Raw genomic sequence first — 56,943 nt, 5'->3', positions numbered from 1 at the left:
CGCGTGACCGAACTGGTCCCGCTGACCGGCGACGGCTACGAGACCTGGGTTGCCGGCCGCGACCCAAACACCGACCAGCCGCGGGGGCAGCTGCGCGACGACGACCGGGCGGTGCGGTTCGTCGAGGTGGTCGTCAACGGCCCAAAGACCTGGTCGCTGGCCGCCGCACTGCATCCGGACATCGCCGCCGCGTACGAGGCGGCGCAGGACCGCGCGGCCGAGCAGATCATCGGCTGGCTCTCGCAGCACGCCACCACCAGGCTCGGCCCGCGCGGCGGGCAGGTGCAGGTGCCGCTGCAGGTGCTGGAGGCGGCCACCGTGCGGCACTACACCTCCCGCGCCAACGATCCGCACTGGCATCTGCACCTGCAGCTGCTGGCCCGGGTGTTCGCCGCCGAGAAATGGCGGGGCCTGCACACCGTCGGTGTCCGGGATTCGCTGAATGCGATCAACGGGATCGGGCACGCGGCGATGGCGTGTGACCCGGAATTGAACGCCGCGTTCGCCGCGCACGGCTACACGAAGGACGCTACTGGAGAAATACAGGAGCTCGCCGACTACGTCGGCCCATTCAGCGCGCGAAACGCACAGATCGCCCGGAATGTGGACCGCTACGAAGCCGAATGGACCACCACGCACCCCGGCGAACGGCCAGGCCCGGCGCTGCGCCGCGCCTGGGACGCCCGCGCCTGGGCCGACGGCCGCCCGGACAAGGTGGTGGCGCAGCCCGGGGTGACCCTCGAGGAGCGGTGGCGGGGGCAGCTGTCGGGGCTCGGCTACCGCGGCCCGGCCGGTCCCGTGGACCTGACGCCCATCCCGGTCGGCGCACTCGATCGAGAGGAGCTGGTGCAGCGCGCGTTGGCCCGGCTGGCGGCGGGCCGGTCGGCGTGGAACGCCGCGGACGTCCGCGGCGAGGTGGAGCGGCTGATCGCCGCGGCGGGCGTCGTCGTGCAGGCGGCGGCGCGGATCGAGCTGGCCGAAGATGTCGCCGCCCGCGCGATGGACCGCTGCCTGCCGCTGCTGGACCGCGACGGCGTCCCCGAGCACATCCGGGCCTGGACCTCGGCGCCGGTGCTCGCCGTTGAGGCCGAGCTGGCCGCCCGCCTCGCCGCCCGGGTCACCGAGCGCCCGGCCGGCGTCCCGGACACCGACCCGACACCGCCCGTCGACGTCGCAGTCGGTGCCGCGCGGCTGGATCCCGGGCAGGCCGCGGCGGTCGCCGCACTGGCCGGCCCGCGGTCCCTGGTGGTGATCGAGGGCGCGGCCGGCGCCGGCAAGACGACCACGCTGGCCGCCACCAGGAACCTGCTCGACCAGCAGGGCCGTCGGCTGGTGGTCGTCACCCCGACGCTGAAGGCGGCCAAGGTCGCCGCCGCGGAGGTCGGCGCGGTCGCCGGATCGGCGGCCCGGCTGGCCTTCGAGTACGGCTGGCGCTGGAACGCCGACGGCGGGTGGACCCGCCTCGCCGTCGGCCACACCGACCCGGTCACCGGTCGCGCCTACGCCGGGCCGGCCGAGGGGGCGCGGCTGCGGGCCGGCGACCTGCTCGTCGTGGACGAGGCCGGGATGCTGGATCAGGACACCGCCCGGGCCCTCCTGACGGTCGCCGACGAGTGGCGGGTGCACCTCGCCCTACTCGGGGACCGGCACCAGCTTGCGGCGGTCGGGCGCGGTGGCGTCCTCGACCTCGCCGCGGCCCAGGTCGACCCGGCCGAGCACCTGACCCTGGTCGGGGTGCACCGCTTCACCCGCACCGACGCCACCGGTGCCACGACACCGGATACCGACTACGCCGAGCTGACCCTGGCGATGCGCGCCGGCGCCAATCCCGGGGCGGTGTTCGACGCGCTCCTGGCCCGCGGGCAGATCCGGATGCACCCCGACACGCAGGCGCTGCGCGAGACGCTCGCCGCCGGCGCGGCCGACTGCTACACCGCGGGCGAGCGTGTGGCCGTGGTGGCCGCCACCCGCGAGCAGGCCGCCGCCCTCAACGCCGCCATCCGCGACCGGCTCGTCACCGACGGCCGGGTCGACGACCGGCGCGTGGTCGCCACCGGGGCCGGAGAGCGGATCGGGGTCGGCGACCGGATCGCCACCCGCCGCAACGACCGCCACCTGCAGGTCGCCAACCGCGACGTGTGGACGGTCACCGCCGTCGACCGGGACGGCGGGTTGCTCGTCACCCCCGACGGCACACCGCACGTCACCCCCGCCGGGACAGGGGCGCGGGTGCTGCCCGCCGACTACGTCACCGCGCACGTGGAGCTGGCCTACGCAACCACCGCGCACGGCACTCAAGGCGACACCGTGACCGCCGCCCATTTGGTGGTCGGCGAGGACACCGGCGCGGCCGCGGCCTACGTCGGGATGACCCGGGGCAGGGAGGCCAATACCGCCCACCTCGTCGCGGGCGACCCCGCCGAGGCGCGGGAGCAGTGGCTCGCGGTCTTCGCCCGCGACCGCGCCGATCTTGGCCCGGCGCATGCCGCCCGGCTGGCCGCCGCCGAGGCCACCCGCTACGCCACGCCCCGACCGCTGGAACAGGCGCTCGCCGACCTGCACTCCGCGTGGACGGCCGAGCAGCGCTGCCTGGACCGGCTCGCCCACGACCTGCCGCGCCGGGACGCGCTGCGCGAGATCGTCGCGCTCGAGTCCGCCCACGCCGACCGGGCCGCCGCGCTCACCGAGGCATATCGGCAGACGGGAATCGAGGCCCGCCACGCCACGGCGCGGGCCGACGCCGGCGGCGCGGTCGTCACCGCCGGGACCGACCGGATCCGCGACACGCTGCTCGGCAACTGGGATACCGGGCGGGACGCCGCCCGCCAGGCCGCGCAGGTCGTGCTCGACGGTCCCGGCCGTCTCCGGCTTCGGCAGGGGGCGGTGAACCGGGCCGGCGAGCAGCTGGTCGACTGGGCGGACGCCTGGCGGCCCTCCCTGCCTGGGATGCCCACCGACCTGCAGCAGATCGCGCGCCTGGCTGACCGGGCCGACGACCTACCGAAGCTGTGGACTGCTTTCGACCAGTACGCCCGCCATCACGCCGAACACGCCCACCCGGAACACGCTGAGTCGCGCGCGACCGCAGCCACCGCCCAGGAGACCCACCGGCACGCCGGAGCGGCGGTGGCCGACGCCCGCCGTCAGCACGAGGACCGGCTCGCCTGCTTCGGACCCCTCGCCTGGACCCTCGACCCGGCGGAGCGCATGTCCGACACCGACCGGGACATCGCCGCCACCCGCACCGAACTGGCCGCCATCCGCGCGCGCATCGCGCGGCTGACGGCCGAGCCGGCCCTCCTCACCCAGCCGGCCGACCGCCTCATCCACGAGCGGGACACCTGGCGCGCACACCAGAACGCCGACCCGACCTCACACCGATCGGCCGCCCCGCTGCCGACTGCCCCCGAACCGGGTGTTCGCCTCCCGCGCCCCGAGGACCTCGCGGCACTCACCCGGCGCACCGCCGCTGGTCCAGGCATCGGGCGATGAGATCTACCCGTGGCGCCCGGCCAGCGACGCGGAGGCGTGTTGTGCCCGGCAGGCGGATCCGACGTTGGGCGGCACGCTCGCGCCCGGGGATGACAGCGTTCCAGTCAGTGGCCAGGCCCACACTGCGGTGCCAAGAGCCCCAGGGCTCGACGAGATGGAGGCGATGAACGGTGGCGTCAATCGCGAAGAGACCCGACGGGACCTACCGGCCGCGATACCGGGACGAGAACGGGAAGGAGCACGCCCGCCACTTCAAGCGAAAGGTCGACGCCCAGCGGTGGCTCGATGAGCAGACCGCGGCGATAGTCACCGGCGACTATGTCGACCCGGCGGCGGGGAAGATCACTTTCAAGGTCTGGTACAAGGCGTGGTCCGGCCGACAGGTATGGGGGCGCGGCACGACGCTCGCCGCTCAGCAGGCGGCCGACTCGGTGACGTTCGCTGATGTGCCGATGCGCCAGATCCGTCCCTCCCATGTGCAGCAGTGGGTCAAGGTCATGTCCCAGCCGGCGAGTAGCCGTGCGTCCGGGCTCGCCCCCAGCACGATCCGGACCCGCTACAACTATGTCCACATGGCGATGCGGGCCGCCGTCGTCGACCGGATCATCAAGTCGGACCCGTCGGCCGGCGTGCCGCTGCCACGGGCGCGCAAGGCGTCGGCGGCCATGACGATCCCCGCCATCGAGGAAGTCGGGAGCGCACTCAGCGTCGCACCGGCGTGGTTCCGGCCGTTCATCGCCGTCTGCGCCTTCGCCGGGCTCCGGTTGGGCGAGGCGGCCGGGCTGCGGCTGGAGGACGTCGACTTCCTGCGTCGGACCATCGCCGTCCGGCGGCAGCTGCAGGGCGAGAACCGATCGACAACCGAGCTCGTGGCGCCCAAGTTCGGCTCCGAGCGGGTGGTCTACGTCCCGGCGGAGCTGGTCGATCTGCTGGCTCGGCACGTGCAGCGAGCGGGAACCCAGCAGGGTGACTGGATGATCGCCAATGTCGGGCAGCCGTTGAACCGGAACTCGGCGGGCCACCAGTGGCGGGAGGTCCGCAAGGCGGCCGGGCTGGGCGGGTACACGCTGCACGACCTGCGGCACTTCTACGCGAGCGGGCTCATCGCGTCGGGATGCGATGTGGTGACCGTGCAGCGCGCGCTCGGGCACTCCTCGGCGACGATCACGCTCGGCGTCTACTCCCACCTCTGGCCCACGGCCGAGGACCGCACGCGCGCCGCAGCGGGCGACCTCATGGCCGCCGCGCTGGGCGCTTCTGCGGACTCCTTGCGGACCAAGGGACTCTGACGAGCCGCTGACCAGCAGAGACGCGAAGAATCAGCGGTAGATGTCGATCTGCAGGCCGATGCCGGGCTTCCCCTGGCGGAAGAAGAAGTCCGCGACGATCGACCCGACGACCGCCATCCCGGCGGAGATCCGCAGCCCGGCGAAGGTGGCCGGCAGCGCCGCCGGCACCTGCAGCTTGCGCAGCCGGACGAGCCGCCCGGCGCCGTGCAGGCTGAACAGGTCGTGCATCTCCTCGCTGGCCGAGTGCAGCCCGAACAGCGTGTTGGTGATGATCGGGAACAGGCAGATGAGGACGACGACGACCAGCCGGCTGCCGAACCCGTAGCCCAGCGCGAACGCGATGAGCGGCACCAGGGCGAGGATCGGGATGCTCTGCAGCGCGACCGCGTAGGGGTAGACGGCCGCCTCGACCCACCGTGACTGGCTCATCAGCATGGCGAGCAGCAGGCCGAGCACCGCGGCCAGCGCGAGCCCGGTGAGCGCCACCTGCGCGGTGGTGGCCAGCGGGCCCAGCAGCTCGACGAACGAGTCGCCGTCCAGGAACGCCTGCCGCACCACCTCGTGCGGAGGCGGCAGGATGAACTGCCGGCGGGGCTCCAGCACGACCAGGCTGACCAGGTACCAGAGGCCGATGACCACCAACCCGAGCAGCGCCGGCACGAGCACGCGGGCCAGGCCACCGGACGGTCCCCCGGAGCCGCCCTCGGCGCGCGGCCGGCGACCGGGCGCCGGTCGACCGCCCGGGGCGGCGGGCCCCCCGCCGGCTGCAGGCGGGACGGCGCCCGCCGTGCGGTCGGCGACCTCCTGCGACGTCCCGGTCACGACCACCTCCGAGCACGGACCGACATTGACCACACCAATATCAGCCCGGCGTGTTTCCGCCGCGTTGCCGCCAGGTTGGTCTTCGGTTCCGTCCCGCCCCGCTCAGCCGGGGTGGTCCTCGGCGCCACCCTGGACGACCAGCACGGTGGCCGGCGTCCGGCCGGTCAGCCGGAACCGGTGCGGCACCTCGCCGGCGTAGTACAGCGAGTCCGCGGCCGACAGCTGGTGCCGCCCCTGGTCGCCCAGGTCGACCTCGATCCGGCCGGCGACGACGTAGAGGAACTCCGCGGCGGGGTGCTGGAAGAAGTCCGGGAAGTCCCGGTGGGTCACCCGGAACTCCAGCGGCAGCAGCGCCGGGCTGCCCTGGGCCAGCGCCCGGGTGCTGCCGCCGTCGTGCTGCACCGTCGTCCCCGCGCCGGCCCGGACGACGCTGAACCGCGCGTCGCCCGAGGGCCCGGCGCCGGCCATCAGCGCCGGGGTGGTGGTGCCCAGCGACCGGGCGATCCGGTGCAGCGAGCCCATGCTCGGCCGGGCCAGCCCGCGCTCGACCTGGCTCAGGAACGGCTGGGAGAGCTCGGCCCGCTCGGCGAGCTGCACCATGGTGAGGCCCTGGGCCCGGCGTCGCTCGCGGATCCGCCCGCCGAGCGCCACGCCGAGCTCGTCGTCCACCGGGTCTGGCTCGGGTGACGGCACGTCGGGCATGCCGGCGATCCTGCCCGCTGGCCGCGGGCCGGTGCGCGTCGAGGTGGGGCCCACCCGGTCAGGCGACGGTCGCGGCGCGTTCCCGCTCCAGCAGGTAGTCCCCGGCGGTCACCGGCTCGTACCAGGCACCCCCGCCGACCGGCGGTGCGAACGGCTCCACCACGGCGGTCACGTCGGTCTCGAAGAACATGATCAGCGAGATGAGCTCCTCGTCCGGGGCGTCGGCCGACGGCGGCAGCACCCGGTGCCGGGTCGAGCGCCAGCGGTCGCCGGTCCAGCGCGCGAGCAGGTCGGCGATGTTGACGGTGAACGCGTCCGGCACGAACGGGGCGTCGGTCCACTCGCCGTCCAGCCCCTGCACCTGGAGGCCGCCGTAGCCGGGCTGCCGGTCGAGGATGGTGAGGACACCCCAGTCGGTGTGCGGCCCCACCCGGTACTGACCCTCCAGCGGCGTGCCGGTGTCGGCCAGCGAGGGGTAGCGGTTGATGTTGAAGGTGAAGGGCGCGTCCCGGGACCGCTCGGTGAACCAGCTCTCCTCGAGCCCGAGGGCGAGGGCGCACATCTGCATCAGGTCGAGGTACAGCTGCCAGGTGACGGCGGTGTACTCGGCGCACAGCTGCTCCAGCTCGGGGACCTGCGGCAGCCAGACGTTGGCCGGGAACCACTCCTCGTCCAGCGCGGCGTCCCCGGTGCGGTGGTCGCGGCCGGAGGTGAGCGTCTCCTTGAGGTCGGCGCGGGCGGCGTCGGGCTCCTCGCCGTAGAAGGCGTTGGCCTCCATGCCCTTGGCGATCCACCCCCGCCCGCCGGGCGCGCAGCGGTAGGGCTCCTTCTCCGCCGGCGCCAGGGCGAAGAAGCGGCGGGCCGCAGCGCGCAGCCGGTCGCGCAGGTCGGCGGGGATGCCGTGGCCGGAGACGAGGAAGAAGCCCGAGTCCTGCATCGCCCGGTCCAGCCGCGACGCCAGGGCGGCCCGCTCGGACGGGTCGCCGGTCCGCCACCGTCCCACGTCGATGAGCGGGATGTCCGGTGTCGCGGTCATGCGGGCGGTCCTCTCTCCGGCGGTCTGGCCCACCTGTTGTAACGGCCGGCTGTGCCAGCGGTGGGTCGGTGGTGTTGCGAGCCCGTGCCAGACTCCCGGCGTGGCCGGGGTCGACTTCGCGGGGTGGACAGCGCTGGCCGGGGACTCCCCCACCTCCCGCACCGAGTGGGCCGCCGTCGTCGGCGCCTGGAGCGAGCCGCACCGCCGCTACCACGACCTCGCGCACCTGGCCGCGGTCCTCGGCATCGTCGACCAGCTCGCCGCGGCGGCTCCCGACCCGGCCGCCGTCCGGCTGGCCGCCTGGTACCACGACGTCGCCTACGACCCGCTGCGCAGCGACAACGAGGAGGTCAGCGCGGCACGCGCGCGGATCGGCCTGCTCGGGCTGGTGGAGGAGGCGAGGGTCGCCGAGGTCGAGCGCCTGGTGCTGCTCACCGCCGGCCACGACCCGCAGCCGGACGACGCCAACGGCGCCGTGCTCTGCGACGCCGACCTCGCCGTGCTGGCCAGCCCGGCGCCGGCGTACGCGGCCTACGCCTCGGCGGTCCGCGAGGAGTACGGGCACCTCTCCGACGACGCGTTCACCGCCGGCCGGATCGCCGTCCTGGAGCACCTGCTCGCGCTGCCCGCGCTGTTCCGCACCCCCGCGGCGGCCGACCGGTGGACCGCCCCGGCGCGCGCCAACCTGGCCGCCGAGCTCAGCCTGCTGCGCGCGCGTTCTTCCTGAGCCGCAGCCCGGCCGCGAGCAGCCGCTGCAGCAGCTCGCGGCTGCCGACCGCCTCCGCCCCGGCGGCCACCGCCACCGCGTAGAGCTCCTCGGGGACGTCGTAGTGGTCGCCCTGGAACGCCCGGCGCGGCATGCCCAGGTGCTCGGCCACGAACGCGTGCAGCTCGTCGTAGTCGGTGTCGCTGACCAGGTGCGACCAGCGCCGCCCCCGCCACGGCCAGACAGGGGTGTCGATCAGCAGTGCCACCGTGCCAGTCTGCCCGCATGAGCTCCGAGGTGCGCGCCTCCCCGGTCCTGCCGGTCACCGACCTGGACCGGGCGCTGGCCCACTATGCGGCCCTGGGGTTCACCACCAGCCGGCACGACGACACCTACGGCTTCGCCGCCTGGTCCGGCCTGGAGCTGCACCTCACCCTCGACCCGGACGCCGCCGGCGCGGAGGTCTACCTGCACGTGCCGGACGCCGACGTGGTCGCCTCCTCGTGGGCGGGCCCCGGGACGACGACGCCCACCCCCAAGGCCTGGGGCGTGCGCGAGGGCAGCCACGTCGACCCGGACGGCAACCTGCTGCGGTTCGGGTCCCCGCTAGCGTCTGAGGGGTGACCGAGGAGATCCGCTGGGGAGTCGTGGGGCCGGGCCGCATCGCGGAGAAGGTGGTCGAGGACTTCGCCGTCGTCGACGGGGCCCGGGTGGTCGCGGTCGCCTCGCGCTCGCTCGACCGCGCGCAGGGCTTCGCCGCCCGGCACGGCATCGAGCGGGCGCACGGCAGCTACGCCGACGTCCTGGCCGACCCCGGGGTCGACGTCCTCTACGTCGCGACCCCGCACCCCCAGCACCACGCGATCGCGCTGGGCGCGCTGCGCGCGGGCAAGGCGCTGCTGGTCGAGAAGGCGTTCACCGCCACGGTCGCCGGTGCCCGCGAGGTGGTCGAGGCCTCCCGGGAGACCGGCGTCTTCGCGATGGAGGCGATGTGGACGCGGTTCCAGCCGGCCGTCGTCCGGATGCGCGAGCTGATCGCCGACGGCGCCATCGGCGAGGTGCGCTCGGTGCAGGCCGACCTCGGCGTGCAGCGGGAGTTCGACCCCACCGACCGGCTGTTCGCCCTGGAGCTCGGCGGCGGCGCGCTGCTGGACCTGGGCGTCTACGTCGTCTCCTGGGCGCAGATGCTGCTGGGGGCGCCGGACACCGTCACCGCGGCCGGGTCCCGTTTCCCGACCGGCGTCGACGCGGAGGCCTCCCTGCTGCTCGGCTGGGCCGACGGCCGCTCCGCGACGCTGACGACCTCGCTGCGCAACGCGCTGCCCGGGCAGGCCCGGGTGTTCGGGACGGCGGGCTGGATCGACGTGCTCCCCCGCTTCCACCACCCGCAGACGATCGTGCTGCACCGGGCCGACGCCGACCCGGAGGAGATCACCGTCCCCCAGCTCGGGGCGGGCTACGCGCACGAGCTGATCGAGGTCACCGAGTGCCTGCGCGCCGGGCGGACCGAGAGCGCGGTGATGCCGCTGGCCGACACCCTCGCCGTCCAGCAGGTGCTGGAGGAGGCCGCCGGTCAGCTGGGCGTCACCTTCGCCGAGGACACCGCCGTCCTCTGACCCGCCTTCGGCGGTGGCTTCGGCGGCCAGGCGGCGCCGCTGGCCTGGGCCATCGTCGGCACCCGGGTGTGCTCCTGCCCCGCGGCGCGGACGGCCTCGGCGAAGGTGACCGCGTCGACGGTCGCCGCGCCACCCGGGTCGTTGTTGAAGTAGACGAGGACGTCGTCGCCGGCGTAGGTGTCGGCGAGGCGCTCGGCCCACCGCTGCAGCGCCTCCGGGCGGTAGCCCCAGCCCTCGGCCCCGGTGTGCAGCCGCAGGTAGCCCCAGTCCGCGGTGCGCCACAGCGGCGCCACCGGCTGCTCGGCGCGGTCGGCCCAGCACAGCGCGGCCTGGTAGCGCTCGAGCAGCGCACGGACCTCGTCGGTCCACCAGCTGTCGTGCCGCGGCTCCACCGCGACCCGGGTGCCGCTCGGGAACCGCCCGAGACACGCGCTGAGCAGGTCGACGTCGGCCTTGAGGGTGGGCGGGAGCTGCAGCAGGACGACGTCGAGCCGGTCGCCGAGCCCGGCCGCGCGCTCCATCAGCCGGTCGACCGGCTCCTCCGGCTCGCGCAGCCGCTTGATGTGGGTGAGGTAGCGCGACGCCTTCACCGCCCACCGGTAGTCCGGGGGCGTGCGCTCGCGCCAGGCCTGGAAGGTGGTCAGCTCGGGCAGCCGGTAGAAGGCGTTGTTGCTCTCGACGGTGGCGAAGTGCGCGGCGTGGTGCTCCAGCCACAGCCGCTGCGGCAGCGCCGGCGGGTAGAAGCGGCCGCGCCAGTCGCGGTACTGCCACCCCGACGTCCCGATCACCACGGTCACGCCGACCGCCTACCCTGCTCGGCCATGACCGACTCCCCGGCCCGGTTCCTCGACCTGTGCCTCGACGCCCGCGACCAGCAGGCGCTCGCCGACTGGTGGTGCGCCGCGATGGGCTACCAGCGGCACGGGGAGGACCGCGGCCCGGACGAGCCGGTGCTCATCGTCGACCCCAGCGGGGCGGGGCCGAACATCTGGGTCAACCGGGTGCCCGAGCCCAGGACGGTGAAGAACCGCATGCACCACGACGTCACCGGGGACACCGAGGCGCTGCTCACTCTGGGCGCGACGCTGCTGCGCCGGAAGGACGACGAGGTCCACTGGGACGTGCTCGCCGACCCCGAGGGCAACGAGTTCTGCGTCTTCGCCCCCGACTGACCCCCCGCGCTTTCGCGCGCGAAAGTGCACGCTCGGGCCGCGATTCCCTGCCCGGGCCCCGGAACGCCGACAGGGGCGGCCCCGCGGATGCGGGACCGCCCCTGTCGGGCAGTGCTGGTGGTGCAGTGTCAGCTGACGCTGACGGCTGGACTCAGAAGTCCATGCCGCCCATGCCGCCGTCGCCGCCGGGCATGGCCGGGGCGTTCTTCTCCGGCTTGTCGGCGATGACGGCCTCGGTGGTGAGGAAGAGCGCCGCGATGGAGGCGGCGTTCTGCAGCGCCGAGCGGGTGACCTTGGCCGGGTCGATGATGCCGGCCGCGACCAGGTCCACGTACTCGCCGGTGGCGGCGTTGAGGCCCCAGCCGGTCTCGGAGTTGCGGACCTTCTCCGCCACGACGCCACCCTCGAGGCCGGCGTTGACGGCGATCTGCTTCAGCGGGGCCTCGAGCGCGACGCGCACGATGTTGGCACCGGTCGCCTCGTCACCCTCGAGCTCGAGCTTCTCGAACGCGACGGTGGTGGCCTGCGCCAGGGCGACGCCACCACCGGCGACGATGCCTTCCTCGACGGCGGCCTTGGCGTTGCGCACCGCGTCCTCGATGCGGTGCTTGCGCTCCTTGAGCTCGACCTCGGTCGCGGCGCCGGCCTTGATCACCGCAACGCCACCGGCCAGCTTGGCCAGCCGCTCCTGCAGCTTCTCGCGGTCGTAGTCGCTGTCCGACTTGTCGATCTCGGCGCGGATCTGGTTGACCCGGCCCTGGATCTGGTCGGCGTCGCCCGAGCCCTCGATGATCGTGGTCTCGTCCTTGGTGGTGACGAACTTGCGCGCCCGGCCGAGCAGCGACAGGTCGGCGTTCTCCAGCTTGAGACCGACCTCCTCGCTGATGACCTGACCACCGGTGAGGATGGCGATGTCGCCGAGCATGGCCTTGCGGCGGTCACCGAAGCCGGGGGCCTTGACGGCGACCGACTTGAAGGTGCCGCGGATCTTGTTGACCACCAGGGTCGCGAGGGCCTCGCCCTCGACGTCCTCGGCGATGATGGCCAGCGGCTTGCCGGACTGCATGACCTTCTCCAGCAGCGGGAGCAGGTCCTTGACCGACGAGATCTTCGAGTTGACGACCAGGATGTACGGGTCGTCGAGCACGGTCTCCATGCGGTCGGTGTCGGTCACGAAGTACGCCGACAGGTGACCCTTGTCGAAGCGCATGCCCTCGGTGAGCTCGAGCTCGAGGCCGAAGGTGTTGCTCTCCTCGACGGTGATGACACCTTCCTTGCCGACCTTGTCCATCGCCTCGGCGATGAGCTCGCCGATGGCCGGGTCCGCGGCGGAGATCGAGGCGGTGGCCGCGATCTGCTCCTTGGTCTCGACGTCCTTGGCGGTCGACAGCAGGTACTCGGAGACCGAGGCGACGGCCTTCTCGATGCCCTTCTTCAGGGCCATCGGGTTGGCGCCGGCGGCGACGTTGCGCAGCCCCTCGCGGACGAGGGCCTGGGCGAGCACGGTGGCGGTGGTGGTGCCGTCACCCGCGACGTCGTCGGTCTTCTTGGCGACCTCCTTGACGAGCTCGGCCCCGATCTTCTCCCAGGGGTCCTCGAGCTCGATCTCCTTGGCGATGCTCACACCGTCGTTGGTGATGGTGGGAGCGCCCCACTTCTTCTCGAGCACGACGTTCCGGCCACGGGGGCCGAGGGTCACCTTGACGGCGTCGGCGAGGGTGTTCATGCCCCGCTCGAGGCCACGGCGCGCCTCTTCGTTGAACGCGATCATCTTGGCCATGTGGTGATGTCCTCCATGCGTGGATCGCTGGCACGGTCAGGTCCGGCGCCCGCGACGGACGACACCGGTTGCGTGCGCCTCCTGCGGCGCACGACCAGTGCCTCACCGTTCCGACCTGGTTGGCACTCAGGTACCCCGAGTGCCAACGAGAAGTCTGGCACTCGGCCTGTGCGAGTGCAAGAACGGGGGGTCGGGACGGCTTGTTCCCGGGCCTGCGGACCCCCGGGAACGCGACGAGGCCCGGCCCCCCGAAGGGGACCGGGCCTCGTGGTGCGAACCGCTCAGACGGCCTGGACCGCGTCGGCCTGCGGACCCTTCTCGCCCTGGACGACCTCGAAGCTGACCCGCTGGCCCTCTTCGAGGCTCTTGTACCCGTCCATCTGGATGGCCGAGTAGTGGACGAAGACATCCTGCCCGCCGTCGACGGCGATGAAGCCGAAGCCCTTCTCGGCGTTGAACCACTTCACGGTGCCCTGTGCCACGTGTGCTCCCACGTTCGTGCGTGCGGACGGCACCTCTTGATCGAGGGGCCGGGGTCTCGCTCTCCCGCCCGTCGACACGAACGTGGAACTCGAACCGCGCGGAACGGTACAGGACGCAAGAGCCCAGGTCACCGGTCCTGTCCGCCGGGTCTCACCCGGTGTGGTAGGGCCTTCCTCAGCCGATGAGACCGGCCTCGCGCAGCGACCGCAGCGAGGGCTGGACCCGGTGCGAGGGGCCGACGACGTCGAGCAGCGGGTCGAGGGTCTTGAGGCCCTCACCGGTGTTCAGCACGACGGTCTCCAGCGTCGGGTCGAGCAGCCCGCCCTCGACCAGCTTGCGCAGCACCGCGGTGGTGACCCCGCCTGCCGTCTCGGCGAAGACGCCGGTCGTGCGGGCCAGGTCGCGGATGCCGGCGACGATCTCGTCGTCCCCGACCCGGGCGACCGACCCGCCGGTGCGCCGGACGGCGTCCAGCGCGTAGGGGCCGTCGGCGGGGTTGCCGATGTTGAGCGACTTGGCGATCCCGGTCGGCTTGACCGGCTTCACGACGTCCCAGCCGTTGTCGAACGCGGTGGCGATCGGGTCGCAGCCGGCGGACTGGGCGCCGAAGACCTTCCAGCCGGTGTCCTCGACGATGCCTGCGGCGACCAGCTCGCGCCACGCCTTGTCGACCTTGGTGAGCAGCGAGCCCGACGCCATCGGGATGACCACCTGAGCCGGGATCCGCCAGCCGAGCTGCTCGGCGATCTCGTAGCCCATCGTCTTGGAGCCCTCGGCGTAGTAGGGCCGGACGTTCTGGTTGACGAAGGCGGTGTCCTCGAACTCGTCGGTCTCGGCGAGCTCGCTGGTCAGCCGGTTGACGTCGTCGTAGGAGCCGTCGACGGCGATCAACGCCTGCCCGTACACCGCGGACTGGACGATCTTGCCCGGCTCCAGGTCGCTGGGGACGAAGACGAAGGAGGGCAGCCCCATCCGGGCGGCGTGCGCCGCGACGGAGTTGGCCAGGTTGCCGGTCGAGGCGCAGGCGATCTTGGCGTAGCCGAAGCCCTTGGCCGCGGTCGCGGCCAGGCTGACCACCCGGTCCTTGAAGGAGTGGGTGGGGTTGGCCGAGTCGTCCTTGACCCAGAGCCCGCCGGTGATGCCGAGCTCGGCGGCCAGCCGGTCGGCCCGCACCAGCGGCGTCATGCCCGGGTCGAGGGTGACCCGGTCGGCCGGGTCGTGGCCGACGGGCAGCAGCGCGGCGTAGCGCCAGATGTTCTGCGGCCCGGCCTCGATCTGCTGGCGGGTCACCGCACGCATGACCTCGGGGTCGTAGTCGACCTCCAGCGGGCCGAAGCACTCGGCGCAGGCGTGCTCGGCGATGAGGCCGAAGGTGGCGCCGCAGTTGCGGCAGACCAGCCCGCGGGCGGGGTTCGGTGGGACCGGCCCGCCTTCGGTGACGTCTGCCTGGGCGGAACCGGGAGCGGTCATGGTCATACGACGACTACCTCCTCATCTTCCCCGCGCCGGGCCGTCGAGCCGCGCGGGACGGATGTGGCACCTTCCGTGCGCAGGACTGCGCACGGCGGTTGCCGGGGCTTCATCGGGCCGTGTCCCTCTGCCCCTCTGGATGAGTGGAACGCCGCGAGCCTACCCGGGGCGGTGGGGCGGACCCCGAACCGGCCAGGATGGACGGGTGGCTGCCCGCATCGTCTACACCGACCTGGACGGCACGATGGTCGGCCCCCGGGGCTCGTTCTGGCACACCGCCGGCCGTGCCCTCACCCCGACCCCGGCCGAGGCCCTCCTGGAGCTGCACCGGGCCGGCGTCGCCCTCGTGCTGGTCAGCGGCCGGACGCACGCGCAGCTGGTGGAGGCCGCGCGGATCTTCGCCGCCGACGGTGCCATCTCCGAGCTGGGGTCGCTGGTCAGCTGGTCCGGTGGCCGGGAGACCCACCTGCTCACCGGCGACCTGCCCGAGCGGTACGCCGGCCGGACGCCGATGCAGGTGATGGCCGAGCTCGGCGTGGTCGAGGCGCTGACCGCCGCGCACCCCGGCCGGCTGGAGTGGCACGAGCCCTGGCACACCGCGCACTCGGCCGACGCGCTGCTGCGCGGCCGGGTCGACGCCGCCGCCGTCGACCGGTGGCTGGCCGAGCGCGGCTGGGGCTGGCTGACGATGAACGACAACGGCGCCGTCCCGGCGACCCCGCGGATGACCCTGGACGACGACGCGCTGCCCCCGCACGTCTACCACCTCATGCCGCGCGGGATCTCCAAGGGAGCGGCGATCACCTGGGACCTCGCCCGCCGCGGGCTGACCGCGGACGACGCCGTCGCGGTGGGCGACAGCGTCAGCGACCTGGAGATGGCCCCGGCGGTCCGCCGGCTGTGGGTCACCGCCAACGGCGCGGCCGTCACCGGCATGGGCGAGCTGCTGGCCGCCGTCCCGAACGCCTCGGTGACCGACCACCCCATGGGCGAGGGCTGGGCCCAGGCGGTGCTCGCCTCGCTCTAGTGGAGTGCCACGGGCGCGTTCTCCGCGCCGTGGCACTCCGCTAGGAGGTGACGTCCTTGCGGGCGAAGTGGCGGAAGGCGAGCGCGGTGAACAGCGCCGACCAGGCCAGCCCCTGGACGACGCCGCGGAACAGGTCACCGGAGTCGACCGGGGTCTGCAGCAGGTCGGTCCAGGCCAGGCTGAACGCGGTGGGGAACCAGTCGCGGATGTCGCCCAGCTGCTCGACGGCCTCGAGCACCGCGAACACCACCGTGGTGAACACCGCGCCGCCGACCGCGGCCAGCGGGGCGTCGGTGACCGTGGACAGCCAGAACGCCAGCGTGCCGACGACGAGCAGGTGGACGGCGAGGAAGCCGACCATCCCGGCCAGCCGGACCAGCGCCGTCCGCTGCTCCAGCCCGATGCCCACCGGCGTCTGGACGTCGCCGAAGCCGTAGGCGATCCCGCCGGCGACGACCGCGACGACGACCAGCAGGACCATCGCGCCGACCGACATCACCAGCGCGGCCAGCCACTTCTGCCGGAGCAGCCGGGCGCGCGGCACCGGGGTGGCCAGCGCGTACCGCAGCGACCCCCACGACGCCTCGCTGGCGACGGTGTCGCCGAAGAACAGCGCGAAGACCACCACCAGGAAGAAGCCGGAGGTCGCGAACAGCACGAACAGCGTCAGGTTGAGCCCGCTCGCCGTCGCGACGTCGACCAGGTTGACCCGGCTGTTGGCCTCGGCCTCCTCCGCGCCGCCCAGCGCCAGGGCGCCGATCAGGACCAGCGGCAGGACGGCCATCAGCACCAGGACGCCGATGGTCCGGCGCCGCTTGAACTGCCGGCGGAGCTCGACCCCCAGCCGCAGGGTGCGCTCGGGCCGGTACCCGGCGGCGGCTCCGGTGGACGACGTCACGACTCCCCCACCAGCGACAGGAACGCGTCCTCGAGACGACGGCGCGGGGTGAGCTGGTCGACCGCCACGCCGACGGTGACCAGCGCGGTCAGCGCCTGCGCCCGGCCGACCGGCCCGAGGTCGACGACCAGCCCCTCGTCGGTGCGCTCGACCGGACCGGCGCCGGGGAGACCGGCGAGGACCTCGACCGCGCGGTCGGCGTCGCGCTCGTCGGCCAGGCCGATGAGCACCGCTCCCCCGGTGCCGACGATCTCCTCGACGGTGCCCTGGGCGATCTTGCGGCCCTTGGCCATGACGACGACGTGGCTGCAGGTCTGCTCGATCTCGGCCAGCAGGTGGCTGGAGACGATCACCGTGCGGCCGGTGTCGGCGTAGGAGCGGAGCACGTCGCGCATCGCGTGGATCTGCGGCGGGTCCAGCCCGTTGGTCGGCTCGTCGAGGACCAGCAGGTCGGGCAGGCCGAGCATCGCCTGGGCGATCGCCACCCGCTGGCGCATGCCCTGGCTGTAGCTGCGCACCCGCTTGTCGATGGCGGTGCCGAGCCCGGCGACCTCGATCGCCTCCTCCATGTGCGCGTCCGCGCGCGGGCGACCGGTCGCGGCCCAGTACAGGTCGAGGTTGTCCCGGCCGGACAGGTGCGGCAGCAGGCCGGTGCCCTCGACGAACGACCCCAGCCGGGAGAGCACCGGGGCACCGGGCCGTGCCGCGTGCCCGAAGACCTCGATCCGGCCCTCCGTCGGGCGGATGAGCCCCATCAGCATCCGCAGCGAGGTGGTCTTCCCGGCGCCGTTCGGCCCGAGGAGGCCGAGGACCTGGCCGCGGCGCACCTCGAAGGAGAGGTCCCGGACGGCGACGAACCCGTCCTTGTAGGCCTTGGTGACGCCGGTGAAGCGCAGCGGCACGTCCTCCCCGTCGGGCGAGGTCACCGCCAGCCGGCGGCCCCGCCGGCGGGCGAGCAGCCGGGCGGCCAGCCAGCCGAGCAGCGCGAGGGCGGCGAGCACCGCGAGCAGCACCCACCAGCGGGCCGAGCCGGCGGTGGCCTGGGTCTGGCCGGGGACCTCGGGGACGGCCAGCGAGGTGCCCGCGGCCAGGCCGACGCTGTCGACGGCCGCGTCCGCGGGCAGCGCGTACGCCTGGTCGGTCGAGGAGACCAGCAGCCGCATGGTGTGCCCGACCTCGAAGCGGTGCACGATCGCCGGCAGCGTCACCGCGACCTCGGTCGGCGCGCTCGGGTCGGCGGACAGCCCGGTCAGCGCCAGCGGGGCGACCAGGCCGCTGGGCAGCGTCAGCGACCCGTCCGGGCCGACGTCGTAGAGCTTGGCGAACAGCGTCGCCGTCCCGGCCGGGGCGGCGACCTGCAGGGTGACCGTCGGTGCGCCGACGACGTCGACGGCGTCGGTGAGCTCGGCGCTGTCGAAGGCGGCGTACTGGCCGGGGATCTCCAGCGTGGTGCCGCCCAGCGCGGCGGTCACCCCGCCGAGGCCGGGCAGCGTCGACAGCGCGGCGGGGCTCCCGCCCGGCGGCGTCACCACCGGCTGGGTCCGCCCCTGCAGCGCCACCTCGGTGCGGCGCACCGGGTCGTCGGCGGCCAGCCCGGGGTAGGCGGCGGCGTCGACGGTCTGCTGCCCGCCCTGCACGGTGCCCACCCCGCTGCCCAGGCCGGTCGGCGCCGGGTAGCTGAACCCGGCGCCCGGGTCGGGTCCGGTGCCCCGCAGGTGGTGGTCGAACCAGCCGGCGACCTGCTCCCGCAGGTCGGCGGTGACGGCGTCGGAGGCGGAGCTGTCGTGGCCGCCGGCGTACCAGACGACCTTGACCTCGGTGCCGTTCGCGGCGATGCCGCGGGCGTTGGCGTCGGCCTCGCCCAAGCCGAAGAGCGAGTCCTGGGTGCCCTGGACGAGCAGGGTCGGCGCGGTGATCCGGTCCAGCACCGTGGCGGGGCTGCTGCGGTCCAGGACGGCGGCGACCTCCGGGGTGAGCCGGCCGGTCGAGGCCGCGGACTGGTAGGCCGCGCAGACGTCGGCGCGGAACCGGCCACAGGTCAGCGCCTGGGTCACCGCGGCGGGGTCGACGGTCGAGAGGTCGGGTGCGGTGCCACCGCCACCATCGCCGCTGGCACCACCGCCGCCGAGCAGACCGCCGAGCAGGCCGTCGCCGGTGGGCACCGACCCGACGCCGAAGAAGAGCCCGGACCACAGTCGCTTGAACACCCCGGCCGCGCCGGTCCGCGGCGTGGCCGCCGGCGAGCTGGCGTCGTCGACGACACCGGCCTGGTCGGGGAAGAGCGCGGTGGTCAGCGAGTTCCAGGTGATCTGCGGTGCGATGGCGTCGACCCGCTGGTCGTAGCCGGCCGCGAGCAGCGCCAGCGCGCCGCCGTAGGAGCCGCCGGCGATGCCCACCCGGGGGTCCCCGGGCCCGTCGAGCAGCACGTCGTCGCGCTCGGCGAGGAGGTCGAGCAGCGTGCTGACGTCGGCCACCTCGTACCGCGGGTCGTCCAGCCCGATCTGGCCGGTGCTGGCGCCGAAGCCGCGGGCGGACCAGGCCAGGACGACGTAGCCGCGGCCGGCCAGGTCGCGGGCATCGGCGGCGACGGAGGCCTTGCTGCCCCCGAAGCCGTGCGCGAGCAGGACCGCGGGGGCCGGGTCGTCGGCGCTGGCCGACGCGGGCAGGTAGAGCGAGGTGTCCAGTTCGACGGCGTCCGCGCCGGAGCCGGAGGGGACGCGCGCGTCCTCGGTGCTGACGTCGGCCGCGGCGCGCGCGGACGGGGTGCCGCCGGCGACCGTGCCGGCCAGGCTGAGCAGGACGGCGAGGAGGACGACGAGCCCGGCGCGGCCGCCGGGGCGGGGACCGACCGTCGCCGGCCCTGCTGCGGTGCGCACGACGGCGGCAACGCACGGGGAGGCCCCGTGGTTCCGCCCGCGCCGGATCAGGGCTGCCAGTTCCCGGTGGCGACCACGACGAGCCCCGGGGCGGGCTCGTCCGGCACGTCGAAGTAGCGGGCCACCGGACCGGTGACGTCGGGGAACTGCTCGGCCAGCTGGGTGGCGGCCTGCTGCTGCACCGTGTCGCCCTCGGTGTAGTAGACGGTCGTGGTGGCGACGTCCTGGACCGGCGACTCGCCCGTGCCGATGACCTCCCAGCCCGCGGCGCTGAACGCGTCGCCGACGTCGCCGGCCAGGCCGTTGATCCGCGTGCTGTTGAGCACGGTGATCGGCGCGAACACCGGGCCGACCGGGGTCGGGGCGACCTCGGCCGTGGGGGCGGCGGTCTCGGTGGACGGCAGCACCGGCGCCGAGCTCGCGGGCGCGTCGCTGGTCACCGGGGTCTGCGCGGCGGTCTCCGTCGTCCCGGGCGAGGTGAACGACCAGAAGCCCAGCACGCCGACGGCGACCACGACCGTGGCGACCAGGCCCTGCACGAGCCGGGTCGACGACCGCCGGGGGGCGGCCTCAGGCTCGCTGCCGCGACCGGGACCGCTCTGCGCGGGGATCCCGGGGCCGGTGGGCGGTCCGCTCCGCTTGCCGGACTTCTTCCGCGCGGCCTCGGCGGCCTGCCGCTCCAGCCGGGCGGCGGCCCGGCCGCCCACCGGTACGTCGGCGCGTCGGCGCACCGGCTCGGCGGCGTCCGGCTCGGGCAGGACCGGGGGCGTGGCAGCGCCGCGGCCGGGCGGCGGCACGGCCGGGGCCGGCGGCCGGGCGGGTGCCTGCGCCGCGCGGGCCGGTCGCCCGGCGGGCGGGACGGTCGAGGGGGTCTGCACAGCACGGGCGGCCACCGGTGCGGCCGGGGACTGTCCCCACGGCGACTCGGCGGGAGCCTGCCCGGAGACGCGCTGGGTGACGTCGTACGGCGGGGGCGTGGGCGGGCCGGGCTCCGCCGCCCAGCTCGGCATGCCGGTGGTGCGCGGGGCGACGTCCCGGGCGGGAGCGCCTGCGGCGCGGGCGCCGGGCGACGTCGGGACGGCGTCGCCCCGACGGGACGGCTGCGGGGTCGGGCGGCCGGCGGCGACCGCCGGGGAGGCGGCCGCGGTCATCGGTCCCGAGGGCTGCGGACCGGCCGCAGCCGGGCGGGCCTGCGGTGCCGGCTGCAGCAGGGCCCGGCGGCGTTCGCCCGTCTCGGGCGGGCGGCCCGGTGCGGCGGTCGGGTCGAAGTCGGTGCGGCGGCGGCCGGCGCCGGGCGGCGGGCCCCGGGCGGGGCGGGCCGGCGGACGGCGGATCATCGGGTCCTCGCCGGAGGGGAGCAGCCCCTCCCGTCGGCGGTCCGCGCGGGGGGACGGCGACAGCGTCGAACCGTCGGCGCCCGGCTCGTCGGCGGCGGGGGTCAGCACCCCGCGCAGGTCGGCGTCGGCGTCGGTGCGGGGCTCGCGCACCGGCTGCCCGAGCCGCACCGGGACGTCGCCGTCGCCCGCGGGCCACCGACGACCACCGGCCGCCGCTGGCGGCTTCCCGTCACTGCCTGGTGCCACATGCCTCCCCACAGTGAGAGAGGCTAGTCGCGCAGGGGGTCGCTGCCCAGGACCCGCCCGGAACGCTGCCGTTGCCGCGCGCCCCGCATCCGGCGCAGCCGGCGCACCAGCAGCGGGTCGGCCGCGAGGGCCTCGGGACGGTCGACCAGGGCGTTGAGCACCTGGTAGTAGCGGGTGGCGGACATCCCGAAGCGCTCTCGGATGGCCTCCTCCTTGGCCCCCGCGAAGCGCCACCACTGGCGCTCGAAGGCCAGGATCTCGCGTTCCCGGGCGGGCAGACCGCTCGCCCCGCTGTTCCCGGGTGTCCCACCCGTCCCGGCGGCCCCGCCCTCGGGGGTCGCTGCGGGTGCCGCAGCCTCGGCGTCGCGCAGCTCGCTGCCGGTCTCGCTGCTCATCTGGGGTCGTCCTCCGCCGGCGTCCGATCGAATCACACGACGGTAGTCCGCAGCACCGACGATCGGCGCGCCGCCGGCCTCAGATGCCGACCGGCACCGGCGTGGCGGCGTCCCGGCGGGTGCTGCGCGCCTGCCGCAGGGTGTCGGCGGTGAACACGACCAGCGCCAGCCAGACGATGGCGAACCCGACCAGCCGGGCCGGCGGCATCGGCTCGCCCAGGACGAAGACGCCGATCGCCAGCTGCATCAGCGGGTTCACGTACTGCAGCAGCCCGACGGTCGACAGCGGCACCCGGCGCGCCGCAGCGGCGAACAGCAGCAGCGGCACGGCCGTGGCCACGCCGGAGAGGGCCAGCAGCACCGCGTTGCCGGCGCCCTCGTGCCCGAAGGCGGCGGTGCCCCGCGCCTCGAGCACCGCGATCACCACCAGCGCCGGCAGGAACACCAGCGCCGTCTCGACGAACAGCCCGGGTGCGGCCTCGACCCGGACCAGCTTCTTCATCAGCCCGTAGAGCCCGAAGGAGCCGGCCAGGGCGAGGGCGATCCACGGCGGGTGGCCGTAGTCGACGGTGAGCACGACGACCGCGAGCGCGGCCAGCGCGACCGCGACCCACTGCAGCCGGCGCAGCCGCTCGCGGAACACCACCACCCCGAGCAGGACGCTGACCAGCGGGTTGATGAAGTAGCCCAGCGAGCTCTCGACGACGTGCCCGGAGTTCACCGCGAAGACGAAGACCAGCCAGTTGATCACGATGAGCACCGCGGCCCCGCTGAGCACCAGCAGCGTCCGGCCGTCGGTGAAGGCGGCGCGGACCTGCGACCACCCGCGGAGCACGGTCAGCAGCAGCCCGACGAACAGCAGCGACCAGGCCACCCGGTGGGCCACGATCTCCAGCCCACCGGCCGGCTCCAGCAGCGGGAAGTACAGCGGGAACAGGCCCCAGAGCAGGTAGGCGGCGAGACCGGCCACCACCCCGGTACGGCGTTCGTCCACCGGGGGACCGTACGCCCCGCGCCGCAGGTGCTGAGCAGGGCTCACGACCCTCGGGAAGGTCCCGGCGCCCCGCTCGTCCTGCTGCCCGGTCCGGCACCCCGCACCATGGACGCCGACAGCGCCCGGCGGACGACGTGGGGCGACGGTGAGAGGTGGGGGATGGACGCGGCCGAACTGCTGCTGCTGGCACTCGGCGCGGTGGGGGTGGCGGCGGTGTCCCGGCGGATGGGCTGGCAGACCCCGCTGGTCCTGGTCCTGGTCGGCTTCGCCGTCAGCCTGGTGCCCGGGGTGCCCGAGCTGGAGATCGACGGCGAGCTGCTGCTGGCCACCGTCCTGCCGCCGCTGCTCTACTCCGCGGCGCTGGGGGTCTCCTACGTCGGCTTCCGCGCCCTGTTCCACCCGATCGTGCAGTTGGGCGTCGGCCTGGTGTTCGTGACCGCGATCGTGGTGGCGCTGGTCGCCCGGGTCGTCGTCCCCGGGCTGCCGATGCCGGTGGCCCTGGTGCTCGGCGCGATCGTCGCCCCGCCGGACGCCGTCTCCGCCGCCTCGATCGGCCGCAAGCTGGGGCTCCCCCGGCCGGTGATGACCGTGCTGTCCGGCGAGAGCCTGATCAACGACGCCGCGGCGCTGACCTTCTACAAGGTGGCCCTCGCCGGGGTGTTCGGCGCCAGCGGGAGCCTGCTCGGCGTCGACTGGACCTCCGCAGCGGGCACCTTCGCGCTCGCCGTGGTCGCCGGCGTGGCCACCGGGCTCGCCCTGGGCTGGCTGGTGCACATGCTCCGGATGCGGCTGGACGACCCGGTCGTGGAGTCCGTGCTCGGGCTGATCGTGCCGTTCGCCGCCTACCTGCTGGCCGAGGAGCTGCACGGTTCGGGCGTGCTCGCCGTCGTCGCGGCCGGGCTGTACCTCGGGCACCGCGGGCCGCAGGCCGGCTACGCCACCCGGCTGCAGGAACGACCGCTGTGGTCCTCGCTGGACCTGCTGCTCGAGGCGGTCGTCTTCGCGCTGATCGGGCTGCAGCTGCGCTACGTCCTCAGCGCGGTGCAGGAGTCCGACCGGTCCAACGCCTCCCTGCTGGCCGCCGCGGTGGCGGTGCTGGCCACCGTCGTCCTGGTCCGGTTCGCCTACGTCTTCGGGCTGGAGCTGGTCCGCCGGGCACCGCGGCCGTCGCGGTCCGGGCTCACCCGGCCGGAACGACCACCGTGGAGCTACCAGGTGGTCATCTCCTGGACCGGCATGCGCGGCGTGGTCACCCTGGCCGCGGCCGCGGCGCTGCCGGTCGAGGTCGAGGGGGCGCCCTTCACCGAGCGCGGCGCCGTGCAGTTCCTGGCCTACGCCGTGACCATCGGCACCCTGTTGCTGCAGGGCCTCACGCTGCCCCGGCTGATCCGGCGGCTCGGCGTGCAGGACCAGGACCAGCCGCAGCGGGACGCCGAGGAGGAGCTGCACCTGCAGGAGAAGTCGACCGAGGCCGCGCTGGCCCGGCTCGACGAGCTGGTCGCCACGCTGACGCCGAAGATCGGCGAGGACAAGGCCAAGGAGTGGGACGAGCGCATCCGCCGGCCGCTGCTCGCCCGCACCGAGACCATGCACCAGGCGATCCGGGCCGACGAGGAGGAGCAGGCCGAGCGCGGGCGCCGCCGGGCGCAGACCTTCCGGCGGGTGCGCCAGCAGGTCATCGAGGTGCAGCGCCAGGTGCTCATGGAGGAGCGCGACAAGGGCCACGTCGACGAGGAGGTCGTGCGCGCCGTGCTGCAGGAGCTGGACCACGAGGAGGCCGCCGGCGCCAGCTCGTGGGTCACCCGGTTCTGAGCACCACGGGCCCGCACGCGACCCCCGGTGCGCCTACCGTGGCTGTGTGGACGCTGGACGCCCGAACCCGGCCCAGTGGCTCTGGTACGCCTACGGCGGCGGGCTGCCGCGGTCGCTGTCGCCCTGGGTGCTGGAGGACACCACCCGGCGCACCTGGGTGCTGCGGCACCTGGCGCGGGCCCTGGTCCAGCTGGCCCCGGTCGTCGCGCTCTGCCTGCTGCTGCCCCCCGTCGACCTCGGCATCCGGGCGACCGCCGCCGGCGGCGGCCTGGTCATCGGCCTGCTGTTCTCCCTGGCGTACATGACCGAGACCACCGAGCACCGCGCGGTGAAGGCCGGCTGGCCGCCGGGCACCACCGCCGCGCGCCGCGAGGAGCGGGCCGAGCGGGAGCGGCTGGAGCGCAACGCCCGCTACCGCTCCGGCGGCTCCGGCAGCTTCGACTGAGTTGATCGCGACCCTTCGGGCCGCACCGCGGCCAGGAGCCGTGCCCCGGGTGCGCTGAGCTGTTGCCGCCGCTCCTGCGCGACAGCCTCCGGCCGTCACTCGTCACGGCGACCGGCTGACGCCGGGGGTCCGTAGGGCTCCTCGGGCAGGGCCGGAGGTCCGTGGGCCCCTCGGGCAGGATGGCCGGATGCACTGCTTCTCCCGCCGGGACCTGCTGATCGCCGGGGGCGTGGGGGCGGGGGTGGTCGCGCTCTCTGCCTGCGGGGGCGGGGGCGACGTGCCCGAGCTCACCGGGGTGGGCCCGGGCGACGTCGTCGTGCCGCTGTCGGAGGTGCCCGCCGGCGGCGCCTACGAGGTGTCGATCGACGGACGGCGGGTGGTGGTCAGCCGGCCCAGCGAGGACACCGTGGTCGCCTTCTCGGCGCGGTGCACCCACCAGGGCTGCACCGTCCGGGCCGCCGACGAGGGGCTGGTGTGCCCCTGCCACGGTTCGGTGTTCGACCCCGCCGACGGCGCCGCGGTGCACGGCCCGGCCACCGAGCCGCTGGCCCCGGTCGGCGTCACCGTCCGCGGCACCGACGTCGTCCTCACCTGAGGAAGGACCCCCTCGCCCCCCCACTCGCAGGCTCGCGGCGGGCCCCTGTGAGGGGGCCTCAGTCCTCGACGCGGAAGCCGATCTTGAGCGTCACCTGGTAGTAGGCCACGTCGCCGTCGACGACCTGACCGCGGATCTCCGAGGTCTGGAACCACTCGATGTTGCGCACGGTCTGGGACGCCTTCCGCACCGCCGTGCGGATCGCGTCGTCGACGCTGGTGGGCGAGCTGCCGACGATCTCGCTCAGCCGGTACACGTGGTCGCTCATGGAGGTCCTCCTCGGGGTCGGCTGCCCGGTCGGCAGCGATCGCCTGCGACCCTGGCACACCGCTCCGGGAGCCGCGCGTCGCGAGCGGCTCAGCCGGGACCGGCGCGGACCACCCGGCGGACCTCGGCGAGGTCCAGGTCGTAGGGGCCCAGCCGGGTGAGCACCCAGGTGGCCCCGGCCGCCACCCACGGCTGCGCGTCCTCCCCCACCGGGAGGTCGACGACGACGTCGAAGCCCGCCAGCCCGTCGGCCCGCGCCGCGGCGACCGTCTCGCGGACCTGGGCCAGCCCGGCCGGCCCGGGCACCGAGATGACGAACGCGCCCTCGTGCCGGGCGGCCCGGCGCAGCGGCGCGGCGTTGGGCCAGCGCCCGCCGATCCAGAACGGGATGCCGCCGGGGCGGGTCGCCGGCGGGGAGAACCGGACCCCGCGGGCGGTGAAGTGCTCCCCGTCGTGGTCGACCTCGGCGCCGGACAGCAGCCCGCGGAGCAGCGCGAGCCCCTCGTCCAGCCGGGCGGCGCGCACCTTCGGGTCGAGCTCCTCGCCGAACCGGGACAGCTCCCCCACCCCGCCGTCGTCGCCGAGGCCGAACCCGAGCACCAGCCGCCCGCCGGACAGCTGGTCCAGCGCGGCGGCCTGCCGCGCCAGCACCTGCGGCCGCCGCCGGGTCAGCGGCGTCACCATCGGGCCGAACTCGATCCGGGAGGTGCGGACGGCGATCGCGGCGCAGCAGGTCCACGGGTCGGAGATCGCCGTGACGGGGGCGGCGTAGAGCAGGTGGTCCCAGAGGAAGACGCCGTCCCAGCCGGCCTCCTCCGCCTCGGCGGCCAGCTCGGCGACCAGCCGGGGGTCGGCCAGCACGTCGAACGGCGCCAGGAAGAGCCCGCGCCGGCTCACCGGGCCGCCGCCCGCACCAGGTCGATCGCCTCGGCGACCGGGAGGGACGACTCCAGCGCGGTGTGCCGCGGCGCCTCCTCACCGGCCAGGACGGCGCCGACGTGCCGCAGCGCGGCGGTGAACGAGTGCTGGTCACGGGTCGGCCGCTCGACCACGGGGTCGGCCCCCGGACGGCGCAGCTCCACGCTGCTCCCGGGCCGCGGGTGGTACGGGTCCTCGAGGTGGATCGTGCCCTCGGTGCCGCTGAGCACCGTCGTGGTGTCCGCGCTCCGCCGGAAGCCGCAGGACAGCAGCAGCCGCCGGTCGTCGGGGTAGTCGACCAGGGCGGCGAGCTCGGTCTCGACCTCGGCGCCGCGCACCGCGGACGCGGCGGCGGTGAGCGCCGGGCCGCCGAACAGCTCCGCGGCCAGCCGCAGCGGGTAGCACCCGACGTCGGCCAGCGCGCCGCCGGCCGTCGCCGCGGACAGCCGGATGTCCTCGGTGCGGCGGAGCAGGAAGTGGAAGGCGCCGGAGATCTCGCGCAGCTCCCCGATCGCACCCCCGGCCAGCAGCTCGACCAGCCGCCGGTGCTGGGCGGTGAACGGGAAGACGAACGCCTCCCACAGCGGCAGCGCGGCCCGCTCGGCCACCGCCAGCAACCGCCGGGCCTGGTCGGCGTCGACGCACAGCGGCTTCTCGCAGAGCACCGCCTTGCCGGCCTCCAGCGCCGCCACCGCCCACTCGGCGTGCAGCGGGTTGGGCAGCGGCACGTAGACCGCCTGCACGGCAGGGTCGGCGAGCACCGCCTCGTAGCTCGTGACACCGCGGGCGACGCCGTGCGCTGCGGCGAACTCGGCCGCGCGGGCGCCGTCCCGGCTGCCCACGACCACCGCCTCGCCACCGGCCTCGGCCAGCGCGGGGAGGAAGCGGGACCGGGCGATGCCGGCGGTCCCGAGCACCCCCCAGCGGGTCCCTGGGGCGGGCATCAGCGGGCTGCCGGGGTCTGCACGGGTGCATCCTGCCCTGCCCGGCGGCGACCCCGGGGGCAGGCCGGGGACGAGCCCCATGTCCGGATCGAACGGACGACCTTTCGCTTACAAGGCGAGTGCTCTACCACTGAGCTAATGGGGCGGGCCTGAGCCGGCCCCGAGGTTACCGGGAGCCCTCGCGGCCGGGCTGCCGCGGCGGCCGGCCCGGGTGAGGATCAGGGCATGACGAACCCGGTGGTGGCGGTCCTCGGCACGGGCACGATGGGCGCGGGGATGGTCCGGTCGCTGCGTCGCGCCGGGCTCCCGGTGCGCGCGTGGAACCGGGACGCGGCCAAGGTGCAGGCGCTCACCGGCACCGGCGCCGAGGCCTGCGGCTCCCCCGCCGAGGCCGTCGCCGGCGCCGACGTCGTCCTCACCATGCTCTTCGACGCCGACGCGGCCATCGACGTCGTCCGGCAGGCGGCGCCGCCGGCCGGCACGCCGTGGCTGCAGTGCAGCACCGTCGGGGTGGAGGGCGCCGAGCGCACCGCCGCGGTCGCGGCCGAGCTGGGCCTGGCGCTGGTCGACTGCCCGGTGCTGGGCACCAAGGAGCCCGCGGAGAAGGGCGCGCTGGTGATGCTCGCCTCGGGTCCCGAGCAGCTCCGCGAGCCCCTCGCCCCGGTCCTGGACGCGCTGGGGTCGAAGACGCTGTGGCTCGGCGAGGCCGGGGCGGGCAGCCGGCTGAAGATGGCGTGCAACGCGTGGCTGTTCATGGTCACCGCCGGGGCGGCCCAGTCGATCGCGCTGGCCCGCGGCCTGGGCGTCGACCCCGAGCACTTCCTGGCCGCCATCGAGGGCGGTCCGCTGGACACCCCCTACGCGCACGTCAAGGGCGGGCTGATGATCGACGGGCGCTTCCCGGTCAGCTTCGGGCTCCCCGGTGCGACCAAGGACGCGCGGCTCATCCAGGAGGCGCTGCGGTCCGCCGGCGTCTCCGACCGGCTCGACACCGCGGTACTGCAGACGATGGAGGCCGCGGCCGCCGCGCTCGACGACCCGGCCGCGGCCGACGTCAGCGCGGTGATCGCCGGCCTGACCGAGCCGCGCTGAGCGGGGCGGTCAGGCCGCGTCGTAGCCGGCGGTGGGGTCGCCGGAGACGTACCGCGCCGGGTCGCTGTCGACGGTCGCACCCTCGGCCAGCCAGCGGCTGAAGCCCACGGGGTCCCGCCGCTCGAGCTCGTCGAGCGCCTCCTCCCGCCGCTGGACCAGCGCCTGGCGGACGGCGGCGTCCCGGGTCTGGGCCAGCGCCGCCGAGGTGCGCAGCCACTCCCGGCCCAGCGCCTCCACGGACAGGAACCCGACCGGGCCACCCCCGGCTCCGGCTCCCGGGAGCGGCAGCACGGTGGCCCCGGGGTCGCGCCGGGCCCGGCGGGCCGACCGCACCGCCCAGCGCACCAGCACGCCGCCCACGGCGACGCCGGCCAGCAGGGCGGTCAGCGAGCCGCCGGCCAGCACCACGCAGCCGCTCAGCACGAGCAGCACCGCCACCGTGCCCACCGCCGCGCGCCACGCGGTGTCGACCACCGCCTGGCGGGGCCGCGGCGTGTCCCCGTCGCGGACGATGCCCGCGGCCAGGCAGGCGGTGACGACCGCGGCCAGCACGACGGCGACCAGGCCCGACCCGCCCAGGGAGACCCCGCCGACGGCGGCGAGCGCGGCGAGCACCAGCACGAGCAGGGCGAGGGCGGAACGGGTGAGGAGTGCACGAACCGGCACCGACGGCCTCCGGGACGGGGAGAGGGAGTGCGAGGGACGACGAGCGCCGGCCGCCCCTCCCCTTCCCCCGGCCCCGCATGATCACGCGCGCACACGCCAGGAAACCGTCCGGCCGCGCAGAGTCGCGGTACGGCGGGCTCCGCCGCGTCCAGACAACTCACAGCGGACCACCAGTCCCGGACCAGTCCCCGGGCGCACAGTGGGTGCATCGCGACGGGGAGGGCCTGCCGCGACGTGGGAAGGACCACCAGTGACTGAGAACGACCGCCCCGCCGACGAGACCGGGCACGGCACGGACCGGAACGCGGACGCCGGCACCGGCGCCGGGTGGGCCGCACCGCAGCAGCCCGCCCCACAGCAGCCGGGCGGCGCGACGGCCCAGCCGCTCGGGCAGCCCGCACCGCAGCAGCCGCTGGGCGCCCAGCCGACCCAGCAGTTCCCGCCGACCCCGGCGCAGCCGGGCCAGCAGCCGACGCCGCCGTTCGGCCAGCACCCCACCCAGCAGTACGGCCAGCCCGCTGCCGCGCAGCACCAGCCGTGGCCGCCGGCCGGCTACGGGACGCCCGGGTACCACCAGGCGCACGGTCAGCCCGGCGCGGGCGCGGTCCCGCCGGCCTTCCAGCCCCCGGTGCAGCCCGGTGTCCCCGCCCAGCCGACCCGGCGGCCCGGCCGCTGGCGCCTCGGCGTCGCCGCCGGCCTGGTCGGCGCGGCGCTGATCGGTGGTGGAGCCGGTGCGGGCGTGATGGCGCTGACCGACGACGGCGGCGTGGCGACCGCGAGCGGCGCCTCCGCGCAGAGCGTCGTCATCAAGGACGCCGACAACGCCACGAGCACCACCGCCGCGGCCGCGAAGGCGGCACCCAGCGTCGTCACCATCTACGTGAGCGGGGGCTCCGGCTCGGGCTCCGGGTCCGGCGTCGTGCTCTCCGCGGACGGCTACGTGCTGACCAACAACCACGTGGTCACGCTGGACAGCTCGACCGACCAGGCCACGGTCCAGGTGCGCACCTCCGACGGCACGCTCTACGACGCCACCGTGGTGGGCACCGACCCGACCTCCGACCTGGCCGTCGTCAAGCTCAGCGACGCCAGCGGGCTGACCCCGGCCACGTTCGCCGACTCCGACGACGTGCAGGTCGGTGACCTGGCCGTCGCGATCGGTGCGCCCCTCGGGCTGTCGAACACGGTGACCGACGGCATCATCAGCGCGACCAACCGCGCCGTCGCCACCGGTTCGAACACCGACCAGGCGGTCATCGACGCGCTGCAGACCGACGCGGCGATCAACCCCGGCAACTCCGGCGGTGCGCTGGTCGACGCGAAGGGCCAGGTGATCGGCATCAACAGCGCCATCGCCACCGTCGCCAGCTCCGACCTGCCCGGTCAGGAGGCGAGCCAGAGCGGGAACATCGGCGTCGGCTTCGCGATCCCGGCCAACACCGCCAAGCGGATCGCCGAGGAGATCATCGACACCGGGTCGGCCACCCACGCCCTGCTCGGCGTGAACGCCACCACCGCCGCGGACAACGCCGAGGCGGCGGTCGGCACCGGCGCCCAGCTGGTCTCGGTGCAGGACGGCTCCCCTGCCGCCGACGCCGGGCTCGAGGCCGGCGACGTGATCACCGCGGTCGGCGACCGGACGGTCACCAGCTCCACCGAGCTGACCGCCGCCGTCCGCAGCGCGCAGCCCGGCGACACGGTCACCCTGACCATCCGCCGCGGCTCGGACACCTCGAAGGTCGACGTCACCCTGGACGCCGCCTCGAAGTAGCCGCCCCCGACCGACGACCCCGGTGCCGCCCCCGCGGCCCCGGGGTCGTCGTGCGTGGTGACCACCTAGGCTCGGTCGGGTGCCGAGCCCGCAGCTGCCCAGCCACCAGCTGACCGTCCCGCTCACCGGCGCGCTCGACGACCCGCAGCGCGCCCGCGACCTGACGAAGATGAAGCGGCTGGCCACCGGCCTGTTCCTGCTGGCCGCGGCGGTCTTCCTGGTGTGCGTGCTGGTCGGGGACGACGCCGGCGCCTGGGTCGGCTACGTGCGGGCGACCGCCGAGGCGTCGATGGTCGGCGCGCTGGCCGACTGGTTCGCCGTCACCGCGCTCTTCCGGCACCCGATGGGGCTGCCGATCCCGCACACCGCGATCATCCCGCGCAAGAAGGACCAGATCGGCACCAGCCTGGGCACCTTCGTGCAGGAGAACTTCCTGACCCGGCGCGTGGTCGAGGAGCGGCTGGACGCCGTCGACGTCCCCGGCAAGCTGGGTGCGTTCCTGGCCGCCCCCGGCCGGGCCGAGCGGCTGGCCGGCGACGCCGGTGCGGCCCTCGGCGCGCTGAGCGACCTCATCGCCGACGACGAGGTGCAGCAGACGGTCTCCGCCTTCGTCGACCGCAAGCTGCGTGAGACGCCCGCCGCGCCGGGGCTGGCCCGGGTGCTCGAGCTCGCCGTCGACGGCGACCGGCACCAGGAGGTCCTCTCCGCCGGGCTGTCCGGGCTGGCCGAGTTCCTCGCCGACAACCGGCTGGTCTTCCGCACCCGGCTGGGCGACGCGTCGCCGTCCTGGGTGCCCGACTGGGTCGACGACAAGGTGTTCGACCGGGTCTTCGAGCTGCTGCGCAGCTTCCTGGCCGAGGTCGGCGCCGACCCGGAGCACCCCGTCCGCCAGGTGTACGACCGCCGGCTGCGGGCCTACGTGCACAAGCTGCGCACCGACCCCGAGGCGGCCGCGCGGGTGGAGCAGTTCAAGGCCGAGGTGCTCGAGCACCCCGCCGTCCGCACCTGGTCCGGCTCGCTGTGGACGACGGCGAAGGCCTCCGTGCTCACCGCCGCCGCCGACCCGGACTCCCAGCTGCGGGCCCGGATGGTGTCGGTGATCCGCTCCGGCGCCCGGCTGCTCACCGAGGACCCCACCGTCCGCGAGCTCGTCCAGCGCGAGGCGCGCCGCGGCGCGGGCTGGGCCGTCGAGCGCTTCGCCGGGGACGCCGCCGAGCTGGTCGGCACCACGGTGGCGCGCTGGGACACCGAGGAGACCAGCCGGCGGATCGAGCTGCAGGTCGGCCGCGACCTGCAGTGGATCCGGGTGAACGGCACCGTCGTCGGCGGCCTGGCCGGCCTGGTCATCTACACGATCGCCCAGCTGCTCTCCTGAGCGTCCTCCGGCCCCGCCCCACCCGCGGGTGCCGGTGCCGGCAACACGACGGCCCTAGGGTCCGGACATGAGCGCACCCGTGCACACCGACGTCCCCGGCATGCTGCCCGGGCTGTTCCCCTACTCGCTCGCCGTGCGGCTCGGCGACACCGTGCGGACCGCCGGCATCGTGGGGATCGACTACACGACCGGACGGCCGGCCTCCCTGACCGACTTCCGTGCCCAGGTCCGGTCGACGATGGACAACCTGGTCGCCGTGCTCGAGGCCGCGGGCAGCAGCCCCAGCGAGGTGGTCGAGACCGCCTGCTACCTGACCGAGATGGCCCGCTGGGACGAGTTCAACGGGATCTACAGCGAGTACTTCAGCGCGCCGATGCCGATCCGGACGACGATCTCCTGCGGCCTCGTGCCGCCGTTCCTGGTGGAGGTCTCCGCCGTGGCCTGGTCCCCGCGGGCCTGACCGGCCGGGCGCCGCCTGCCGTCACCGGCGGGCGGACGCCGCCGCGAACAGGGCGATGCCGGCGGCGACGCTGACGTTCAGCGACTCCGTCGACTTCGTGATCGGGATGGACAGCACCACGTCGCAGCGCTCGCGGACCAGCCGTGACAGCCCGGCGCCCTCGGCCCCGACCACGAGCGCGATCGGGTCGGCGAAGCCGTCGTAGTCGTGCACGGTCATGTCGCCGTCGGCCGCCAACCCCACGGTCTGCAGGCCGGCGTCCTGGTAGGAGCCGAGCGAGCGGGCCAGGTTGGTGGCCCGGGCGACCTGCAGCCGGGCGGCGGCGCCGGCGCTGGTGCGCCAGGCCGAGCCGGTCATGCCGACCGCGCGGCGCTCGGGCACGACGACGCCGTGCGCGTCGAACGCCGCGGCCGAGCGGATGATCGCGCCCAGGTTCCGCGGGTCGGTGACCCCGTCCAGCGCCACCAGCAGCGGCGGGCGACCGGAGTTGCGGGCGATGTCGAGCAGGTCGTCGGGGTGCGCGTACTCGTACGGCGGCACCATCAGCCCGATGCCCTGGTGCAGCGCCCCGGCCGACATCCGGTCGAACTCGGCCTTGCCGACCTCGAGCAGCGGCAGCCCGCGGTCGGCGGCCAGCTGCACGGACTCGGTGATCCGCTCGTCGGTGCCGCCGCGGGTCGTGTCGCCGGTGACGACGTAGAGCGCCGTCGCCGGGATCGCCGCGCGCAGCGCCTCGAGCACCGGGTTGCGGCCGAGCAGCAGCTCGGGTTGCTCCTCGTTGCGGCGCTGGACCCGGGCCCGGTTGTCCCGGCGGGCGGCGTCGGCCTGCGCCTTCTTGTAGGCGGGGTGGTGCGGCCGGGCCGAGGCCGGCGGGGTCGCGCCCCGGCCGGCCAGCGACCGGCGGTTCTTGCCGCCGGTCCCGGCGGTGGCGGTCTTCTTGCCGGCGCCGGCCGAGCGGCCGCGTCGTTGGCTGTTGCCGGCCATCAGCTGGTCAGCTCCCATCGTGTGCCCTGGGGGGTGTCCTCGACCTGCACGCCCAGGGCGCCGAGCTGGTTCCGGATCGCGTCAGCTGACGCGTAGTCCTTGCGGGCCCGGGCGGCCGCGCGCTGCTCCAGCGCGAGCTGCACCAGGCCGTCGGTGGCCGCGGCGAGGCGCTGGTCCCCGCCCGCGGTGGCCCACTGCGGGTCGAGCGGGTCCAGGCCGAGCACGCCGAGCATGGCGCGCACCGACCCCAGGGCGGCGGCGACCGCGGCGTCGTCGCCGTCGGCCAGCGCGGTGTTCCCGGCGGTGACCGCCTCGTGCACGGCGGCGACGGCGGCCGGGGTGGCCAGGTCGTCGTCCATCGCCGCGCTGAACGCCTCGGCGAGCACCGGCTTGCCGCCGTCCGGACCGACCCGCTCGGCGGCCCGGCGCACGAAGCTCTCCAGCCGCCGGTAGGCCACCCCGGCCTCCTCGAGCGCCGCCTCGGTGTACTCGATCATGGAGCGGTAGTGGGGCGCGACGAGGTAGTAGCGCAGCTCGACCGGGCGGACCCGCTGGACGACCTCGTCGACCAGCAGTGTGTTGCCCAGCGACTTGCTCATCTTCTCGCCGCCCATGGTCACCCAGGCGTTGTGCAGCCAGTAGCGGGCGAACCCGTGACCGGCGGCCTGGGACTGGGCGCGCTCGTTCTCGTGGTGCGGGAAGCGCAGGTCCAGCCCGCCGCCGTGGACGTCGAACTCCGGGCCCAGGTACTTCTCCGCCATCGCCGAGCACTCCAGGTGCCAGCCCGGCCGGCCGCGACCCCACGGCGTCGGCCAGGACGCGGTCTCCGGCTCGCCGGGCTTGTGCGCCTTCCACAGCGCGAAGTCGCGCGGGTCGCGCTTGCGCTCGTCGGTCTCGGTGTCCGCGGCCGCCTGCAGCTCGCCGAGCCGCTGACCGGACAGCTCGCCGTAGCCGGGGAAGGACCGGACGTCGAAGTAGACGTCGCCGTCGACGGCGTAGGCGTGGCCGCGGTCGATGAGCAGACCGATCAGCTCGACCATCTCCGGCACGTGACCGGTCGCCCGCGGCTCGTAGGTCGGCGGCAGCGTCCCGAGCACCTCGTAGGCGCGGGTGGCGGCCCGCTCGTTCTCGTAGGCCCAGGCCCACCACGGCTCCCCGGCGGCGGCGGACTTGGCGAGGATCTTGTCGTCGACGTCGGTGACGTTGCGGATGTAAGTCACCTCGGAGCCGGAGTGCAGCAGCCAGCGGCGGAGCACGTCGAAGGCGAGGGCGAAGCGGACGTGCCCGATGTGCGGCGGCCCCTGCACGGTCAGGCCGCAGACGTACATGGAGACCCGTCCTGCACGCAGGGGCGTGAAGTCGCGCACGGCACGCACGGCCGTGTCGTACAGGCGGAGGGTCACCCGGTCGATTCTACGGGCGGCGCGGCAGTGCTCCGGACCACGAGCGCGGTGGCCACCGCTGCCCGGCCCTCACCGCGCCCGGTGAGGCCCAGGCCGTCGGTCGTGGTCGCGGTGACGCTGACCGGTGCGCCGAGCGCTGCCGACAGCACGGCCTCGGCCTCCGCCCGCCGCGGCGACGCCTTCGGGGTGGTGCCGATCAGCTGCACGGCGGCGTTGCCCACCTCCCAGCCGGCGGCGGCGAGCACCTCCCGGACGTGGGCGAGCACGTCGGCCCCGCGGGCACCGGCCCAGCGCGGGTCGTCGGTGCCGAGCAGGCCGCCGATGTCGCCGAGCCCGGCGGCCGACAGCACCGCGTCGGTGAGGGCGTGCGCGACGACGTCGCCGTCGGAGTGACCCGCGCAGCCGTCGACGCCCGGCCACTCCAGCCCGGCCAGCCAGCAGGCCCGGCCGGCCTCGATCGGGTGCACGTCGGTGCCGATGCCGACCCGGGGCAGGGCCGTCACAGTTGCAGCTCCGCGAGCCGGAGGTCGTGTGCCACGGTGATCTTGGCGGCGCGCTCGTCGCCGGCGACGGTGTGCACCGGGATGCCGGCAGCGCGGACCACCGAGGCGTCGTCGGTGAACTCCGCTGCGGTGCCGTGCGCGGCGGCGTAGGCGGCGACCAGGGTCGCCCGGTCGAAGCCCTGCGGGGTCTGCACCCGGCGGAGGTGGGCCCGGGCGACGTCGGCGCTGACCACCCCGTCGTCGTCCACGACCACGGTGGTGTCGACGACCGGCAGCACCGGGACGACGGCGGCCGCGCCGGCCGCCAGCGCCGCCAGCACCCGGGCGACGACGTCCGGCGGGGTCAGCGGTCGGGCGGCGTCGTGCACCAGCACGGCGTCGGCGTGCTCACGGGCGGCGGCCAGCGCGGCCCGGACCGAGGCGGTGCGGGTGTCACCACCGAGCACGACGTGCACATCGCCCGGGAGGACCGCGGTGAAGGCGGCCCGCTGCGGCCCCGGCACGGCCACGACGACCTCGGCGACCCCGCCGGCGCGCAGCGACTCGACGGCCCAGCAGACCAGCGGGCGGCCACCGAGCGGGACCAGCGCCTTCGGCAGTTCTGCCCCCAGACGCAGACCACTCCCGGCCGCTGCGACGATGCCGACAGCGTGCACGGGAGTGGTCTGGGTGTCTCGGGGGTGGAGCAGGGGGATCAGGAGGCGAGGACCTCGTCGAGCAGCAGCTCGGCCTTGTCCTCGTTGGTCCCCTCGGCCAGCGCGAGCTCGCTGACCAGGATCTGACGGGCCTTCGACAGCATGCGCTTCTCGCCCGCGGACAGGCCGCGGTCCTTGTCGCGCCGCCAGAGGTCACGCACGACCTCGGCGACCTTGTTCACGTCACCGGAGGCCAGCTTCTCGAGGTTGGCCTTGTAGCGCCGCGACCAGTTGGTCGGCTCCTCGGTGTGCGGCGCGCGCAGCACCTCGAAGACCTTGTTCAGGCCGTCCTGGCCGACGACGTCGCGGACGCCGACGATCTCGGCGTTGTCCGCCGGCACGCGCACGGTCAGGTCGCCCTGGGCGACCTTGAGCACGAGGTAACGCTTTTCGACGCCCTTGATGGTCCGCTGCTCGATCGCCTCGATGAGCGCAGCGCCGTGGTGCGGGTAGACAACGGTCTCGCCAACAGTGAAGCCCATGTGGATGTGACCCCTTTCGCTGTCCCCAGGTTACCACGGCAGAATGCCGTCCGGCTCGGCGAAGTCCGACAAAAGTGCAGGTCAGCGGCTCGACCGAGGTCAGCTCGCTCTTGACAGGAGGCGGTGGGTGTGCAGGTGACCGGCGCCGCGGGACGCACCGGCCCGGTGCGGCGCGGGGTCGCCCTGGCCCGCGCGACGCACCTCGAGCCGGCCCTCGCGGTGAGCGCCGTCGCCGTCCTGCTGGCGGTCGCCGCCGGGGTCACCCCGGGCCGCACCGTCCTGGTCGGCGCGGCCGTCCTCGCAGGTCAGGCCTCCATCGGCTGGTGCAACGACTGGCTGGACGCCGACCGCGACCGCGCGGTCGGCAGGCAGGACAAACCGGTCGTGCAGGGCGTCGTCACACCGGCGACGCTGCGCACGGCGGCGCTGACCGCGGTCGCCGTCGCCGTCGTCCTGTCCCTGCTGCTGGGCGTCGTCCCCGGTCTCCTGCTGCTGGTGCTCGTCGCCAGCGGCTGGGCCTACGACGCCGGTCTCAAGCGCACGGCGCTCTCCCCGCTCCCCTACCTGACCGGCTTCGGTGCCCTGCCCGCCGGCGTGGTCGCCGCGGCGCCGGGCACGCCGGCTGCGCCGTGGTGGCTGGTCGCCGCCGGCGCGGCGCTCGGCGGGGCCGCGCACGTGGCCAACGTCGCCCCCGACGTCGCCGACGACCTCGCCACCGGCGTCCGCGGCCTGCCGCACCGGGTGGGTCCGGTGCCCTCGGCGGTCGCCGGGGCGGTGCTGCTCGGCGCGGCGTCGCTGCTGCTGGTGCTCGGCCCGGCGGGGCCGCCCAGCGCGCTCGAAAGGGCGGCCGGCGTGCTCGCCGTGCCGGCCGTCGTCGTCGCCGCGCTGGCCGGCAGCCCGCGGGCACGCCGGCTCGCCTTCCCCGCCGTGCTGCTGCTGACCGTGCTCGACGTCGTCCTGCTGGTCGCCGGCGGTGCCGCCCTGGGCTAGGGCGCCTCGGTGCCGCGCACCCGCTCCTGCCCCACGACCGCCTCCAGGTCCTTCAGCCGGCCCAGCCCGGCCAGCGGCTGGCGCATCCGCCGGTTGTCGGCCAGCCGCTCCCGGTTGCGGTCCAGGAAGGACCAGTAGCCGGCGGTGAACGGGCAGGCGTCCTCGCCCAGGCGCTTCTTCGGGTCGTACCGGCAGCCGCCGCAGTAGTCGCTCATCCGGTCGATGTAGGCACCGCCCGCCGCGTAGGGCTTGGTGGCCAGCACCCCGCCGTCGGCGTGCTGGCTCATCCCGACGACGTTGGCCACCATCACCCAGTCGTAGCCGTCGAGGAACACCCGGTGGAACCAGTCGGTGATCGCCAGCGGCTCGATCCCGCGCTGCAGCGCGTAGTTGCCCAGCACCATCAGCCGCGGGATGTGGTGCACCCAGCCGCGCTCGCGGACGTCGGAGAGCACCGAGGACAGGCAGTTCGCGTCGACCTCCTCGGCCGCCAGCTCGCCCATCCAGCCCGGCACGTCCTCGTGCGCCTCGAGCGCGTTGCCGTGCCGGTACTCCCGGCCCAGCTGCCAGTACAGGTGCCAGATCCAGTCGCGCCAGCCCATCACCTGGCGGACGAAGCCCTCCACGGAGTTCAGCGGCAGCGGGTCGCCGGCCGCGACCGACTCCCGCCAGGCCAGCTCGGCGCGGTGGACGACGTCGGCCGGGTCGACCAGCCCCAGGTTGAGCGACGCCGACAGCATCGAGTGGGCCAGCCACGGGTCGCCGGCCAGCATCGCGTCCTCGTGCGGCCCGAACGCCCGCAGCCGGTGGGTGAGGAAGTCGGCCAGCCGCTCCTCGGTCTCGGCAGCGGTGACCGGGAACAGCCGGGGGCCGTCGTCGCCGACGAAGGCCACGTCCCCGTCGGCCACCCAGCGGTCCAGGTCGGCGCGGACCTGCGCGTCGATCTCGTCCTCGACCGGCAGCCACGGCGGCGGCGCGGGGACCCGTCCGTCGGCCGGCGGCGGTTCCCGGTTGTCGTGGTCGAGGTTCCAGGTGCCGCCGGCCGGCTCCGCGCCGTCCATGAGGACGTCGTGCACCCGGCGTGCGGTGCGGTAGAAGTCGTCCATCAGCAGCCGTTCGCGCGTGCGGCCGCCCGCCCAGCGCCGGAAGTCGGCCTGCCGGGTGACGAACCCGCGCGCCTCGAGCACGGTCAGCCCCGGACGGCGCAGCACGAAGTCGCGGGCCGGCCAGGTGGTCGGTGCGCACACCGACAGCGGCTCGGCCACCTGGTCCAGCGCCTCGGCGTAGGTGTCGGTCTGCAGGAAGACCGCCTGGTCGCCGAGCTGGGCCGCGCGGTGCCGGAGGGCGGACAGCAGCAGGTGCGCCTTCTGCCGGTGGAACCGGCGGCGGCGGAAGACCGCCCGCGACTCGACGAGCAGCACGGGCTGGTCCGGGGCGTCCAGGAAGTGCGGCCCCAGCTGGTCGGCGAACAACCAGCGGCGGGTCCCCGGTGCCCGGCCCGGGAAGTCCCCGAGCGCGGGGTCCCCGTCGCCCGGCATCTCCCCGCCGCCACCGCTGCCCGACCGTGCCGCCATCTGCCGCACCTCCCAGCGGACATCCTGTGGGGACGGTTAGGCTCACCGCGACTCGTGTCACCGGAGCACACGGTGACCGGCACGTCCTCTGGAGGTCGACCCCCTGTGAACCGCGGACTGCGCGCTGCCGCGACGGCTGCCCTGTTGCTCACCCCCGTGGCGCTGGGCGCCTGCAGCGCCGGCCAGGTCGCCCAGACCGCCGAGCAGAACCGGGACAAGACCGGGGCGATGACCAACGTCGGGGACCTCTCCCTGCGCGCGGTCGAGATGCCCTACCCGACCGGCGGGGTGTACGCGCAGGGCAGCAGCGCCCGGCTGCTGGCCGCGGTGGCCAGCTCCGCCGAGACCGACGACACGCTGGTCCGCATCGAGGGTGACCAGTTCGACAGCGTCGAGGTCGTCGACCCCGAGGCCGCCGGTGAGCCCGCCACCAACAGCGGCTCGCTCGACCTCGCCGTCCCGGCCGACGGGATCCTGTACCTGGGCAGCGGCACCGGGCCCGCGGTGACCCTGGTCGGGCTCGCCGACGACATCGGCGTGGGCCAGTCGATCAACGTGACCTTCACCTTCGAGCAGGCCGGCTCGGTCACCGTCCCGGTGCCGGTCGCCACGCCTGCCCGCGACCTCCCCCGCGGCGAGCCGTTCGACTTCCACGGCCCCGAGGGCGTGGAGGAGCAGGCCGGCGGCTGAGCCGGTCGGGCCGGACCGTCCTGGTCCGTCCCCCGGACTGTCGTACCCCGCTGCCACGCTGACGGCGTGCCAGCATCCGGTGTGAAGTCCTCCCGTCCCGCCCACCGCTGCACCGAGTGCGGCTACACCTCGGCGAAGTGGGTCGGCCGCTGCCCGGAGTGCCAGGCCTGGGGCAGCATCCAGGAGGTCGGCGCGGTCGGCTCCTCACCGCTGCGGTCGGTCTCGGCCGGTCCGGTCAGCGCCAAGGCCCGGCCGATCGGCCAGGTCGAGCTGGCCGGCGCGCGAGCCGTGCCCACCGGCATCACCGAGTTCGACCGGGTGCTCGGCGGCGGCCTGGTGCCGGGGGCGCTGCTGCTGGTCGCCGGTGAGCCCGGCGTGGGCAAGTCCACCCTGCTGCTGGAGGTCGCCCACCGGGTCGCCGCCGCGAACGGGCCGACGCTGGTGGTCTCCGGTGAGGAGTCCGCGGCCCAGGTGCGGTTGCGCGCCGAGCGGATCGGCGCGCTGCACGACGACCTCTACCTCGCCGCGGAGACCGAACTGTCCGCCGTCCTCGCCCACGTGGAGGACGTCGCCCCCACCCTCCTCGTGCTCGACAGCGTGCAGACCGTCCGCTCCCCCGCCGTCGACGGCACCGACGGCGGCGCCACCCAGGTCCGCGCGGTCGCGACCGCGCTGAGCGCGGTGGCCCGGAGCCGGAACATGACCGTCATCCTGGTCGGCCACGTCACCAAGGACGGCGCGATCGCCGGCCCGCGCGCCCTGGAGCACCTGGTCGACGTGGTCATCTCCTTCGACGGCGAGCGGCACTCGACGCTGCGCCTGGTGCGGGCCACCAAGAACCGCTTCGGCCCGGCCGACGAGATCGGCTGCTTCGAGATCGGCGACGGCGGCGTGGTCGGCGTCCCCGACCCGTCCCACCTGTTCGTCTCCCGCCGCTCGGCGCCGGTGCCCGGCAGCTGCGTCACCGTGACGATGGAGGGCAGCCGACCCCTGCTGGCGGAGGTGCAGGCGCTGGTCGCCTCCTCCGGTGGCGGCGGCTCGCCGCGCCGCGCGGTCAGCGGGCTGGACTCGCAGCGGGTGGCGATGGTCAACGCCGTCGTCGAGCGCCGCGGCGGGGTGCGGCTGGCCGACGCCGACGTCTTCGCCGCCTCCGTCGGCGGGGTGCGGATCCTCGAGCCCGCCGCCGACCTCGCGCTCGCCCTGGCCATCGCCTCGGCGTCGAAGGACCGGCCGGTGCCCGCGGGGCTGATCGCGCTGGGCGAGGTCGGACTGTCCGGGGAGATCCGCCGGGTCGGCGGCACCGCCCGGCGGCTCGCCGAGGCCGCCCGGCAGGGCTACACCGCCGCCCTCGTGCCCGAGGACTCCGGCCCGGCACCCAAGGGGATGCGGCTGGTCGAGGTGGCCGACCTCGGGGGCGCGATCGCGCGCCTGTGGTGACTCTCCGGCACCGCCGGACGGCCCGGTCACACCCTCGGAGGACCCGAGGTGGTCGTCGCCTCGTGCCCGCACCGTAGAATCGGCCCCCGTACCGCCCGACCGTCAGGAGCGCACGTGCCACCCGCTGTGGACCCTGAGGCCTCGTTGCGGGAACTGCTCGGTCGGATCGCCCCCGGCACCGCTCTCCGGGACGGTCTGGAGCGGATCCTGGCCGGCCGTACGGGAGCGCTCATCGTCCTCGGCTACGACCGGGTCGTCGAGTCGCTGTGCACCGGCGGCTTCGCCCTCGACGTGGCGCTGTCGGCCACCCGACTCCGCGAGCTCGCCAAGATGGACGGCGCGGTGATCGTCTCCTACGACGGCACCCGGATCGTCCGCGCCGGGGTGCACCTGATGCCCGACCCGACCATCCCCACGGAGGAGTCCGGCACCCGGCACCGCACCGCCGAGCGGGTGGCGCTGCAGACCGACTTCCCGGTGATCTCGGTCAGCCAGTCGATGCACATCATCTCGGTCTACGTGGCCGGCCGCCGGTACACCCTGGAGCACCCGACCACGATCCTGGCGCGGGCCAACCAGGCCCTGGCCGCCCTCGAGCGCTACAAGCTGCGGCTGGACGAGGTCGCCTCCACGCTGTCGGCGCTGGAGATCGAGGACCTGGTCACCGTCCGGGACGCGATGAGCGTCAGCCAGCGGCTGGAGATGGTCCGCCGGATCGCCGACGAGATCGAGGGCTTCGTCGTCGAGCTGGGCACCGACGGCCGGCTGCTCGCCCTGCAGCTGGACGAGATGCTCGCCGGCGTCGAGGAGGACCGCGGGCTCCTGGTCCGCGACTACCTGCCCAGCGGGCGGCGGAACCGCTCCGGTGAGGAGGTGCTCGCCGACCTGCGGGCGCTGTCGGCCACCGAGCTGCTCGACCTGTCCGCGGTGGCCCGCTGCTACGGCCTGCCCACCTCCCCCGACGCGCTGGACTCCCCGGTGAGCCCCCGCGGCTACCGGCTGCTGGCCCGGGTGCCCCGGCTGCCGGCCGGCATCATCGACCGCCTGGTGGCGCACTTCGGCGGGCTGCAGAAGCTGCTGGCCGCCACCATCGAGGACCTGCTGGCCGTGGAGGGCGTCGGCGAGGCCCGCGCCCGCGGCATCCGCGAGGGGCTGTCCCGGCTCGCCGAGACCTCCATCCTCGACCGATACAGCTAGACGAAGGACCCCGCCGCCCCCACGCTTCGCAGGCTCAGCGCGGGCCCCTGCGCCGGGGCCGTCAGGTGAGGGTGAAGGCGGCGTCGCCGCTGGCCTTGGTGTCCAGCCGGCCGCGGAGCACGTAGCTGCCCGGCCCGGGCGTCGTCCGGTCGGCGGTGCAGCCGGGGGCGCTGCTCAGCCCGCTCCACAGCACCGGGAACACCACGGCCTCACCCGGCTGCAGCGTCCGGGTGTCCGAGCTCGCCTCCGGGAAGCAGTCGTTGCTGCCCCACAGCCGGTCGCCTGCCCCGTCGAGCAGCACGATCTCCTGCAGGCCCTTGTCCAGCGCCCGCACGCAGGCGACCGGTGACGTGTTGGTGACCACGAGGTCGAACGTCGGCTTGCCGCCCACCGGGCTGCTCGGGACCTCCGGGCGGACGTCGACCGAGATCATGTCGTCGGTGCAGGGTCCGCCGGCGACCGGCCCGGCCGGCGCGGCGCTGGGGGCCGGAGCCGGGGCCGACGTGGTCGGCGCCGCGGTGGGGACCTCGACGGCGGCCAACGAGGGCAGCACCTGCTCCAGCGCGGGGGTGGGCGCGTCGGCGGTCGCCCCGGCCGCGGCCAGCGAGTCCGACGCCGGGTCCGCGCCGGTCGAGCCGCCGGTGGCCGCGGCGACGCCGAGCCAGCTGCCGCCGCCGAGCACGCCCAGGGTGCCGACGAGCACCAGGAGGCGCCGCCGCCAGTAGACGGCGGTGGGCAGCGGGCCGACCGGGTGGAGCACGTGCCGACGCTAGCCGCCGCTCCACCCGGCGACCGCACGCCACGCCACGCCACGACGCAGCGCGTCTGCCCAGGTCACACGGTTGTCACCGGATCCCATGGACCCGATCACCCACCGTGGTGGACGGGTGTCGTGCGGGCCTCGCGGACGAGCGGGGGCACACTGGGCGGTCGTGAGCAGCGCGCCCTCCGCCGTCCCCCTGCCCGGTCCGAGCGACGAGCCGGTGGGCGAGGTGGTCGTGGACTGGTACGCCGGTGCGGCGCGGGACCTCCCGTGGCGCGAGTCGGGCACCGACCCGTGGGCCGTCCTGGTCAGCGAGGTGATGCTGCAGCAGACCCCGGTGGCGCGCGTGGAGCCCGTCTGGCGGGAGTGGCTGGCCCGGTGGCCCACCCCCGCGGCGATGGCGGCCGCGAGCCCGGCCGAGGTGATCCGCGCCTGGGGCAAGCTCGGCTACCCCCGCCGCGCGCTGCGGCTGCGGGAGGCGGCCGTCGCGATCACCGCACGGCACGCCGGCGTCGTCCCCGCCGAGGTCGACGAGCTGGAGGCGCTGCCCGGGATCGGGACGTACACCGCCCGGGCGGTGTCCTGCTTCGGCCACGGACGACGCCAGGCGGTGGTGGACACCAACGTGCGCCGGGTCGTCGCGCGGCTGGTGCACGGGCGGGCCGAGGCGGCACCTGCCCGCGCCGCCGACCTGCTGGACATCACCGCGCTGGCCCCCGTGGACGACGAGCGGGCCGTGCGGTTCTCGGTGGCCGTGATGGAGCTGGGGGCGCTGGTCTGCGTGGCCGGGACGCCCCGCTGCGCCGCGTGCCCGGTGCGCGACCGCTGCGCCTGGCGGCTCGCGGGGTACCCGGCGCACGACGGCCCACCGAAGCGGGTGCAGCGGTTCGCCGGCACCGACCGGCAGGTGCGCGGCCGACTGCTCGACGTGCTGCGCGCGGCCCACGAGCCGGTCGACCCGGACGCCCTGGTCCCGGCGTGGGAGGACGCCGTCCAGCGCTCCCGCTGCCTGGACTCGCTGCTGGTCGACGGTCTCGTCGTCCAGACCGAGGACGGCCGGTTCGCCCTTCCCAGCTGACCGCCTGCCCGGCGGGTCAGCGGCGGGGCCGCCGCGGCGGGGTGCGGTCCCGGAGGGTGAGCAGGGCCCCGCCCAGGATCGCCACGACGGCCACCACGTAGACCACGACCCGCGCCCACCCCGGCCAGGTCTGGCCACCGGAGACGGCCAGCGTCGCGCCGATCATCGCGGCGGCGATCAGCAGCCCGCCGTAGACCGGCGTCCGCATCGGGTGGTCACCCCGCGCCATCCCGCCGTCTCCCTCCAACTCCACCGCTCGAGATCTGCGTTGTCCGAGACCCGCGCTTCATGGCACGAGAGCACGGTGCTTGATCGCGCGAAAGCGCGGTGCTTGATCGCGCGAAAGCGCGGTGCTTGATCGCGCGAAAGCGCGGTGCTTGATCGCGCGAGAGCGCGGTGCCGGGCCGGAGCACGGCAGAGGGCCGCCACCCGCGGTGCGGGTGACGGCCCTCTGCCGTGCTGGCTCCGGTTACTCGGCGGCCTGGGCCGCCGGACCGTCGTCGTCCGCGTCGGGGGCCGTGAGGGCCACCGGCGGGGTGTCGGGCAGGTCGACCGGCTTGGCCTCACCCCGGAAGGTGAAGGTCGACTGGGTTGGGTCCGCGTTCTCCTCGACGTCCACCACGATGATCTGCCCGGAGGCGATCTCGCCGTAGAGGATCTTCTCGGAGAGCGTGTCCTCGATCTCGCGCTGGATCGTCCGACGCAGCGGACGGGCGCCCAGCACCGGGTCGAACCCGCGGGCCGCCAGCAGCTTCTTCGCCGCCGGGGTGACCTCGAGCGACATGTCCTTGTTCGACAGCTGCGTCTCGACCCGGTTGAGCATCAGGTCGACGATGTGGACGATCTCGTCCTCGGTCAGCTGGTGGAACACGACGATGTCGTCGATGCGGTTGAGGAACTCCGGCCGGAAGTGCTGCTTGAGCTCCTCGTTGACCTTCTGCTTCATCCGCTCGTAGTTGCTGGTCGTGTCGTTCCCGGACTGGAAGCCCAGGCCGACCGCCTTGGAGATGTCCCGCGTCCCGAGGTTCGTGGTCAGGATCAGGATCGTGTTCTTGAAGTCCACGATCCGGCCCTGCCCGTCGGTCAGCCGGCCGTCCTCCAGCACCTGCAGCAGCGTGTTGAAGACATCGGCGTGCGCCTTCTCGATCTCGTCGAAGAGGACCACCGAGAACGGCTTGCGCCGGACCTTCTCGGTCAGCTGGCCACCCTCGTCGTAACCGACGTAGCCGGGAGGGGCACCGACGAGCCGCGACACGGTGAACTTGTCGTGGAACTCGCCCATGTCGATCTGGATGAGGGCGTCGTCCTCACCGAACAGGAACTGGGCCAGCGCCTTCGCCAGCTCCGTCTTACCGACACCCGAGGGGCCGGCGAAGATGAAGGAGCCACCGGGACGACGGGGGTCCTTGAGGCCCGCCCGCGTGCGCCGGATCGCCTGGCTGACGCTCTTGATGGCCTCTTCCTGGCCGATGATGCGCTTGTGGAGCTCATCCTCCATGCGCAGGAGACGGGTGGTCTCCTCCTCGGTCAGCTTGAAGACCGGGATGCCCGTCCAGTTCGCCAGGACCTCGGCGATCTGCTCGTCGTCGACCTCGGCGACGACGTCCATGTCGCCGGCCTTCCACTGCTTCTCGCGCTCGGACTTCTCGCCCAGCAGCTGCTTCTCCTTGTCGCGGAGAGACGCGGCCTTCTCGAAGTCCTGGGCGTCGATCGCCGACTCCTTCTCCCGGCGGATGCCGGAGATCCGGTCGTCGAACTCGCGCAGGTCCGGCGGGGCGGTCATCCGCTTGATCCGCATCCGGGCGCCGGCCTCGTCGATCAGGTCGATCGCCTTGTCCGGGAGGAAGCGGTCGGAGATGTACCGGTCGGCCAGCGTCGCGGCGGCCACGAGGGCGTTGTCGGTGATGCTGATCCGGTGGTGCGCCTCGTAGCGGTCGCGCAGGCCCTTGAGGATCTCGATCGTGTGGGCCAGCGTCGGCTCGCTCACCTGGATCGGCTGGAAGCGGCGCTCGAGAGCGGCGTCCTTCTCCAGGTGCTTGCGGTACTCGTCGAGCGTGGTGGCACCGATGGTCTGCAGCTCACCACGGGCCAGCATCGGCTTGAGGATGCTCGCCGCGTCGATCGCGCCCTCGGCAGCACCGGCACCGACGAGGGTGTGGATCTCGTCGATGAACAGGATGATGTCGCCGCGGGTGCGGATCTCCTTGAGGACCTTCTTGAGCCGCTCCTCGAAGTCACCGCGGTAGCGGGAACCGGCGACGAGGGCACCGAGGTCGAGGGTGTAGAGCTGCTTGTCCTTCAGCGTCTCGGGCACCTCGCCCTTGACGATCGCCTGGGCCAGGCCCTCGACGGCGGCGGTCTTGCCGACGCCGGGCTCGCCGATCAGGACGGGGTTGTTCTTGGTGCGGCGGGACAGCACCTGCATGACCCGCTCGATCTCCTTGGCCCGGCCGATGACCGGGTCGAGCTTGCCGTCGCGGGCGGCCTGGGTGAGGTTGCGGCCGAACTGGTCGAGGACCAGCGAGGTCGACGGGGTGCCCTCGGCAGGGCCGCCGGCAGCGGCGGGCTCCTTGCCCTGGTAGCCGCTCAGCAGCTGGATGACCTGCTGGCGGACGCGGTTGAGGTCGGCACCCAGCTTGACCAGGACCTGGGCGGCGACGCCCTCGCCCTCGCGGATCAGGCCCAGCAGGATGTGCTCGGTGCCGATGTAGTTGTGGCCGAGCTGCAGCGCCTCGCGGAGCGACAGCTCCAGGACCTTCTTGGCGCGCGGGGTGAAGGGGATGTGGCCGGACGGGGCCTGCTGGCCCTGGCCGATGATCTCCTCGACCTGCTGGCGCACGCCCTCCAGCGAGATGCCGAGGGACTCCAGCGCCTTGGCGGCGACACCCTCACCCTCGTGGATCAGGCCCAGGAGGATGTGCTCGGTGCCGATGTAGTTGTGGTTGAGCATCCGGGCCTCTTCTTGGGCCAGGACGACCACGCGACGGGCTCGGTCGGTGAACCGTTCGAACATCTGCTGTATCTCCCTCTGACCGGCTGGACCTGCTGTGCTCGTGTCCCCGGCAGGGGACGGTGGACACCCGACGTACGTCGGCGCGCTGGGGCACCGGTCGTTCCACTGTAGATCGCACCACCCACCCGGCGTCGACATGATGCCGTCGGACCGGCGGGGCGGCTCGATGGACACAACTGTCGTCCCACTGAGGGTGTTCCGCCGCCTTTACGCCGTCAGCGGACGCCTGCCCCCTCCGCCCCACCCGCCCCACCCCGGAACGCACGACGGCCCGGCACCCCACAGAGGGGCGCCGGGCCGTGCGACGTGCTGGAACGGCCCCTCGCAGGGAGGCCGTCAGGGCTCAGTGCGCGGCTTCGAAGGCCTCGACGACGCTGGCCGGGATGCGGCCGCGGTCGCTCACCTCGTGGCCGTTCTTGCGGGCCCACTCGCGGATGGCGCCGGCCTGCTCGCGGTCCATCCGGCCCCCGCCGCCGCCACCGGTCGCGCGGGAACGGCCGGCACCGGAGGCGCGGGTGCCGCGGCTGCTGACCTTGCGGGCAGCCGAGACGTACTTGCCGAGCACGTCGCGCATCTCGTTCGCGTTCTTCTCGGAGAGGTCGATCTCGTACGTCGTCCCGTCGAGGGCGAAGGAGACGGTCTCGTCAGCGGAGATGCTGTCATCGAGGTCGTCGCTCAAGATGACCTGGACCTTGCGTGCCATTGTGTTCGCTGCTTCCTATTCGCCGGACATGTGGAGTGTCGTATTACCGCCCCGTGGTCGACGGCCCCATTCCACCACATCGGCCCGCTTTTGCACCAATATCGGTGCAAATGCCGACAGAATGCCTCCGAACAGGTGACGCTATTGGTGCAGCGGACGCACCAGGGGGAACAGGATCGTCTCCCGGATGCCCAATCCGGTGAGCGTCATCATGAGCCGGTCGATGCCCATCCCGACCCCGGCGGTCGGCGGCATCCCGTACTCGAGCGCCTCCAGGAAGTCCTCGTCCAGCACCATCGCCTCGGGGTCGCCGGCGGCGGCCAGCAGCGCCTGCTGGGTGAACCGCTCGCGCTGGGCCACCGGGTCCACGAGCTCGGAGTACCCGGTGCCGCGCTCGATCCCGCCGATGTAGAGGTCCCACTTCTCGGCCAGACCGGGCTCCGAGCGGTGCGCACGGGTCAGCGGCGAGGTGTCCAGCGGGTAGTCGACGACGAACGTCGGTGCCTGCAGCGTGTGCTGCACCAGCGCCTCGAAGACCTCCTCGACGACCTTGCCCGGCAGCCACGCCGGGTCGGTGCCGACGTCGTGGGCGGCGGCGAGGGCGTGCAGCCGGTCGACCGGCGTCTGCGGGGTGACCTCCTCCCCCACCGCCTGCGACACCGCGGTGTAGAGCGGGATCTGCGGCCACTCCCCGGACAGGTCCAGTTCCGTGCCGTCGTGATGACGTGCCACGTGGTCACCGAACAGCGCCGCGCAGCATTCCTGGATGAGCTCGCGCGTGATGCGCGCGCCGTCGGAGTAATCACCGTAGGCGGCGTAGAACTCCAGCATCGCGAACTCCGGGGAGTGCGAGGAGTCGGCGCCCTCGTTGCGGAAGTTCCGATTGATCTCGAACACGCGGTCCAGCCCGCCGACGATGCAGCGCTTGAGGAACAACTCGGGTGCGATGCGCAGGTAGAGGTCGAGGTCGAACGCGTTCATGTGCGTCCGGAACGGCCGTGCGGCGGCGCCGCCGTGCACCGTCTGCAGCATCGGCGTCTCGACCTCGAGGAAACCGCGGCCGGTGAGACCCGCCCGCAGCGAGCTCATCACCGCGGCCCGTTCCTGGACGGTCCGGCGCGCCTCGTCGCGCACGATGAGGTCGACGTACCGACGGCGGACCCGCAGCTCCTCGCTCATCGGCTTGTGCGCCACCGGCAGCGGGCGCAGCGCCTTGGCCGCGAGCTGCCACGAGTCGGCGAAGACCGACAGCTCCCCGCGTCGCGACGTCCCGACCTCACCGGTGACGAGCACGTGGTCACCGAGGTCGACGTCGGCCTTCCAGGCGGCGAGCGCCTCCTCCCCGACCCGGTCGCGGGAGAGCATGACCTGCAGCTCGGTGTCGCCCTCGCGCAGCGTCGCGAAGCACAGCTTGCCGGTGTTGCGGGAGAAGATCACCCGTCCGGTGACGCCCACCTGCTCGCCGGTCATGGTGTCCGGCTCGAGGTCGGGGTGCTCGGCGCGGACGTCGGCCAGGCTGGCGGTGCGGGCCACGACGACGGGGTAGGGGTCGATCCCGGACTCCCGGAGCCGGTCGAGCTTGGCCCGCCGGACCCGCAGCTGCTCGGGCAGCTCGTCCTCGGGCGCTGCGACCTGGCCGGGAAGTTCCTCACTCACGGCGACGAGCCTACGGGCGGGTGGAGGCCGTCCCTCCACCGCTGGCCTGGTGGCGCTCGAAGGCCAGCCGCAGGCCGTGCACGGTGAGATCCGGCTCACGCTCGCTGATCGACCGGCAGCTGTCCACCACCAGCGGGTGCAGCCCGCCGGTCGCCACGACCACCGGCGGCTCGCCGAACTGGGCGACGAGCTCCGCGGCGATCCGCGCGACGAGCCCGTCGACCAGACCGGCGAAGCCCAGCACCACGCCGGACTGCAGCGCCGCGACGGTGTTCTTGCCGATCGCGTGGGTCGGCACGGTCAGCTCGACCGAGCGCAGCTGGGCGGCCCGGTTCGCCAGCGCCTCCAGGCTCACCTCGAGCCCGGGCGCCAGGGCCCCGCCCAGGAACTGGCCCTCCGGCCCCACGGCGTCGACGTTGGTCGAGGTGCCGAAGTCGACGACGACGACCGGTCGTCCGCCGCCGTCGGGCTTCTTCCCGAACAGCTCGTGCGCGGCCAGCGCGGTGACCACCCGGTCCGCGCCCACCTCCCGCGGGTTGTCCACGTGCAGCGGGACGCCGGTGCGCACCCCCGGGCCGATCAGCGTGACCGGGACGGCGAGGGAGTCCAGCAGCCGGCGCAGCGCCGGCAGCAGCGCCGGGACGGTGGAGCAGGCGGCCACGCCGGTGACGACGGTGTCCCGCAGCAGCCCCCGCCAGAGCATCAGCAGCTCGTCGGACGTCGCCCGCGCGTGGGTGGTGACCCGCCAGCAGCCGACCCGCCGGTCGCCGTCGAAGGTGGCCAGCACGGTCTGGCTGTTGCCGACGTCCACGGCGAGCAGCACGGCTCAGCCCTCCCGCAGGTCGAGAGCGAGGTCCAGGATCGGCGAGGAGTGGGTCAGGGCGCCGACGGACAGGTAGTCCACGCCGGTGTCGGCGACCTCGCGGGCCACCGCGAGGGTCAGCCCGCCGGTGGCCTCCAGCTCCACGTCGAGGTCGCCCACCAGCGCGACCACCTCGCGCAGCTGGTCGGTGGTCATGTTGTCCAGCAGCAGGAAGTCCGCGCCGGCGTCCACCGCCTCGGTGACCTGAGCGACCGTGTCGCACTCGACCTGGACGGTGATCCGCGGGGCGCGCTCGCGCACCAGCGCGACCGCGGCGGCCACCGAGCCGGCGGCCGCGACGTGGTTGTCCTTGACCATCGCGACGTCGTAGAGGCCCATGCGCTTGTTGGACCCCCCGCCGCAGCGCACCGCGTACTTCTCCAGCGGGCGCAGGCCCGGGGTGGTCTTGCGGGTGTCCAGGACGACGGCGCCGGTGCCGGCCACCGCGTCGGCCCAGGCGCGGGTGTGCGTGGCGATGCCGCTGGCCCGGCTGGCGATGTTCAGCGCGCTGCGCTCGGCGGCCAGCAGCGCCCGGACCGGGCCGCGGACGGTGAGCAGCACGTCGCCGCGGCGCACCCGGTCGCCGTCGGCCGCGCCGGCGGTCAGCGCGGCGCCCGGGGCCAGCCGGGTGAACACCCGGGCGGCCACCGGGAGGCCGGCGACCACCCCGTCGGCGCGGGCCACCAGGTCCGCCGTGCCGAACTGCGCACCGGGCACCGTGGCCGCGCTGGTGACGTCGTAGCTGACCGCGATGTCGGGTTCCCGGGGCAGCGGGGCGCCGCCGGTGAGGTCCTCGGTCAGGGTGCGCTCGACCAGCTCGTCGACCCAGGCCGCGCTCAGCCCGGTGCCGGTCAGGTCGGTCGGGTCCGCGGGCAGCGCCCTCGTCGCCGGCTCGTTCACCAGCTCACCGCCACGGGGACACCGACGGGGCGGCGGGTCAGCGCCACCTCGCCCGCGCCGTCCAGCCGGACGTCCAGGTGCACGCGCCACTCCTCCTCGGCGTCCGGGTGGTCCTCCCGCCAGTGGCAGCCGCGGGTCTCCTCGCGGGCGGCCGCCGCCGCGGTGATCGCGGTGGCGACGGTGAGCAGGTCGGTGGTCTCCCAGCCGGGCACCCCGGGCTCGGCGGTGGTCCGCTCCCCCAGCGCCGCGAGCCGTTCGGTGGCCTCGGCCAGGCCGGTGCCGCTGCGCAGCGCCGCGACCCGGGTGGACATCGTGCCGGTGAGGTCGGCGCGGACGGCGGCGTCGACGAGCCCCTCGGGCCGGGCGTCGGCCGGCTCGGCGGGAGCGGGCACCGGCAGCTCCCGGGCCAGCGCCTCGCCGATCCGCCCGGCGAAGACCAGCCCCTCCAGCAGCGAGTTGGACGCCAGCCGGTTGGCACCGTGCACGCCGGTGCAGGCCACCTCGCCGCACGCGTAGAGCCCGGGCACCGTGGTGCGGCCGGACAGGTCGGTGGCCAGCCCGCCGGAGGCGTAGTGCGCGGCCGGGGTGACCGGGACCAGCGCCGTCACCGGGTCGATGCCGGCCTCCCGGCAGCGGGCCACGATGGTCGGGAACCGCGCGGCCAGCCCGGGCACCTCCCGGGCGTCGAGCCACACGTGGTCCACGCCGTCGCGCAGCTGCACCCGGGTGATCGCCTTGGCCACCACGTCGCGCGGCGCCAGCTCGGCCAGCGGGTGGGTGCCGACCATGAACCGCTCGCCGGCGGCGTCCCGGAGGACGGCGCCCTCGCCGCGCAGCGCCTCGGAGACCAGCGGCTGCTGGCCGCGTGCCCCGGGCCCGAGGTAGAGGGCGGTCGGGTGGAACTGGACGAACTCCAGGTCGGTGGCGACCGCGCCGGCGCGCAGCCCGAGCGCGACGCCGTCGCCGGTGGAGACCGCGGGGTTGGTGGTGGCGGCGTAGACCTGGCCCATCCCGCCGGTGGCCAGCACGACGGCCCGCGCGCGGACGGCCCCGACGCCGTCCGCGCTGCCCTCGCCGAGCACGTGCAGGGTGACCCCGGCGACCCGGCCCGCGACGTCCCGGACGACGTCGAGCACCATCGCGTGCTCGACCAGGGTGATCCCGGGGTCGGCGGCCACGGCGTCCCGCAGCGCCCGCTGCACCTCCGCCCCGGTGGCGTCGCCGCCGGCGTGCACGATCCGGTCGGTGGAGTGCCCGCCCTCGCGGGTGAGCAGCAGGTGACCGGCGCCGTCCCGGTCGAAGGCGGCACCCCAGCTGATCAGCTCGTGCAGCCGCTCCGGCCCCTCGGTGACCAGCGCCCGCACCGCCGCGGGGTCGCACAGCCCGACGCCGGCGACCTCGGTGTCCCGGGCGTGCGCGGCCGGGGTGTCGGCGGGGTCGAGGACGGCGGCGATCCCGCCCTGCGCCCAGCGGGTCGACCCGTCGTCCACCTCCACCTTGGTGACCACGGCGACCGAGAGCCCCGCCGCGCGGGCGTGCAGCGCCACGCACAGCCCGGCGACGCCGGACCCGACGACGCAGACGTCCGCGGACAGCTCCCAGCCCGGTGCCGGCGCACGCAGCCGCAACGGCAGCCCCGTGGCCACCGTCGACGTGCTCACCGGACCGGTACGCCGAGCGGGCTGCGTGCCTGGTCCGGTGCGCCGGGCACCGGTGCGGAGGGGTCGGCGCCGAGCTCGACGACGCGGTTGGCGGCGTCGACGTGCACGACCCGGGGCAGGTAGGACTTGGCCTCGGTCTCGTCCATCAGCCCGTAGCTGATCAGGATGACCAGGTCGCCGGGGTGCACGAGGTGCGCGGCGGCGCCGTTGATGCCGATGACGCCGGTGCCCCGCTCGCCGGGGATCACGTAGGTCTCCAGCCGGGCGCCGTTGGTGACGTCGACGATGGCCACCTGCTCGCCGGGCAGCAGGTCCGCGGCGTCCAGCAGGTCCTCGTCGATGGTCACCGAGCCGACGTAGTGCAGGTCGGCCTGGGTCACCGTGGCCCGGTGGATCTTGCTCTTGAGCATGGTGCGCATCATCGGGGGCTCCCCAGGGTCACGGCGGTGTTGTCGATGAGTCGGGTGCTGCCGGCGCGGGCGGCGACCAGCAGGCGGGCGGGTCCAGCACCCGGCACGGGGCCGAGCCGGACGTCGGTGAGCTCGAGGTAGTCCGGCACCAGGTCGGGTGCGGCGGCCAGCACGGCCCGGGCGGCGGCCAGGACGGCGTCCGGGCCCTCCGGACCGGCAGCCGCACCGGCCCGCAACGCGGCGGAGATGGCGGCGGCGGAGGCGCGCTGCTCCGCGGTCAGGTACCGGTTGCGGCTGGACAGCGCCATGCCGTCGTCGTCGCGGACGGTGGGCACGCCGACCACCTCCACGCCGAGCGCCAGCTCCCGGGCCATGGCCCGGACGAGCGTCAGCTGCTGGTAGTCCTTCTCGCCGAACACGGCGACGTCCGGTCGGACCAGGCCGAGGAGCTTGGCCACCACGGTGAGCACGCCGGCGAAGTGACCGGGGCGGACGGCGCCCTCCAGGACGTCCCCCAGCGGGCCCGGCTGCACGGTCACGCCCACCGCGCCGGGCGGGTACACCTCGTCGACCGGCGGGTGGAACACCAGGTCGGCGCCCTCCTCCGCCAGCGCGGCGAGGTCGGCGTCCCAGGTGCGCGGGTAGCGGTCGAAGTCCTCCCCCGGGGCGAACTGCGTCGGGTTGACGAACACCGAGACGACGACGCTGCCCCCGAGCGCCCGCGCGGCCCGGACCAGGGTCCGGTGCCCCTCGTGTAGCGCGCCCATGGTGGGCACGAGCACGACCGGGCCGGGGAGCTCGTCGCGGAGCTTGCGCAGCTCCGCGGTGGTCTCGGCGACGGCCGGGGCGCTCATCGGGCCGCCTCCTCGGCCGAGCCGCTCAGCAGCTCGAGCAGCGGGGCGCCCTCGTGCTGCTTGAGCCGGCCGGCGGCCAGCGCGCGTTCCGTCGTGCGCCGGGCCAGCGCGACGTAGGCGTCGACGGAGGACGGCGCCCGCTCGGTGAGCGTCTGCAGGTGGGCGGCGACGGTGCCGACGTCGCCCCGGCTGACCGGTCCGGTGAGGCCGCGGTCACCGCGCCGCAGCCCGTTGTCCAACGCGGCGGTCAGCAGCGGGGTCAGCACCCGGGCCGGGTCGGTGACGCCGGCGGTGCGCAGCAGGTCGGCGGCCTCGGCGACCAGGGTGACCAGGTGGTTGGCGCCGGTGACCAGGGCGGCGTGGTAGAGCCCGCGGTCGGCCTCGGCCACCCAGAACGGCTCGCCGCCCATCTCCAGCACCAGCGTCTCGGCGACCGGGCGGTGCTCCGGGCGGCTGGTGACGCCGAACGGGGCGGCGACCACCCGGTGCAGGTCCTCGGGTCCGCCGGAGAAGGTCATCGCCGGGTGCAGCGCGAGCGACAGGACGCCGGCCCGCTCGGCCGGGGCCAGCACGGCCAGCCCGTGCGCGCCGGAGGTGTGGAACAGCAGCTGGCCGCGCCGCCAGGCACCGGTCTCGGCCAGGCCGGCGACGAGGCCGGCGAGGATGTCGTCGGGCACGGCCAGGACGACGAGGTCGCTGGCGGCGACCACCTCGTCGGCGGGCAGCAGCGGGACGCCGGGCAGCAGCCGGGCGGCGCGCTCGTGCGAGGCGGCGGACAGGCCCGAGGCGGCGACCACGTCGTGGCCGGCGGCCGCGAGCGCGGCACCGAGGACGGCGCCGACCCGGCCGGCTCCCACGATGCCGACGCGGAGCCGGGCGGGGGCCTCGTCGGCCGGGAGGAGTCCCGGGGCGGGCGTGGCGGTGGGGCGGGGCGCGGCAGGGCGCGCGGCCCTCCGCGGGGGACGGACGGTCATCCCGGTGCACCTCTCGTTCCAGTCCCTCGCGGGTACCGGACTCAGGTCGCGTCGGCCCACGCCGTCGTGGGCCGTTCAGGGTGGTGCAGGTCGAGCGGTGGTGCCGGCGCCCCGCCCGCTGCAACCACCCGGACCGGGTGTGTCACGCAGATGGACCGCCGAAGGCGAGTGTGTGTCCGCCCGGGCGCGCCTGCAACGCCGCGGGGGTGTGCGCTCCCTCACGTGGGTGCCGGCGCGGGTGCTCCCGGGGCCGTGGTTGGGTGGGGCCCGCGCCGGCAGCGGAGCCGGCTCCGAGCACGGAGGAGCACGGTGAGCAGCTTCGAGGGACGCACCGCACTGGTCACGGGCGCGAGCCGGGGCATCGGCCTGGCGATCGCGCAGAGCCTGGTGGACCGGGGCGCCCGGGTGGTCGTCACCGCCCGCAAGGCCGACGCGCTCGCCGCCGCGGTCGAGCAGCTGGGCGGCCCGGACAAGGCCGTCGCCGTCGCCGGGAACGCCGCTGACGCCGATCACCGCGCCGAGGCCGTGCGCACCGCCGTCGAGACCTTCGGCAGCCTGGACCACCTGGTCGGCAACGTCGGTATCAACCCGGTCTTCGGCCCGCTGATGGACGCCCCGCTCGACGCCTTCCGCAAGATCCTGGACACCAACGTCGTCTCCAGCCTCGGCCTGGTGCAGGAGGCGTGGCGGGCGTGGATGGCCGAGCACGGCGGCTCGGTCCTGATCGTCGCCTCCGTCGCCGGCCTGAAGTCCAGCGAGGGCATCGCCGCCTACGGCGTGAGCAAGGCCGCGCTGGTCAACCTGACCACCCAGCTGGCCGTCGAGCTCGGCCCGAAGGTCCGGGTGAACGCCGTGGCCCCGGCCGTGGTGAAGACCCGGTTCGCCGAGGCGCTGTTCACCGGCCGGGAGGACGCGCTGGCCCAGCAGTACCCGGTCGGCCGGCTCGGCGTGCCCGAGGACATCGGCGAGGCGGCGGCCTACCTGCTCGGCGACGGCGCCGGCTGGGTCACCGGGCAGACCCTCGTGCTGGACGGCGGCGCGCTGTCCCGCGGCCCGGTCTAGCGGCCGAGGACCCGGGCGAGGACGTCGTCGGTGCTGCCGCCGCCGTCGTCGTCACGGTGGTGGCGGCGACGGGCGCGCGCCCCCGTGGGCGCCGGGACACCGCTCTCGGCCAGGATCTGCTCGAGCCGGGCGTGACCCGGCGGCTCCGGCGGGGCCGCCCGGACCGGCTCGTCGGCGGCGGGAGCGGTCCCGTCCTCGGCGTACCCCGACGCGTCGTGGCGTGACCCGCGGGCGGTGCTGCCCGCGGCGCCGGACCACTCGTACGACGGAGCCTCGTGGGACGGCGGCTCGTAGGAGTGCGTCTCGTGGGAGGGCGTCTCGAACGAGCGCGTCTCGTGGGACGGCGTCTCGAACGAGGGCGTCCCG

General features: G+C 74.8%; 55 protein-coding genes, 1 tRNA gene and 1 riboswitch (2 of these 57 cut by a window edge). Of the genes, 20 read left to right on the top strand and 36 right to left on the bottom strand.

Features of this window, described 5'->3' with window-relative positions:
• Positions 1-3,492 carry the 3' portion of a MobF family relaxase gene (gene mobF, locus MODMU_RS03830; RefSeq protein WP_041794926.1) on the top strand. It extends 126 nt beyond the left edge of the window, so the window shows 3,492 of its 3,618 coding nt (coding positions 127-3,618); its start codon lies off the left edge, out of view; its stop codon occupies positions 3,490-3,492.
• A 170-nt stretch (positions 3,493-3,662) separates the two neighbouring features.
• Entirely contained in the window at positions 3,663-4,781 is a 1,119-nt protein-coding gene (locus MODMU_RS03825) for a tyrosine-type recombinase/integrase (RefSeq protein ID WP_014738853.1), read from the top strand.
• A gap of 30 nt (positions 4,782-4,811) precedes the next feature.
• Here the strand turns inward: MODMU_RS03825 and MODMU_RS03820 are convergent, their stop codons facing one another.
• The 3 genes from MODMU_RS03820 to MODMU_RS03810 form a co-directional block, all read right to left on the bottom strand.
• On the bottom strand, positions 4,812-5,603 hold the full coding sequence (locus tag MODMU_RS03820; protein WP_083869982.1) for an ABC transporter permease: 792 nt from the start codon (positions 5,601-5,603) through the stop codon (positions 4,812-4,814).
• 102 nt (positions 5,604-5,705) lie between these two features.
• On the bottom strand, positions 5,706-6,305 hold the full coding sequence (locus MODMU_RS03815) for a helix-turn-helix domain-containing protein (RefSeq protein WP_014738851.1): 600 nt from the start codon (positions 6,303-6,305) through the stop codon (positions 5,706-5,708).
• Positions 6,306-6,363: 58 nt separating this feature from the next.
• Complete coding sequence (locus MODMU_RS03810; RefSeq protein WP_041794925.1) at positions 6,364-7,341, bottom strand: isopenicillin N synthase family dioxygenase; 978 nt, start codon at positions 7,339-7,341, stop codon at positions 6,364-6,366.
• A 100-nt stretch (positions 7,342-7,441) separates the two neighbouring features.
• Here MODMU_RS03810 and MODMU_RS03805 point away from each other — a divergent pair, with 100 nt between their 5' ends.
• Positions 7,442-8,068 (top strand): HD domain-containing protein, encoded by a 627-nt coding sequence (locus MODMU_RS03805; RefSeq protein WP_014738849.1) that lies wholly within the window; start codon positions 7,442-7,444, stop codon positions 8,066-8,068.
• Here the strand turns inward: MODMU_RS03805 and MODMU_RS03800 are convergent.
• The gene (locus tag MODMU_RS03800; protein ID WP_014738848.1) at positions 8,040-8,315 is read right to left on the bottom strand and encodes a DUF4031 domain-containing protein; all 276 of its coding nucleotides are present in this window, start codon (positions 8,313-8,315) and stop codon (positions 8,040-8,042) included. The genes MODMU_RS03805 and MODMU_RS03800 overlap by 29 nt on opposite strands.
• 17 nt (positions 8,316-8,332) lie before the next feature.
• Between MODMU_RS03800 and MODMU_RS03795 the strand changes: the two genes are divergently transcribed.
• The gene (locus MODMU_RS03795) at positions 8,333-8,671 is read left to right on the top strand and encodes a VOC family protein (protein ID WP_014738847.1); all 339 of its coding nucleotides are present in this window, start codon (positions 8,333-8,335) and stop codon (positions 8,669-8,671) included.
• A complete protein-coding gene (locus MODMU_RS03790; protein WP_014738846.1) occupies positions 8,668-9,663 on the top strand; it encodes a Gfo/Idh/MocA family protein in 996 nt (331 codons plus the stop codon). Before MODMU_RS03795 ends, MODMU_RS03790 begins: the two co-directional genes overlap by 4 nt.
• Here MODMU_RS03790 and MODMU_RS03785 read toward each other — a convergent pair.
• Complete coding sequence (locus MODMU_RS03785) at positions 9,621-10,460, bottom strand: DUF72 domain-containing protein (protein WP_014738845.1); 840 nt, start codon at positions 10,458-10,460, stop codon at positions 9,621-9,623. The two genes, MODMU_RS03790 and MODMU_RS03785, sit on opposite strands and share 43 nt — an antisense overlap.
• Before the next feature lie 24 nt (positions 10,461-10,484).
• Here MODMU_RS03785 and MODMU_RS03780 point away from each other — a divergent pair, with 24 nt between their 5' ends.
• Positions 10,485-10,835 carry a VOC family protein gene (locus tag MODMU_RS03780; RefSeq protein ID WP_014738844.1) on the top strand — a complete coding sequence of 117 codons (351 nt, stop codon included), beginning with the start codon at positions 10,485-10,487 and terminating at the stop codon, positions 10,833-10,835.
• A 151-nt stretch (positions 10,836-10,986) separates the two neighbouring features.
• Here the strand turns inward: MODMU_RS03780 and groL are convergent, their stop codons facing one another.
• From groL to thrC, 3 genes are all read right to left on the bottom strand, one after another.
• On the bottom strand, positions 10,987-12,615 hold the full coding sequence (groL, locus tag MODMU_RS03775; RefSeq protein WP_014738843.1) for a chaperonin GroEL: 1,629 nt from the start codon (positions 12,613-12,615) through the stop codon (positions 10,987-10,989).
• A gap of 281 nt (positions 12,616-12,896) precedes the next feature.
• Entirely contained in the window at positions 12,897-13,097 is a 201-nt protein-coding gene (locus MODMU_RS03770; RefSeq protein ID WP_014738842.1) for a cold-shock protein, read from the bottom strand.
• 175 nt (positions 13,098-13,272) lie between these two features.
• Entirely contained in the window at positions 13,273-14,568 is a 1,296-nt protein-coding gene (gene thrC / locus MODMU_RS03765; RefSeq protein WP_041795879.1) for a threonine synthase, read from the bottom strand.
• 18 nt (positions 14,569-14,586) lie between these two features.
• Positions 14,587-14,714: riboswitch (SAM riboswitch) on the bottom strand.
• 59 nt (positions 14,715-14,773) lie between these two features.
• On the opposite strand from thrC, the gene MODMU_RS03760 reads away from it, so the two are divergent.
• A complete protein-coding gene (locus tag MODMU_RS03760) occupies positions 14,774-15,595 on the top strand; it encodes an HAD family hydrolase (protein ID WP_014738840.1) in 822 nt (273 codons plus the stop codon).
• A gap of 40 nt (positions 15,596-15,635) precedes the next feature.
• Here the strand turns inward: MODMU_RS03760 and MODMU_RS03755 are convergent, their stop codons facing one another.
• From MODMU_RS03755 to rarD, 5 genes are all read right to left on the bottom strand, one after another.
• A complete protein-coding gene (locus MODMU_RS03755) occupies positions 15,636-16,493 on the bottom strand; it encodes an ABC transporter permease (protein WP_014738839.1) in 858 nt (285 codons plus the stop codon).
• Entirely contained in the window at positions 16,490-19,369 is a 2,880-nt protein-coding gene (locus MODMU_RS03750; RefSeq protein ID WP_014738838.1) for an alpha/beta fold hydrolase, read from the bottom strand. Before MODMU_RS03750 ends, MODMU_RS03755 begins: the two co-directional genes overlap by 4 nt.
• A 47-nt stretch (positions 19,370-19,416) precedes the next feature.
• A complete protein-coding gene (locus MODMU_RS03745) occupies positions 19,417-20,874 on the bottom strand; it encodes a LytR C-terminal domain-containing protein (protein ID WP_041794924.1) in 1,458 nt (485 codons plus the stop codon).
• A 101-nt stretch (positions 20,875-20,975) separates the two neighbouring features.
• A complete protein-coding gene (locus tag MODMU_RS03740) occupies positions 20,976-21,347 on the bottom strand; it encodes a DUF3263 domain-containing protein (protein ID WP_014738836.1) in 372 nt (123 codons plus the stop codon).
• Between the two features lie 79 nt (positions 21,348-21,426).
• On the bottom strand, positions 21,427-22,341 hold the full coding sequence (rarD, locus tag MODMU_RS03735) for an EamA family transporter RarD (RefSeq protein ID WP_014738835.1): 915 nt from the start codon (positions 22,339-22,341) through the stop codon (positions 21,427-21,429).
• A 159-nt stretch (positions 22,342-22,500) separates the two neighbouring features.
• Here rarD and MODMU_RS03730 point away from each other — a divergent pair, with 159 nt between their 5' ends.
• From MODMU_RS03730 to MODMU_RS03720, 3 genes are all read left to right on the top strand, one after another.
• The gene (locus tag MODMU_RS03730; protein WP_014738834.1) at positions 22,501-24,153 is read left to right on the top strand and encodes a Na+/H+ antiporter; all 1,653 of its coding nucleotides are present in this window, start codon (positions 22,501-22,503) and stop codon (positions 24,151-24,153) included.
• 46 nt (positions 24,154-24,199) lie between these two features.
• Positions 24,200-24,598: a DUF5313 family protein gene (locus tag MODMU_RS03725; protein ID WP_014738833.1), complete on the top strand. Its 399-nt coding sequence runs from the start codon at positions 24,200-24,202 to the stop codon at positions 24,596-24,598.
• Between the two features lie 187 nt (positions 24,599-24,785).
• Positions 24,786-25,193, top strand: coding sequence for a QcrA and Rieske domain-containing protein (locus tag MODMU_RS03720; RefSeq protein WP_014738832.1), 408 nt, complete (start codon positions 24,786-24,788; stop codon positions 25,191-25,193).
• A gap of 58 nt (positions 25,194-25,251) precedes the next feature.
• Here MODMU_RS03720 and MODMU_RS03715 read toward each other — a convergent pair whose 3' ends face one another.
• The 4 genes from MODMU_RS03715 to MODMU_RS03700 form a co-directional block, all read right to left on the bottom strand.
• Complete coding sequence (locus tag MODMU_RS03715) at positions 25,252-25,461, bottom strand: dodecin (RefSeq protein WP_014738831.1); 210 nt, start codon at positions 25,459-25,461, stop codon at positions 25,252-25,254.
• 89 nt (positions 25,462-25,550) lie between these two features.
• Positions 25,551-26,357: an LLM class flavin-dependent oxidoreductase gene (locus MODMU_RS03710; protein ID WP_014738830.1), complete on the bottom strand. Its 807-nt coding sequence runs from the start codon at positions 26,355-26,357 to the stop codon at positions 25,551-25,553.
• Positions 26,354-27,322, bottom strand: coding sequence for a Gfo/Idh/MocA family protein (locus MODMU_RS03705; protein WP_166503391.1), 969 nt, complete (start codon positions 27,320-27,322; stop codon positions 26,354-26,356). The genes MODMU_RS03710 and MODMU_RS03705 overlap by 4 nt, the downstream gene beginning before the upstream one ends.
• Positions 27,323-27,395: 73 nt before the next feature.
• A tRNA-Thr gene (locus tag MODMU_RS03700) sits at positions 27,396-27,467 on the bottom strand.
• An 80-nt stretch (positions 27,468-27,547) separates the two neighbouring features.
• Here MODMU_RS03700 and MODMU_RS03695 point away from each other — a divergent pair.
• A complete protein-coding gene (locus tag MODMU_RS03695; RefSeq protein WP_014738828.1) occupies positions 27,548-28,414 on the top strand; it encodes an NAD(P)-dependent oxidoreductase in 867 nt (288 codons plus the stop codon).
• A gap of 9 nt (positions 28,415-28,423) precedes the next feature.
• Here the strand turns inward: MODMU_RS03695 and MODMU_RS03690 are convergent, their stop codons facing one another.
• Positions 28,424-29,080, bottom strand: a complete 657-nt coding sequence (locus tag MODMU_RS03690) for a hypothetical protein (protein ID WP_014738827.1) — start codon at positions 29,078-29,080, stop codon at positions 28,424-28,426.
• 250 nt (positions 29,081-29,330) lie between these two features.
• Between MODMU_RS03690 and MODMU_RS29010 the strand changes: the two genes are divergently transcribed.
• The 3 genes from MODMU_RS29010 to MODMU_RS03675 all read left to right on the top strand — a co-directional run bounded on the left by MODMU_RS29010 (position 29,331) and on the right by MODMU_RS03675 (position 32,686).
• Positions 29,331-30,851, top strand: a complete 1,521-nt coding sequence (locus MODMU_RS29010; RefSeq protein WP_014738826.1) for a S1C family serine protease — start codon at positions 29,331-29,333, stop codon at positions 30,849-30,851.
• Between the two features lie 79 nt (positions 30,852-30,930).
• Entirely contained in the window at positions 30,931-32,226 is a 1,296-nt protein-coding gene (locus MODMU_RS03680; RefSeq protein ID WP_014738825.1) for a DUF445 domain-containing protein, read from the top strand.
• Between the two features lie 67 nt (positions 32,227-32,293).
• Positions 32,294-32,686 (top strand): RidA family protein, encoded by a 393-nt coding sequence (locus MODMU_RS03675; RefSeq protein WP_014738824.1) that lies wholly within the window; start codon positions 32,294-32,296, stop codon positions 32,684-32,686.
• Positions 32,687-32,707: 21 nt separating this feature from the next.
• Here MODMU_RS03675 and rlmB read toward each other — a convergent pair whose 3' ends face one another.
• Genes rlmB through MODMU_RS03650 form a run of 5 tightly spaced genes read right to left on the bottom strand, consistent with a single transcriptional unit; the run spans position 32,708 to position 36,753 of the window.
• Positions 32,708-33,688 carry a 23S rRNA (guanosine(2251)-2'-O)-methyltransferase RlmB gene (gene rlmB / locus MODMU_RS03670; protein WP_231851760.1) on the bottom strand — a complete coding sequence of 327 codons (981 nt, stop codon included), beginning with the start codon at positions 33,686-33,688 and terminating at the stop codon, positions 32,708-32,710.
• Entirely contained in the window at positions 33,670-35,073 is a 1,404-nt protein-coding gene (gene cysS, locus MODMU_RS03665; RefSeq protein ID WP_014738822.1) for a cysteine--tRNA ligase, read from the bottom strand. The genes rlmB and cysS overlap by 19 nt, the downstream gene beginning before the upstream one ends.
• Entirely contained in the window at positions 35,070-35,576 is a 507-nt protein-coding gene (gene ispF / locus MODMU_RS03660; RefSeq protein WP_041794921.1) for a 2-C-methyl-D-erythritol 2,4-cyclodiphosphate synthase, read from the bottom strand. Before ispF ends, cysS begins: the two co-directional genes overlap by 4 nt.
• Positions 35,573-36,232, bottom strand: coding sequence for a 2-C-methyl-D-erythritol 4-phosphate cytidylyltransferase (gene ispD, locus MODMU_RS03655; protein WP_041794919.1), 660 nt, complete (start codon positions 36,230-36,232; stop codon positions 35,573-35,575). The genes ispF and ispD overlap by 4 nt, the downstream gene beginning before the upstream one ends.
• 38 nt (positions 36,233-36,270) lie before the next feature.
• Positions 36,271-36,753: a CarD family transcriptional regulator gene (locus MODMU_RS03650; protein ID WP_014738821.1), complete on the bottom strand. Its 483-nt coding sequence runs from the start codon at positions 36,751-36,753 to the stop codon at positions 36,271-36,273.
• A gap of 123 nt (positions 36,754-36,876) precedes the next feature.
• On the opposite strand from MODMU_RS03650, the gene MODMU_RS03645 reads away from it, so the two are divergent.
• Entirely contained in the window at positions 36,877-37,743 is an 867-nt protein-coding gene (locus tag MODMU_RS03645) for a UbiA family prenyltransferase (protein WP_014738820.1), read from the top strand.
• On the opposite strand, the gene MODMU_RS03640 is transcribed toward MODMU_RS03645, so the two are convergent.
• Complete coding sequence (locus MODMU_RS03640) at positions 37,740-39,317, bottom strand: cryptochrome/photolyase family protein (RefSeq protein WP_014738819.1); 1,578 nt, start codon at positions 39,315-39,317, stop codon at positions 37,740-37,742. The genes MODMU_RS03645 and MODMU_RS03640 overlap by 4 nt on opposite strands.
• 105 nt (positions 39,318-39,422) lie before the next feature.
• On the opposite strand from MODMU_RS03640, the gene MODMU_RS03635 reads away from it, so the two are divergent.
• The 3 genes from MODMU_RS03635 (at position 39,423) to disA (ending at position 42,641) form a co-directional block, all read left to right on the top strand.
• Positions 39,423-40,007 carry a copper chaperone PCu(A)C gene (locus MODMU_RS03635; RefSeq protein WP_014738818.1) on the top strand — a complete coding sequence of 195 codons (585 nt, stop codon included), beginning with the start codon at positions 39,423-39,425 and terminating at the stop codon, positions 40,005-40,007.
• Between the two features lie 66 nt (positions 40,008-40,073).
• Positions 40,074-41,444, top strand: a complete 1,371-nt coding sequence (gene radA, locus MODMU_RS03630) for a DNA repair protein RadA (RefSeq protein WP_041794918.1) — start codon at positions 40,074-40,076, stop codon at positions 41,442-41,444.
• A gap of 114 nt (positions 41,445-41,558) precedes the next feature.
• On the top strand, positions 41,559-42,641 hold the full coding sequence (gene disA, locus MODMU_RS03625) for a DNA integrity scanning diadenylate cyclase DisA (RefSeq protein WP_014738816.1): 1,083 nt from the start codon (positions 41,559-41,561) through the stop codon (positions 42,639-42,641).
• A gap of 61 nt (positions 42,642-42,702) precedes the next feature.
• Here disA and MODMU_RS03620 read toward each other — a convergent pair whose 3' ends face one another.
• The gene (locus MODMU_RS03620) at positions 42,703-43,401 is read right to left on the bottom strand and encodes a hypothetical protein (protein ID WP_014738815.1); all 699 of its coding nucleotides are present in this window, start codon (positions 43,399-43,401) and stop codon (positions 42,703-42,705) included.
• A 172-nt stretch (positions 43,402-43,573) separates the two neighbouring features.
• Between MODMU_RS03620 and MODMU_RS03615 the strand changes: the two genes are divergently transcribed.
• Positions 43,574-44,482, top strand: a complete 909-nt coding sequence (locus MODMU_RS03615) for an HhH-GPD family protein (protein WP_014738814.1) — start codon at positions 43,574-43,576, stop codon at positions 44,480-44,482.
• 16 nt (positions 44,483-44,498) lie between these two features.
• On the opposite strand, the gene MODMU_RS03610 is transcribed toward MODMU_RS03615, so the two are convergent.
• From MODMU_RS03610 to MODMU_RS03565, 10 genes are all read right to left on the bottom strand, one after another.
• On the bottom strand, positions 44,499-44,711 hold the full coding sequence (locus tag MODMU_RS03610; protein ID WP_014738813.1) for a hypothetical protein: 213 nt from the start codon (positions 44,709-44,711) through the stop codon (positions 44,499-44,501).
• A gap of 240 nt (positions 44,712-44,951) precedes the next feature.
• Complete coding sequence (locus MODMU_RS03605; protein ID WP_014738812.1) at positions 44,952-47,495, bottom strand: ATP-dependent Clp protease ATP-binding subunit; 2,544 nt, start codon at positions 47,493-47,495, stop codon at positions 44,952-44,954.
• Between the two features lie 343 nt (positions 47,496-47,838).
• Complete coding sequence (locus tag MODMU_RS03600; RefSeq protein WP_014738811.1) at positions 47,839-48,198, bottom strand: histone-like nucleoid-structuring protein Lsr2; 360 nt, start codon at positions 48,196-48,198, stop codon at positions 47,839-47,841.
• Between the two features lie 141 nt (positions 48,199-48,339).
• On the bottom strand, positions 48,340-49,854 hold the full coding sequence (lysS, locus tag MODMU_RS03595; protein ID WP_014738809.1) for a lysine--tRNA ligase: 1,515 nt from the start codon (positions 49,852-49,854) through the stop codon (positions 48,340-48,342).
• Positions 49,855-49,864: 10 nt separating this feature from the next.
• Positions 49,865-50,677 carry a type III pantothenate kinase gene (locus MODMU_RS03590; RefSeq protein WP_014738808.1) on the bottom strand — a complete coding sequence of 271 codons (813 nt, stop codon included), beginning with the start codon at positions 50,675-50,677 and terminating at the stop codon, positions 49,865-49,867.
• Between the two features lie 3 nt (positions 50,678-50,680).
• Positions 50,681-51,616 carry a carboxylating nicotinate-nucleotide diphosphorylase gene (gene nadC, locus MODMU_RS03585; RefSeq protein WP_014738807.1) on the bottom strand — a complete coding sequence of 312 codons (936 nt, stop codon included), beginning with the start codon at positions 51,614-51,616 and terminating at the stop codon, positions 50,681-50,683.
• Complete coding sequence (locus MODMU_RS03580) at positions 51,613-53,277, bottom strand: L-aspartate oxidase (RefSeq protein WP_014738806.1); 1,665 nt, start codon at positions 53,275-53,277, stop codon at positions 51,613-51,615. The genes nadC and MODMU_RS03580 overlap by 4 nt, the downstream gene beginning before the upstream one ends.
• On the bottom strand, positions 53,274-53,699 hold the full coding sequence (gene panD, locus MODMU_RS03575; protein ID WP_014738805.1) for an aspartate 1-decarboxylase: 426 nt from the start codon (positions 53,697-53,699) through the stop codon (positions 53,274-53,276). Before panD ends, MODMU_RS03580 begins: the two co-directional genes overlap by 4 nt.
• Entirely contained in the window at positions 53,696-54,541 is an 846-nt protein-coding gene (gene panC, locus MODMU_RS03570) for a pantoate--beta-alanine ligase (RefSeq protein WP_014738804.1), read from the bottom strand. Before panC ends, panD begins: the two co-directional genes overlap by 4 nt.
• Entirely contained in the window at positions 54,538-55,515 is a 978-nt protein-coding gene (locus MODMU_RS03565) for a Rossmann-like and DUF2520 domain-containing protein (RefSeq protein ID WP_014738803.1), read from the bottom strand. The genes panC and MODMU_RS03565 overlap by 4 nt, the downstream gene beginning before the upstream one ends.
• Before the next feature lie 309 nt (positions 55,516-55,824).
• Between MODMU_RS03565 and MODMU_RS03560 the strand changes: the two genes are divergently transcribed.
• Positions 55,825-56,577, top strand: coding sequence for an SDR family oxidoreductase (locus MODMU_RS03560; RefSeq protein WP_014738801.1), 753 nt, complete (start codon positions 55,825-55,827; stop codon positions 56,575-56,577).
• Here MODMU_RS03560 and MODMU_RS03555 read toward each other — a convergent pair.
• Positions 56,574-56,943, bottom strand: partial view of a DUF6779 domain-containing protein gene (locus tag MODMU_RS03555; RefSeq protein ID WP_166503388.1) — the 3' end only. 989 nt of this gene lie beyond the right edge of the window; only the last 370 of its 1,359 coding nucleotides appear in the window; its start codon lies off the right edge, out of view; it ends in the stop codon at positions 56,574-56,576. The genes MODMU_RS03560 and MODMU_RS03555 overlap by 4 nt on opposite strands.

This window comes from Modestobacter italicus (genome assembly GCF_000306785.1).
In the GTDB taxonomy this organism is placed as follows: Bacteria; Actinomycetota; Actinomycetes; order Mycobacteriales; family Geodermatophilaceae; genus Modestobacter; species Modestobacter italicus.
This window is presented reverse-complemented; position numbering and strand designations above follow the sequence as displayed.

Coding starts and splice junctions, on each gene's coding strand:
- MODMU_RS03815 (WP_014738851.1), bottom strand. CDS start 6,305: ATGCCCGACGTGCCGTCACCCGAGCCAGACCCGGTGGACGACGAGCTC.
- MODMU_RS03810 (WP_041794925.1), bottom strand. CDS start 7,341: ATGACCGCGACACCGGACATCCCGCTCATCGACGTGGGACGGTGGCGG.
- MODMU_RS03795 (WP_014738847.1), top strand. CDS start 8,333: ATGAGCTCCGAGGTGCGCGCCTCCCCGGTCCTGCCGGTCACCGACCTG.
- MODMU_RS03780 (WP_014738844.1), top strand. CDS start 10,485: ATGACCGACTCCCCGGCCCGGTTCCTCGACCTGTGCCTCGACGCCCGC.
- groL (WP_014738843.1), bottom strand. CDS start 12,615: ATGGCCAAGATGATCGCGTTCAACGAAGAGGCGCGCCGTGGCCTCGAG.
- thrC (WP_041795879.1), bottom strand. CDS start 14,568: ATGACCGCTCCCGGTTCCGCCCAGGCAGACGTCACCGAAGGCGGGCCG.
- MODMU_RS03740 (WP_014738836.1), bottom strand. CDS start 21,347: ATGAGCAGCGAGACCGGCAGCGAGCTGCGCGACGCCGAGGCTGCGGCA.
- MODMU_RS03730 (WP_014738834.1), top strand. CDS start 22,501: ATGGACGCGGCCGAACTGCTGCTGCTGGCACTCGGCGCGGTGGGGGTG.
- MODMU_RS03720 (WP_014738832.1), top strand. CDS start 24,786: ATGCACTGCTTCTCCCGCCGGGACCTGCTGATCGCCGGGGGCGTGGGG.
- MODMU_RS03715 (WP_014738831.1), bottom strand. CDS start 25,461: ATGAGCGACCACGTGTACCGGCTGAGCGAGATCGTCGGCAGCTCGCCC.
- MODMU_RS03705 (WP_166503391.1), bottom strand. CDS start 27,322: ATGCCCGCCCCAGGGACCCGCTGGGGGGTGCTCGGGACCGCCGGCATC.
- MODMU_RS03695 (WP_014738828.1), top strand. CDS start 27,548: ATGACGAACCCGGTGGTGGCGGTCCTCGGCACGGGCACGATGGGCGCG.
- MODMU_RS03675 (WP_014738824.1), top strand. CDS start 32,294: ATGAGCGCACCCGTGCACACCGACGTCCCCGGCATGCTGCCCGGGCTG.
- rlmB (WP_231851760.1), bottom strand. CDS start 33,688: ATGGGAGCTGACCAGCTGATGGCCGGCAACAGCCAACGACGCGGCCGC.
- MODMU_RS03650 (WP_014738821.1), bottom strand. CDS start 36,753: ATGGGCTTCACTGTTGGCGAGACCGTTGTCTACCCGCACCACGGCGCT.
- MODMU_RS03640 (WP_014738819.1), bottom strand. CDS start 39,317: ATGGCGGCACGGTCGGGCAGCGGTGGCGGCGGGGAGATGCCGGGCGAC.
- MODMU_RS03610 (WP_014738813.1), bottom strand. CDS start 44,711: ATGGCGCGGGGTGACCACCCGATGCGGACGCCGGTCTACGGCGGGCTG.
- MODMU_RS03605 (WP_014738812.1), bottom strand. CDS start 47,495: ATGTTCGAACGGTTCACCGACCGAGCCCGTCGCGTGGTCGTCCTGGCC.
- MODMU_RS03600 (WP_014738811.1), bottom strand. CDS start 48,198: ATGGCACGCAAGGTCCAGGTCATCTTGAGCGACGACCTCGATGACAGC.
- panD (WP_014738805.1), bottom strand. CDS start 53,699: ATGATGCGCACCATGCTCAAGAGCAAGATCCACCGGGCCACGGTGACC.
- panC (WP_014738804.1), bottom strand. CDS start 54,541: ATGAGCGCCCCGGCCGTCGCCGAGACCACCGCGGAGCTGCGCAAGCTC.
- MODMU_RS03565 (WP_014738803.1), bottom strand. CDS start 55,515: ATGACCGTCCGTCCCCCGCGGAGGGCCGCGCGCCCTGCCGCGCCCCGC.